General features: G+C 35.7%; 44 protein-coding genes, 1 other RNA gene and 1 pseudogene (2 of these 46 running past the window's edge). 36 read left to right on the forward strand and 10 right to left on the reverse strand.

What is annotated here, in order from left to right; translation table 11 throughout:
• From IGK96_RS04470 to IGK96_RS04520, 11 genes are all read left to right on the forward strand, one after another.
• A protein-coding gene (locus tag IGK96_RS04470) for a glycosyltransferase family 4 protein (protein WP_104837106.1) crosses the window boundary here: on the forward strand, window positions 1-1134 show its 3' portion. The gene continues 81 nt to the left of window position 1, outside the view; only the last 1134 of its 1215 coding nucleotides appear in the window; the start codon falls outside the window, past its left edge; its stop codon occupies window positions 1132-1134.
• Window positions 1135-1153: 19 nt separating this feature from the next.
• A complete protein-coding gene (locus IGK96_RS04475) occupies window positions 1154-2176 on the forward strand; it encodes a polysaccharide biosynthesis protein (protein ID WP_014862290.1) in 1023 nt (340 codons plus the stop codon).
• On the forward strand, window positions 2173-3282 hold the full coding sequence (locus IGK96_RS04480; protein ID WP_014862289.1) for a capsular polysaccharide biosynthesis protein CapF: 1110 nt from the start codon (window positions 2173-2175) through the stop codon (window positions 3280-3282). Before IGK96_RS04475 ends, IGK96_RS04480 begins: the two co-directional genes overlap by 4 nt.
• A 3-nt stretch (window positions 3283-3285) precedes the next feature.
• Window positions 3286-4410, forward strand: a complete 1125-nt coding sequence (gene wecB, locus IGK96_RS04485; RefSeq protein WP_014862288.1) for a non-hydrolyzing UDP-N-acetylglucosamine 2-epimerase — start codon at window positions 3286-3288, stop codon at window positions 4408-4410.
• Window positions 4407-5549: a glycosyltransferase gene (locus tag IGK96_RS04490; RefSeq protein WP_014862287.1), complete on the forward strand. Its 1143-nt coding sequence runs from the start codon at window positions 4407-4409 to the stop codon at window positions 5547-5549. The genes wecB and IGK96_RS04490 overlap by 4 nt, the downstream gene beginning before the upstream one ends.
• 189 nt (window positions 5550-5738) lie before the next feature.
• Complete coding sequence (locus IGK96_RS04495; protein WP_014862286.1) at window positions 5739-6905, forward strand: nucleotide sugar dehydrogenase; 1167 nt, start codon at window positions 5739-5741, stop codon at window positions 6903-6905.
• Between the two features lie 3 nt (window positions 6906-6908).
• Window positions 6909-8321 (forward strand): oligosaccharide flippase family protein, encoded by a 1413-nt coding sequence (locus IGK96_RS04500; RefSeq protein ID WP_014862285.1) that lies wholly within the window; start codon window positions 6909-6911, stop codon window positions 8319-8321.
• A 54-nt stretch (window positions 8322-8375) separates the two neighbouring features.
• A complete protein-coding gene (locus IGK96_RS04505; protein ID WP_104837105.1) occupies window positions 8376-9737 on the forward strand; it encodes an O-antigen polymerase in 1362 nt (453 codons plus the stop codon).
• 111 nt (window positions 9738-9848) lie between these two features.
• Window positions 9849-10301 carry a hypothetical protein gene (locus IGK96_RS04510; protein WP_014862282.1) on the forward strand — a complete coding sequence of 151 codons (453 nt, stop codon included), beginning with the start codon at window positions 9849-9851 and terminating at the stop codon, window positions 10299-10301.
• Window positions 10302-10845: 544 nt separating this feature from the next.
• On the forward strand, window positions 10846-12177 hold the full coding sequence (locus IGK96_RS04515; RefSeq protein WP_010709679.1) for an IS1182 family transposase: 1332 nt from the start codon (window positions 10846-10848) through the stop codon (window positions 12175-12177).
• Between the two features lie 236 nt (window positions 12178-12413).
• Window positions 12414-13247, forward strand: a complete 834-nt coding sequence (locus IGK96_RS04520; RefSeq protein WP_010709678.1) for a hypothetical protein — start codon at window positions 12414-12416, stop codon at window positions 13245-13247.
• A 40-nt stretch (window positions 13248-13287) separates the two neighbouring features.
• Here IGK96_RS04520 and IGK96_RS04525 read toward each other — a convergent pair whose 3' ends face one another.
• Window positions 13288-14349, reverse strand: a complete 1062-nt coding sequence (locus IGK96_RS04525) for a LacI family DNA-binding transcriptional regulator (protein ID WP_002356832.1) — start codon at window positions 14347-14349, stop codon at window positions 13288-13290.
• Window positions 14350-14524: 175 nt separating this feature from the next.
• On the opposite strand from IGK96_RS04525, the gene IGK96_RS04530 reads away from it, so the two are divergent.
• The 10 genes and pseudogenes from IGK96_RS04530 to trpS all read left to right on the forward strand — a co-directional run bounded on the left by IGK96_RS04530 (window position 14525) and on the right by trpS (window position 27826).
• Window positions 14525-14911 carry a hypothetical protein gene (locus IGK96_RS04530; RefSeq protein ID WP_002356835.1) on the forward strand — a complete coding sequence of 129 codons (387 nt, stop codon included), beginning with the start codon at window positions 14525-14527 and terminating at the stop codon, window positions 14909-14911.
• Window positions 14892-16691, forward strand: coding sequence for a DUF2264 domain-containing protein (locus tag IGK96_RS04535; protein WP_010823826.1), 1800 nt, complete (start codon window positions 14892-14894; stop codon window positions 16689-16691). The genes IGK96_RS04530 and IGK96_RS04535 overlap by 20 nt, the downstream gene beginning before the upstream one ends.
• Window positions 16692-16706: 15 nt before the next feature.
• A complete protein-coding gene (locus IGK96_RS04540) occupies window positions 16707-17849 on the forward strand; it encodes a glycoside hydrolase family 88 protein (protein WP_002356837.1) in 1143 nt (380 codons plus the stop codon).
• 49 nt (window positions 17850-17898) lie between these two features.
• A complete protein-coding gene (locus IGK96_RS04545; RefSeq protein ID WP_438755888.1) occupies window positions 17899-19176 on the forward strand; it encodes an ABC transporter substrate-binding protein in 1278 nt (425 codons plus the stop codon).
• Window positions 19177-19326: 150 nt separating this feature from the next.
• Window positions 19327-20229 carry a carbohydrate ABC transporter permease gene (locus IGK96_RS04550; RefSeq protein ID WP_002356840.1) on the forward strand — a complete coding sequence of 301 codons (903 nt, stop codon included), beginning with the start codon at window positions 19327-19329 and terminating at the stop codon, window positions 20227-20229.
• Complete coding sequence (locus tag IGK96_RS04555; protein ID WP_002383582.1) at window positions 20202-21119, forward strand: carbohydrate ABC transporter permease; 918 nt, start codon at window positions 20202-20204, stop codon at window positions 21117-21119. Before IGK96_RS04550 ends, IGK96_RS04555 begins: the two co-directional genes overlap by 28 nt.
• A gap of 12 nt (window positions 21120-21131) precedes the next feature.
• Window positions 21132-21803, forward strand: a complete 672-nt coding sequence (locus tag IGK96_RS04560; RefSeq protein WP_002389950.1) for a hypothetical protein — start codon at window positions 21132-21134, stop codon at window positions 21801-21803.
• A 100-nt stretch (window positions 21804-21903) separates the two neighbouring features.
• Window positions 21904-22870, forward strand: a pseudogene (locus IGK96_RS04565) (hypothetical protein).
• 10 nt (window positions 22871-22880) lie between these two features.
• On the forward strand, window positions 22881-26660 hold the full coding sequence (locus IGK96_RS04570) for an Ig-like domain-containing protein (RefSeq protein ID WP_113851243.1): 3780 nt from the start codon (window positions 22881-22883) through the stop codon (window positions 26658-26660).
• Window positions 26661-26821: 161 nt separating this feature from the next.
• A complete protein-coding gene (gene trpS / locus IGK96_RS04575) occupies window positions 26822-27826 on the forward strand; it encodes a tryptophan--tRNA ligase (protein WP_002356846.1) in 1005 nt (334 codons plus the stop codon).
• 53 nt (window positions 27827-27879) lie between these two features.
• On the opposite strand, the gene IGK96_RS04580 is transcribed toward trpS, so the two are convergent.
• Together IGK96_RS04580 and IGK96_RS04585 are read right to left on the reverse strand one after the other, a co-directional pair.
• A complete protein-coding gene (locus tag IGK96_RS04580; protein ID WP_002374418.1) occupies window positions 27880-29658 on the reverse strand; it encodes an ABC transporter ATP-binding protein in 1779 nt (592 codons plus the stop codon).
• A gap of 52 nt (window positions 29659-29710) precedes the next feature.
• A complete protein-coding gene (locus IGK96_RS04585) occupies window positions 29711-31438 on the reverse strand; it encodes an ABC transporter ATP-binding protein (RefSeq protein ID WP_014862226.1) in 1728 nt (575 codons plus the stop codon).
• A 66-nt stretch (window positions 31439-31504) separates the two neighbouring features.
• On the opposite strand from IGK96_RS04585, the gene IGK96_RS04590 reads away from it, so the two are divergent.
• The 8 genes from IGK96_RS04590 to IGK96_RS04625 all read left to right on the forward strand — a co-directional run bounded on the left by IGK96_RS04590 (window position 31505) and on the right by IGK96_RS04625 (window position 45130).
• On the forward strand, window positions 31505-32320 hold the full coding sequence (locus IGK96_RS04590; protein ID WP_002383586.1) for a MerR family transcriptional regulator: 816 nt from the start codon (window positions 31505-31507) through the stop codon (window positions 32318-32320).
• Window positions 32321-32793: 473 nt separating this feature from the next.
• Complete coding sequence (locus IGK96_RS04595; protein WP_438755891.1) at window positions 32794-37329, forward strand: isopeptide-forming domain-containing fimbrial protein; 4536 nt, start codon at window positions 32794-32796, stop codon at window positions 37327-37329.
• A 536-nt stretch (window positions 37330-37865) separates the two neighbouring features.
• Window positions 37866-38822, forward strand: coding sequence for an ABC transporter permease (locus IGK96_RS04600; RefSeq protein ID WP_002356852.1), 957 nt, complete (start codon window positions 37866-37868; stop codon window positions 38820-38822).
• An 11-nt stretch (window positions 38823-38833) separates the two neighbouring features.
• A complete protein-coding gene (locus IGK96_RS04605) occupies window positions 38834-39757 on the forward strand; it encodes a carbohydrate ABC transporter permease (protein ID WP_002359877.1) in 924 nt (307 codons plus the stop codon).
• A 23-nt stretch (window positions 39758-39780) separates the two neighbouring features.
• Window positions 39781-41247, forward strand: coding sequence for an ABC transporter substrate-binding protein (locus tag IGK96_RS04610; RefSeq protein ID WP_002359878.1), 1467 nt, complete (start codon window positions 39781-39783; stop codon window positions 41245-41247).
• A 70-nt stretch (window positions 41248-41317) separates the two neighbouring features.
• On the forward strand, window positions 41318-41953 hold the full coding sequence (locus IGK96_RS04615) for a YesL family protein (RefSeq protein ID WP_002362905.1): 636 nt from the start codon (window positions 41318-41320) through the stop codon (window positions 41951-41953).
• Window positions 41907-43637: a sensor histidine kinase gene (locus IGK96_RS04620; RefSeq protein ID WP_049798603.1), complete on the forward strand. Its 1731-nt coding sequence runs from the start codon at window positions 41907-41909 to the stop codon at window positions 43635-43637. The genes IGK96_RS04615 and IGK96_RS04620 overlap by 47 nt, the downstream gene beginning before the upstream one ends.
• 11 nt (window positions 43638-43648) lie before the next feature.
• Window positions 43649-45130: a response regulator transcription factor gene (locus IGK96_RS04625; RefSeq protein ID WP_085443023.1), complete on the forward strand. Its 1482-nt coding sequence runs from the start codon at window positions 43649-43651 to the stop codon at window positions 45128-45130.
• 40 nt (window positions 45131-45170) lie between these two features.
• Here the strand turns inward: IGK96_RS04625 and IGK96_RS04630 are convergent, their stop codons facing one another.
• The gene (locus tag IGK96_RS04630; protein ID WP_010713244.1) at window positions 45171-47312 is read right to left on the reverse strand and encodes a GH92 family glycosyl hydrolase; all 2142 of its coding nucleotides are present in this window, start codon (window positions 47310-47312) and stop codon (window positions 45171-45173) included.
• A 172-nt stretch (window positions 47313-47484) separates the two neighbouring features.
• On the opposite strand from IGK96_RS04630, the gene IGK96_RS04635 reads away from it, so the two are divergent.
• Window positions 47485-48585: an FUSC family protein gene (locus tag IGK96_RS04635; protein WP_010823815.1), complete on the forward strand. Its 1101-nt coding sequence runs from the start codon at window positions 47485-47487 to the stop codon at window positions 48583-48585.
• 43 nt (window positions 48586-48628) lie between these two features.
• Here IGK96_RS04635 and IGK96_RS04640 read toward each other — a convergent pair whose 3' ends face one another.
• A complete protein-coding gene (locus tag IGK96_RS04640) occupies window positions 48629-49111 on the reverse strand; it encodes an SRPBCC family protein (protein ID WP_010713246.1) in 483 nt (160 codons plus the stop codon).
• 21 nt (window positions 49112-49132) lie between these two features.
• Window positions 49133-49513, reverse strand: a complete 381-nt coding sequence (gene gloA2 / locus IGK96_RS04645) for an SMU1112c/YaeR family gloxylase I-like metalloprotein (protein WP_002366964.1) — start codon at window positions 49511-49513, stop codon at window positions 49133-49135.
• A gap of 211 nt (window positions 49514-49724) precedes the next feature.
• Here gloA2 and treP point away from each other — a divergent pair, with 211 nt between their 5' ends.
• Both treP and IGK96_RS04655 read left to right on the forward strand, forming a co-directional pair.
• Window positions 49725-51191 (forward strand): PTS system trehalose-specific EIIBC component, encoded by a 1467-nt coding sequence (treP, locus tag IGK96_RS04650; protein WP_002383776.1) that lies wholly within the window; start codon window positions 49725-49727, stop codon window positions 51189-51191.
• A gap of 127 nt (window positions 51192-51318) precedes the next feature.
• On the forward strand, window positions 51319-52323 hold the full coding sequence (locus IGK96_RS04655; protein ID WP_002356866.1) for a nucleoid-associated protein: 1005 nt from the start codon (window positions 51319-51321) through the stop codon (window positions 52321-52323).
• Between the two features lie 37 nt (window positions 52324-52360).
• On the opposite strand, the gene IGK96_RS04660 is transcribed toward IGK96_RS04655, so the two are convergent.
• Window positions 52361-52714 (reverse strand): YxeA family protein, encoded by a 354-nt coding sequence (locus tag IGK96_RS04660; RefSeq protein WP_002398569.1) that lies wholly within the window; start codon window positions 52712-52714, stop codon window positions 52361-52363.
• Window positions 52715-52912: 198 nt separating this feature from the next.
• On the opposite strand from IGK96_RS04660, the gene IGK96_RS04665 reads away from it, so the two are divergent.
• Together IGK96_RS04665 and IGK96_RS04670 are read left to right on the forward strand one after the other, a co-directional pair.
• Window positions 52913-53617, forward strand: coding sequence for a zinc metallopeptidase (locus tag IGK96_RS04665; RefSeq protein ID WP_002384290.1), 705 nt, complete (start codon window positions 52913-52915; stop codon window positions 53615-53617).
• Between the two features lie 83 nt (window positions 53618-53700).
• Window positions 53701-54039 carry a hypothetical protein gene (locus IGK96_RS04670; RefSeq protein WP_002356871.1) on the forward strand — a complete coding sequence of 113 codons (339 nt, stop codon included), beginning with the start codon at window positions 53701-53703 and terminating at the stop codon, window positions 54037-54039.
• Between the two features lie 26 nt (window positions 54040-54065).
• On the opposite strand, the gene IGK96_RS04675 is transcribed toward IGK96_RS04670, so the two are convergent.
• Window positions 54066-54911: a PhzF family phenazine biosynthesis protein gene (locus IGK96_RS04675; RefSeq protein ID WP_002372093.1), complete on the reverse strand. Its 846-nt coding sequence runs from the start codon at window positions 54909-54911 to the stop codon at window positions 54066-54068.
• 56 nt (window positions 54912-54967) lie between these two features.
• Window positions 54968-55819, reverse strand: coding sequence for a PucR family transcriptional regulator (locus tag IGK96_RS04680; protein ID WP_002400602.1), 852 nt, complete (start codon window positions 55817-55819; stop codon window positions 54968-54970).
• A gap of 77 nt (window positions 55820-55896) precedes the next feature.
• Between IGK96_RS04680 and tadA the strand changes: the two genes are divergently transcribed.
• Window positions 55897-56418, forward strand: coding sequence for a tRNA adenosine(34) deaminase TadA (gene tadA, locus IGK96_RS04685; protein WP_002362126.1), 522 nt, complete (start codon window positions 55897-55899; stop codon window positions 56416-56418).
• Between the two features lie 39 nt (window positions 56419-56457).
• Window positions 56458-56544, forward strand: an RNA gene (gene ffs, locus IGK96_RS04690) — signal recognition particle sRNA small type.
• Between the two features lie 89 nt (window positions 56545-56633).
• Here the strand turns inward: ffs and IGK96_RS04695 are convergent.
• Window positions 56634-57671, reverse strand: the 3' portion of a protein-coding gene (locus IGK96_RS04695; protein WP_002362125.1) for an aminopeptidase. The gene runs 201 nt beyond the window's last position; the window shows 1038 of its 1239 coding nt (coding positions 202-1239); the start codon falls outside the window, past its right edge — the gene reads right to left on this strand; it ends in the stop codon at window positions 56634-56636.

The following is a 57671-nucleotide window of genomic DNA, read 5'->3' on the forward strand; positions in this document are numbered from 1 at the left end:
GAATTTATAAAAAACAAACACAATGTTTCAATCATATCTCCAGTTGAAAGAAAAAAAAATACAAAAACTCATTTAATCGAAATCAATGATAAATGTAAAATTTTAAAATTAAAAATAGGAAATATCCAAAAAACTAATTTGTTAGAAAAAGGTATTTCTACAATACAGATAGAACAACAATTTATAAACGGAATCAAGCATTATTTTTCAGATATAAAGTTTGATTTAGTGGTTTACTCTACCCCTCCGGTGACTTTTGCTAAAGTGGTTGATTTTATAAAGAAAAGAGACAACTGCAAAAGCTATCTTTTGTTGAAAGATATATTTCCACAAAATGCAGTTGATCTGGGCAAAATCTCGAAAAAAAGTTTGATTTATAAATATTTTAGAAAAAAGGAAGTTTCGTTATACGAAGTATCTGACTATATAGGAACAATGTCAGAAAAAAATTCTCAATATATACTCCACCATAATGAATTTGATAGAAGAAAAATTGTGGAAATAAATCCTAATTCTATTAGAATCAAAAACGATAAGGTAGACTGTCAACTCCTCAAAAAGGAAATAGGCAGTGAATATGGTATTCCAGAAGATAAAGTGGTAATGCTGTATGGCGGCAATTTAGGAAAGCCCCAAGGAGTTGATTTTCTTTTAGAAATAATAAAAAGTCTAGAAGAAAGAAAAGATTTTTTCTTATTAATAGTTGGTTCTGGAACAGAATATGAGCGAATAAAAAAATATTTAAGTTCTAATGATATAAAAAATACATTATTAATTAATGGATTACCTAAAAATGAGTATAAAAAAGTGGAATCTATTGCAGATATAGGTTTAGTATTTTTAGACAAAAGATTCACTATCCCAAATATTCCTTCTAGAATACTAGGATATATGGAGTCAAGAAAACCTATTTTAGCAGCGGTAGACAGATCTACAGATTTGAAAGAAATGATAGTGGAGGGGCAGTTTGGATATTGTTCAGAACACGGAGATTTAAGAAAATTTGTAGGTAATATGGAAAAACTGAAAGATAAGAATACCAGAAATATCTTAGGGGAAAATGCATTTATTTATTTGAAAAATAATTTTGATGTAGAAAAAAGCTATACTACAATCATGAAGCATTTTAAATGATAAAAAGGGAGAACAAAGCATGTTCAAAGATAAAATATTATTAATCACTGGCGGAACTGGCTCTTTTGGTAACGCAGTAATGAAACGATTTTTAGATTCTGATATTAAAGAAATCCGCATTTTTTCACGGGATGAGAAAAAACAAGACGACATGCGGAAAAAATACAATAACGATAAATTGAAATTTTACATTGGTGATGTTCGTGATATTAATAGCGTGAAAAATGCGATGTATGGGGTTGATTATGTGTTTCATGCTGCTGCACTTAAACAAGTACCTTCTTGTGAATTTTTCCCTATGGAGGCTGTAAAAACAAATATTGTAGGAACCGACAACGTGCTGACAGCTGCCATCGAAATGGATATTCAAAAAGTGATTTGCTTATCAACAGATAAAGCAGCTTATCCTATCAATGCAATGGGGATTTCTAAAGCGATGATGGAAAAAGTGTTTGTTGCAAAAGCAAAAACTGTTTCGGAAGAACGCACGACGATATGCGGGACTCGTTACGGAAATGTAATGGCTTCTCGCGGATCAGTCATCCCGCTTTTTATTGACCAAATCAAAGCGAATAAACCTTTAACTGTGACAGATCCTGAGATGACACGTTTCTTGATGAGTTTAGAAGAAGCTGTAGAATTAGTTATTTTTGCCTTTAAGAATGCAAAAGCCGGAGATATCATGGTACAAAAATCACCTGCTTCGACAGTTGGGGATTTAGCCCAAGCAGTGAAAGAACTATTTCAGGCAGAAAATGAAATTCATGTAATTGGGACACGTCATGGAGAAAAGCAGTATGAAACGTTATTAACGAAAGAAGAATATTTAGTAGCCCAAGATATGGGTGACTTTTATCGCGTTCCGGCAGACACACGTGATCTTAATTATGATAAATATTTTGTGGAAGGCAGTAAGGAATTAACACAAGAAGGAGAATACAATTCAGACAATACGCAACGCTTATCTATTGAGCAAATCAAGGAAAGACTTCTTGAATTAGATTACGTTAAAAAAGAATTGAAAGAGTGGCAAAACAAATGAATATCTTAGTGACTGGAGCAAACGGCTTTGTTGGGAAAAATCTGATTGCTGAATTAAAAAATGAAGGCTACACAAATATTTTCAGTTTTGACATAGATACACCAAAGGATTTATTAGATGAATATTGCAAAAAAGCAGATTTTGTTTTTCATTTAGCTGGTGTCAATCGACCAAAAAATGAGGTAGAATTTATGGAGGGGAATTTTGGTTTCACTTCAGAATTGCTTTCAAAATTAAAAGAGCATCAAAATACTTGTCCTGTGATGATTTCTTCTTCTATCCAAGCAGCACTCGAAAATTCCTATGGAAAAAGTAAAAAAGCTGGTGAAGAACTCTTGAAATCCTATCAAGAGGAAACCGGAGCACCTGTTTATATTTATCGTTTTGCAAATTTATACGGAAAATGGTCACGACCAAATTACAATACGGTAGTAGCAACATTCTGTTATAAAATCGCAAGAAATGAAGAAGTCACAGTCAATGATCCAAATGCGGCCGTTGAACTTTGTTATATCGATGATGTAGTAAAAGAATTACTTCATTGTCTGAATGGTAAACCTTATATGGAAAATGGCTATTGTGCAGTTCGAGAAACAGATGAAGTGACGATTGGTGAGCTAAAAGAACTGATTACTTCATTTAAAAACAGCCGAACAGATTTGAGTGTGCCAAACCTTGCCAGAAGAGTAGAAAAAAATCTGTACAGCACATATTTGAGTTTTCTGCCAGAAAATGATTTTTCTTATTTTCTAAAAATGAATATAGATAATCGTGGATCGTTTACTGAATTTTTACGAACAAAAGATCGCGGACAAGTATCCATCAATATCTCAAAACCAGGAATCACCAAAGGAAATCACTGGCATAACACAAAAAACGAGAAATTTTTAGTTGTAAGCGGGCAAGGTGTTATCCGTTTTAGAAAAATCGATTCAAGTGAAGTAATTGAGTATTTTGTTTCTGGAGAAAAGTTGGAAGTAGTAGATATTCCAGTGGGATATACGCACAATATTGAAAATCTAGGAACAACAGACATGGTAACTGTGATGTGGGTCAATGAGCCATTTGATCCAGAACATCCAGATACTTATTATGTGGAGGTTTAATCAATGAAAAATTTAAAAGTGATGACAGTGGTAGGCACGCGCCCAGAAATCATTCGTTTATCTGCTGTAATCAATCGTTTAGAAAGTTCAGAAGCTATTGACCATGTATTGGTACATACGGGACAAAACTATGACTATGAGCTAAATGAAGTGTTTTTTGAAGATTTCAAGTTGAAGAAACCAGACTATTTTTTAAATGCAGCAACAGGTACAGCAATCGAGACCGTTGGGAATATCTTAATCAAGATTGATCCTATCTTGGAAGAAGTAAAGCCAGATGCCTTTTTAGTATTAGGTGATACCAATAGTTGTTTATGTGCGATTGCAGCAAAACGTCGTCATATCCCTATTTTTCACATGGAAGCCGGTAACCGTTGTTTTGATCAGCGTGTCCCAGAAGAAACGAATCGTAAAATCGTCGACCACACAGCTGATATCAATTTGACATACAGCGACATTGCACGAGAATATCTTTTGCGCGAAGGATTACCTGCAGATCGTGTCATCAAAACAGGCAGCCCAATGTTTGAAGTATTGAATTCAAGAAAAGAAGACATCCAACAGTCAGATATCCTTGAACGATTAGAGTTAAAAGAAGGGCATTATTTTGTGGTCTCCGCACATCGTGAAGAAAATATCAGTTCAGAAAGCAATTTCTCAAATCTAGTAGATAGTTTAAATGCAATTGCTGAAACCTATCAACTACCAATTATCGTGAGCACGCATCCGCGTACGATGAAAATGATCGAATCAAAAGGAATCAAGTTCCACGAGTTGATCCAAACGATGAAACCTATGGGATTTAATGATTACAATAAACTGCAGATCCATGCAAAAGCGGTACTAAGTGATAGCGGGACAATCAGTGAAGAATCCTCTATCTTGAATTTCAAGGCACTAAATATCAGACAAGCGCATGAACGTCCAGAAGCAATGGAAGAAGCCAGTGTGATGATGGTTGGACTAGAAAAAGAGCGGATAATGCAAGGACTAGAAGTATTGGGAACACAAGAAAAAGATACTTTGCGCCATGTGGCAGACTACTCTATGCCAAATGTTTCGGAAAAAGTTTTGCGCATTATCCTATCTTATACCGACTATGTGAATCGGGTGGTGTGGGGTGAGTGAAGAAAAAAATATTAATAGTTGCTGAAGGATATTTTCCTGCACAAAAATATGGTGGGCCACCGGTCAGTATACTAAACTTTTGTGAGCTATTAAAAGATAAATATACTTTCCATATTGTTACGCGTGATCATGACCTTAATGAAAATGAACGGTTGCAGGGCATTAATGAGGGATGGAATATAAGGCCAGAAGCGAAAGTTCTCTATGTAAATAGAGAAAAAAGTTTTTCTAAACTTATGGGTAGTGTAATCAAGGAAATAAAACCTGATTTAATATATATAAATAGTTTTTTTGATTATAAATTAATAGGCTCAGTTTTTTATACCAACTTTACTATACCGTTACTAATTGCGCCTAGGGGACAGTTGCTAGACGGAGCTAGAAGTAATAAAAGTATGAAAAAAAATGTTTATATAAATGTTTTTAAATTAGGAAATATATTCCATAAAAATATTTATTTTCAATCGACAAGCAATGAAGAGGATAACGTTTTAAAAAATCTGTTTCCATCAAACGATACAATATTATTTACCAATATCCCTAGTCCAAGCAAAGTGAATAACAAGAAGAATAAACACGAAAAAAAATTAAATTTGGTCTTTTTATCTCGAATCGTTCCCAAAAAAAATTTAGATTATGTAATTGAAATTTTAAATACACTTGAAGAAAATGTATATTTGGATATTTTTGGTCCTATAGAAGATAAAAATTATTGGGAGATTTGTCAAAAAAAAATAGCAGCTTTGCCTGCTAATATAGAGGTTAATTATAAAGGAAATATAAGTCATGAGGATGTTGATGGAGTATTTAGGAAGTATGATGCTTTCTTATTTCCTACTAAAAGTGAAAATTACGGACACGTTATTTCGGAGTCTTTGTCAAATGGATGCCCAGTTATTCTTAGTGATAAAACCCCGTGGAATGATATAGAAGATGGTCAAGAAGGCTACATTTGTTCTTTGGAAAATATTGAAGGATTTAGAAAAGCAATCAAAGCCTTATATAATATGTCTAATGAAGAATATCAAGTAATGCAAAATAACATCAAAGCGTTTATGAAATCCAGAATTGATTTCTCAATTTTAAGAGATGATATTTCTTTGAAACTCGAAAAGATAATGAATAACGGCAAGAAGTAATTTTATACGTCTGTAGATATAGCTAAAAAATTGATAAGTAAAAAACAGCTGTGATATGTGTTTATCTAATCTATTATTTGTTTGAAAGCAGTATGCAAAGCATCGTCAATATTTCAAGTTTCTTTTTTTGTTTATAGTATGTACTGGACAAGTGAATAATAAATAACGTTATGGAGAGTATACTTAATTATGAATATTTCAGTATTCGGCCTCGGCTACGTCGGTTTAGCGAACGCTTTGCTGCTTAGCCAGCATGAAAATGTTAAAGCATATGATATTGTCGAAAAAAAAATCGATATGCTACAAAATAAGAAGTCACCTCTAGAAGATAAAGAAATCCATGAATTTCTTGAACGAGATGATTTGAATGTAGCATTCACTAAAGATTTTGAAGAGGCAGTTTTATTTGGAGATTACTTGATTGTCGCGACACCAACGGATTACGATGAAAAGAAAAATTACTTTAATACTGCTACAGTTGAAGATGTTATTGAAAAAGCATTAGCTATTCGTCCTGATGCGACATTCATTATAAAATCTACTGTACCAGTGGGGTATACGGCAGACGTAAAAGAAAAATTTAAAACAGAAAATATCATTTTCTCTCCAGAATTTCTGCGTGAAGGAAGAGCTCTATATGATAATCTCCATCCTTCTAGAATCGTAGTAGGGGAATGTTCTGATCGCGGACAAGAAATTGCGGATATGTTTAAGCGAAATGCCTTAGATCAAGAGGTATCAGTTTTATTGACTCATGCTACTGAAGCAGAAGCAATCAAATTGTTTTCAAATACCTACCTTGCGTTACGTGTGGCCTACTTCAATGAGTTGGATACTTACGCTGAATCTCGAGGTTTAAATACAAAACAAATTATTGAAGGAGTAGGTTTAGATCCACGAATTGGTTCGCATTATAATAATCCTTCTTTTGGTTACGGGGGATATTGTTTACCTAAAGACACGAAGCAGCTAAGAGCCAATTATGAGGAAGTTCCAAGCAACATCATAGGCGCTATTGTGGAAGCAAATACAACAAGAAAAGATTTCATTGCAGAACAAATTTTAGCTAAAAAGCCGGAAACAGTCGGTATTTATCGTTTAACAATGAAAGCAAATTCTGATAACTTTCGATATTCCTCTATTCAAGGGATCATGAAAAGAATCAAGGCAAAAGGGATTGAAGTGGTGGTTTATGAGCCAACACTGGATGCCGAAGAGTTCTTTCATTCACGAGTAATCAAAGATTTTGAAGAATTCAAAAAAATGGCAGATGTGATTGTTTCGAACCGTATGGAAAGTCATCTGGCTGATGTTCAAGAAAAAGTTTATACGAGAGATATTTTTAGACGGGATTAAAATATGAAAAATATAGCAAAAAATTTTTTTTACCAGAGTTTATTCCAAGTCGCTAAAATAATTATTCCTATCATTACAATACCAATAGTATCAAATGCTCTTGGACCAGCAGAGCTGGGAATTTATAATTACACGTTTTCGATTGCTCAGTATTTTGTTTTGGTCGCTGGCTTGGGTGTGACAATATACGGAAATAGGGAAATAGCTCTAGCTTATAATAGAAATAAACAGGAGCTGTCAAAAGTATTTTGGGAGATTTTTGTTTTTAAAGCCCTCATTACAATCGGTGTTATCGTGGTATATTTCATTGTGGCTTTATTTCTAGACAATAGGATATATTTATTTATCCAATCTTTAACAATATTAACAGTATTTTTTGATGTTTCATGGTTTTTTATGGGGATCGAAGATTTTAAAAAGGTAAGTATGTCAAGTTTGTTTGTCCAATTAATTACTTTCGTTTTGATCATTTTGTTTATTAAAAATGAAGGGGACACAATCAAATATACAATGATACAAGCGACAGGCATCCTTCTTTCCCAAGTAGGGGTGTGGCTGTTTATCCCTAAATATATTCATTTTACAAAGATACACATAAAAAATAGCTTGAATCATTTGAAAGGTTCGTTTGAATATTTTATTCCTCAAATCGCAATCATGCTGTATACTAATTTAAACAAAACACTCTTAGGATTTACTTTGGGAAGTGTGGCTGTGGGTTATTTTATTAATTCACTGCAGTTAAATACAGTATTTATTACCGTCATCACAACCTTAGATTTAGTTCTTTTGCCACACATGACAGGAATTTTTGCTAAACGGAATACTGATAAGATTGTAAGAACGATGGAGAAAACAATTCATTTGCAGTTGTTCTTTTCTATTCCTATTATGTTTGGTATGCTGACTATTTATGACAAACTCGTACCTTGGTTTTTTGGAGAAAAGTTTCTGTATATAAATAATGTTATTCCTTTTTTTACAATACTTATAGTAATTATCCCATTAGGTATTTCTATATCTAGGCAATATTTGATGCCGATTGGACAAATAAAAGAATATAATAAATCAGTGATGATTGGTGCAGGTATTAATATTGTATTTAATCTGATTTTGCTGCCAACTATTGGGTTTTTCGGTGTAGTATTTTCAAATATTTTAGCCGAATGTTTTGTTACTTTTGTAAGAATAAAATCTTTCTTAGAGAGTACAGATTTTAAATTTGAATATCATAAAATTGGAATCTTTTTACTAGGAGGAATGTTGATGTGTACAGTCACACGTTATTTAACAAGTAATTTATCAAGTAGTATTTTTACTAATATTATACAGTTTGCTATTGCATTGCCTATTTATTTAACAATTACTACTCTATTTAAGGTAAATCCATTACTTGATTTATTAAATAAAAAATAGTTTTTACAAGTATGTTTATAAATTAGAACTTTGTTAAGGAGGTTATTATATTTTATGCTATTTTTTATAACAGTTTTACTGTTGTTAATATTAATGATTCCGTTAGTAAAATGGACAAAAGCAGGTAAAGATTTATTTAATCCAGTAACGATTTCATTTTTTTTTCTAATTATCACGTCTGTGCCTTATCTGTTTTCTATTGCAAATGATGTCTACATCATCCAACCACAAGTATTACGAGAAATTGGCATAGAAAATATTCCTAAAGAAATAATATATTTTGTCGTAATTTTATTGATAGGTGCGTTTTCTTTATATTTTGGTATGAAAGTACCTATGATTAAAAAATTTTCAAACTTACCTGGCCTTCCTAAATCAGAAAACAGAAAAAGATATATTGTGGGAACTTTGCTGTCTTTTTTTGTTGGTATGTTAGGCTATCTAATTTTTTTGAGAGGTGTAGGCGGATTTAGTGTTTTAACATCAAACCTTAATATTAGAACTCAAATGACAGCTGGCAATGGATATCTTTTGTCGCTGACAACAACTTCATTAACGATTTCTGTTGTTTGTTATATATATACGTTCAAATATAAGAAATCATTTATTAAATATTTCTTTTTATTGTTATTAATTTTATTTGTAGCTTTTCTCTTAACATCTTTAGGAGGAAGAAAACAAACGCTTCAATTAGTTACGTTTAGTTTGATCTCTTGGCATTATGGAGTTAAAAGGTTAAAAAAAATACCTAAAAAGATATGGCTGTTAGTTCCTCTTTTAGTAATTTATATTGTTGGAATACCTATTTTAAGAAGTCCTGATGGAATAGAAACACTTCTAAATAATCCTAAATATTTAGCGAGCGAAGTGAAGGATAACATTGGAAAATCTACAAAAGAGATAAGTTACATTGACACCTACTTGTTTATAACTAATCATTTTGATGTTAGTAACATATGGCTAGGCAGCAGTTTTAAAGATTTGTTATCTGCTCCCATCCCTAGTTCTATTATGCCCGAGAAGCCGCCTGTAGATGAAGGGGTCTATATAAGGACACTTGCAGAAGGGAATAGGAATATCAAACCATCAATGCCATTTAAAGAATTGTTTCCATCATCGTGGCCTCCAGAAACAATTGGTACTATGTACATGAACTTTTGGATTCCAGGTGTAATAATAGGGATGTTTCTTTTAGGGAAAATATATAAACTTGCTTATCTCTATATGAAAAAATGCGATTTTAACGCACATTCGGTAATGATTTATTGTTATATTTTATTAAATTTTCATTTAAGTAATTTAAGGATAACTCAAACTATTACGAGTATCCTTGTTATCTCAGCTTTCTTTTTTATGATTTTAGGATTTAGTATAGAAAAGAACGAAAAAGAAAAGAGGTATATAGTCAATATATAAATTAAACCCTTATGGCTAGTTAATTTTAAAATCAAAAGGGCAGATTATACTTATAGTGCAAAGGTTGATAAAAACCTCTGCACTATATTTTTTTAGTTTGAGGAGAGATGTATGAAAGTCTTTAAGTGGTTCGTAGAAACAATCGTATACAAAGAGGATACTTCGTTAGAAATGTTTGGTTTTGAAGTAGAAACATTGAATGATTCGAAACAAACAGTATTTGAAATTGTAAAGTATCGAACAAACGAGTTGTTAAAACAAAAAGGACAAAAAGCGAAGCGAACAACGATTTGTTGGATAGAGCTAAAAAGTGTTCAACATATGAGTAAATATCAGCGATTTGTTCGATTATACGAAACTAAAAGACCTCGTAAAGCAATTATGAATATCTTGAAAATTCCTTTTTGGAAACTACGACAATTCGAGGAATATTATAACGGAAATACGAAGCCATTGACGAAAAAAGGATATTTAGAATTAAAAACTTTTTTGAGTGATGAAGAAATTCGTAGACACCATAAAATACCTGAATGTGAGTTTCAGCAGTTTTTAAAAGGAATGTAAAAAAAATAATCTTGTGTACTATATAACTGGATATAATAGGCGCATTTCATGCGTACAGGGTTGAGCCAATACTACTGATTTCAATAACCAAACTTTTAGGTAGTATACCCTTTATCAAAGCTCATAACCCACTTGCGATGGCGGGATAACCAAGCTGTTTACAAGATGCAGTGTAACCGTGGGGGTAAGAGGCGGGCTGATAATTGTTTATTTATAAAGAAATGTAGATTATTTGCATGATGGTTCTGTAATAATGGTTCGATTCCATTAAATGTAGTTGGCTATTATGTGTTTGAGATTTAGTCTTTTGGATATCTACAACCCATTTAATCCTTTCTTATGATTTTGCATGGAAAAGTAAAACTTTTTTTGCTCTTAAACTTTTAAGCTGGAAGGAAGAATTTTTGAACACATGATAGTAAAAAAACTGTCTATAATTAATAGACAGCCAGACTGTAGACAAAGTCCCCAAAAAGGGGATGACGTCTACAGTTTTTTCTTTTATACTTAATGTATGAAAACGTTTTAAAGGAGCGTGGAAAAAATGATGTCAAAACATCCAATGAATGGAAGAGATCAATACATGATGATTTCCTTGGAAGATCTTGTGCCAAAAGATCACTTGATTCGAAAAGTAGATAAAGCAATCGATTTTACCTTCATTTATCCAATTGTTGAATCAACTTATTCGACCTTAGGTCGACCAAGTATTGATCCTGTGGTTTTAGTAAAAATCGTCTTCATTCAATATCTCTTTGGTATCCGTTCCATGCGTCAAACGATAAAAGAAATAGACACTAATGTCGCTTATCGTTGGTTTTTAGGCTACGATTTCAATGAAACCATTCCGCATTTCTCTACCTTTGGAAAAAACTATGTTCGCCGCTTTCGAGATACCACACTCTTTGAAGATATCTTTGCCTACATACTGGAACAAGCTGTCAAGGCTCGGATGATTACGGAAGATGTTCTCTATATGGATTCTACTCATATCAAAGCCAATGCAAATAAGCATCATTTTACTAGAGAAATGACGCATATTGAAGCAAAAGCCTATCAATCAGAATTAGAGAAAGAAATTAACGAGGAACGCATCAAGGCAGGAAAGCGACCTTTTATTTTCCCAACAGAAAGTGAGATGAAAGAACGAAAAGTAAGTAAAGTAGACCCGGAGAGTGGATATTATGTAAAAGGAGAACGAGAAAAACAATTTGCTTATTCTGCTCATACTGGTTGTGATGAACACGGATTCATTTTAGACGTCATTGTGACGCCTGGTAACCGTCATGATAGTCAAATTGCTCCTGATTTAGTTGCCTCTATCTGTACTAAATTTCCAGCGATACATGCTGTGGCTGCTGATGCTGGGTATAAAACTGCCACTTTTATAGAATTTCTCCGACGGAGAAATCTTCATCCTGTTCTTCCATATACACGACCTAGAGGTGATCGAACGTTACTAGCCAAAAATCAATTTGTCTATGACGAATACTACGATTGTTACCTGTGCCCTGAAAATCAACCCTTACGTTTTTCTACACTTACTCGAGAGGGATACCGTGAATATAAGTCAAAATCTTACATTTGTCAGAATTGTCCGCAATTGAAACAGTGCACAAGAAGTCAAAATCATCAAAAAGTAGTGACTCGTCATATCTGGCAAGCTGGGGTAGAGAATGCAGAACATCTTCGTCATACTTCCTTCAATCGAGAAACATACCGCAAACGTAAAGAAACCATTGAAAGAGTATTTGCTGATGCAAAAGAGAAGCACGGGATGCGCTGGACAAAATACCGAACTTTGGAAAAAGTCGCAGTGCATACGAGAATAATTTTTGCTGTAATGAATTTAAAGAAATTAGCCCTGTGGGGCTAGAAAAAGGCGAATGCCTTTATTTTTTTACTTTGATTTTGATACTAAGTTAAAAAAATACGCTCAACACTCTATTTTCTGAATGTTGAACGTATTTGTCTACAGTCTGAGACTTTTAAGAAAAGCCTTTTTATTTTTTTGATCTAAATATTTATTCTTTAATCAACTATTATTTTAGTAAAAAATAGATTAATTTACTAAAATAATATATAATAAAGGTAAAATTAGGAGGGAAGCATATGACGTGTATTTCATTATCGATTTTAAATCAAGAACAAGAAATTAGAAAAGCTAAGATAGATGATTCAGATTCTTTGAAAGAGTTAACTATTACAGGAAAAGATTTTGTTTGTTTAGCTGCTCGGGATTGTCAATTACAAGACGGCGATGTGATTCAAGTTTGTTTAGATACGCCCAATACTTATTTAATGGTGAAGTTAGATGCTACGCTTGATAGCAGTTTAATTTATGTTCCAGAACAAAAATGGACGTTTCCAATCAAAAAAAATGAAAACGCTATCGAAGCGCGAGCAGCGTATCGTTTTGAAACCAAGAAACCTTATATAAGTGTGCGTATTGCCACTAAAGAAGAAATTAAGAGTTATCGTAATTGGGCGTTAAATCCGCATGATTTACAACATTTTACTGGTGCGTATCCTCATGCATCTGCCAACGTGGAAACGCGAAATGATGCCACTTTTTTTGCTTGCAATGCGATTGATGGTACCTTCGCTAATCTTTATCATGGGCCGTATCCTTATCAATCATGGGGGATTAATCAGCAGTTAGATGCCGCATTAAAAATTGAATTTGGGCGTGAAGTCTTGTTGGATAAAGTGATCTTAACATTACGAGCGGACTTTCCCCATGATAATTATTGGCAACAAGTGACTTTAAAATTTTCCGACGGTACACATGAAGTTTTTAAAACTGTTAAGACTGAGCAACGCCAGAGCTTTACCTTTGCGAAACGGGCAGTGGAGTGGGTGATACTAACAGAGTTAATTCAAGCAGATGAACCATCACCATTTCCAGCATTAACACAAATTGAATTATTTGGTCAAAACAAATAAAAAATAAGGACGGTTCCTTTATAGGAGCGGTCCTTATTTTTTATTTCTGGCGTGGGCTAGTTGTCGATTGGCGGACAACCAATTCTGTGTTTAACAGGACTCTACGAGGAATGCTAGGCATTTGAATTCGTTTGTGCAATAAATTAATGCCTGTCTCGCCCATTTCTTCAGTAAAGGCATGGACAGAGGATAGCGGCGGTGAGACATATTGAGAAATAGAGATATCATTGATCCCCATGACACTAATTTCTTCAGGAACCTTTATACCGTGTGCGGCTAACGTATGTATCACACCGATTGCAAAGGCGTCGTTATAAGCAAGAATCGCAGTAGGTAAATCATTTCCCCATTTCTCTAACGCTTCTTCTGTCAATTGTTCCCCCGTTTTGACATCCAACATGCCATTTTCTTTTAAGATAAAATAATCTTCGTTAAACAAGTGATAATGCTGCATAATGTCAAGATAAGCATTGGTTGTCGGCGTTTTATAACGACGGAAACCATACATATTTTCGCTTTCTTCGGCACCAATAAAGGCAATTTTTTCGTGGCCCAATTCCAAAAGATGGGTTAAGGCAATCTCGGTTGCTTGATAAAAATCAGTATTTACAGAATCAAATTCTTCCAATGGGAAATTACTGCCAATTACACAAAGGTTTGGATGCAGTTGCTGCAACTCTTGTAGCGTCTTTTGAGTGAATTTACCAATTGCCAAAATGCCATCAATCCCTTGAAGGTTATGTTGTTCCAATTGAGAAACTTTTAGAATATTGTAACCTAACTCTTCGGCCCGTTTTTCAGCGCCTAAACGAATCGACATATAGTAAATATCCGTTAGTTCTTCGTCATCTGAACGCCACTGAACGACGGCAATCGAAGGCTCTTGCGGAGCTGTTTGTACGGAAAGGTTAGGTGTCAGTTGCTCCTGCTGTTTGTTTTTATTTTTAGTTTTATATTTCGTATAATTCAGGGTTTCTGCTGCTTCAAAAATTTTTCGCTTGGTTTCCTCTGTAACGGATAAGTTTGGATCATAGTTCAGAACTCGCGATACAGTTGAAATTGAAACATTCGCGACTTTTGCGATATCTGTGATAGTTGCCATTCTAAATGCCTCCTTCTCAAGTACTATTATAGCATATAGTATATTTCTTTTTAGTAAAAAAAAGCAAGAAAAAGCTTTTTTTACTTTTTTTTAGCAAAAACTATTGATTTTTTAACTAAAAAAATATACTATAAAGTCAAAGAAAGCGCTTTAATTCGATGGAGAAGGTGGTTTAGTGAAAAGATTTTCACTTTTTTTACTAATTTTACTTGCTTTAACAGGTTGTAAATCCGGTGAAAAAGAATTTGATGAAGAATCTCTTCAAAATCTAAAGGAAACGGCACAGTCTTATTCAGAAACAGAATTACAAAATGGTGACGTTCGTTTAAATGAATATATTTCTTTGAAAGGGGAGATTGTTGAGAGCGACAGTCGTTCCAGTTTAATAAAAAAAGGTGATCGTTTTATTTTGAAAAGTGGTTCTAGTAAATATCAAGTTTTTAATGAGCAAAAGAAAAAATTGAAAATTGGTGACGAAGTGACAGTTTACGGAGAATATTACGGCTTTTTGAAAGGGACATTAATTGAAAGTGAGGAGAATCATGATTCAGCCACGAATTAGACAGAATCCTTTTGAAACATACGAAGAAGTTGCAGAAGGATTTGAAGATTTATTAGCGCCACTGGAATTGTTTTTTGATCGAGAATATCAAGGTCATCTGGATTTAGGGACACACGGGACAGTTTATTCTAAAGGAACACGTGATGCGGAGGCATTTTTACGACCATTATGGGGACTAGGTCCTTATGTAACGCAAAATGAAAGTGAGTATTTGAATGACTTTCTAACGGGAATTATCGAAGGCACCGATCCTGAGAGTTCATCTTATTGGGGAAAAACAAAAGATTATGATCAATTGATTGTTGAGATGGCAGCATTAAGTACATTTCTTTTGTTAAACAAAGAAAAAACGTGGGACCAGCTAACAAAAGAACAGCAAAATAATTTACACAGTTGGCTGATACAAGCCAATGAAAACATTATTCCGCCAAATAATTGGCATTTCTTTAGAGTGTTGCTGAATTTAGCGATGAAACATTGTGAAATGCCGTATTCAAAAGAACAGATCGCTGTTGATTTGGCTGTAATTGATCGTTTTTATGTCGGTAATGGTTGGTATTATGACGGAGTCGAGACACAAGTTGATTATTATGTTTCTTTCGCTATTCATTATTATAGTTTATTGTATTGTCGTTTTGCCCCGGAAGATACCGCAAGAGTGGCTATTATGAAGGAACGAGCAACTTTGTTCGCGCAAGAGTTTAAATATTGGTTTACTCAGCCAGGAGAAGCGATTCCCTTTGGACGTAGCTTAACGTATCGTTTTGCTCAAGTGTCATTTTTTAGTGCCTTAGTTTTTGCAGATGTTGAAGCATTGCCGTGGGGTGAGATCAAAGGTCTAATCAGCCGACATCTTCATCAATGGATGAACAAAGATATTTTTACAACAGATGGATTATTGTCGGTAGGTTATGATTATCAAAATATGGTCTTTGCTGAAGGCTATAATGGTCCTGGTTCACCTTATTGGGCCTTTAAAACATTTATTTTGTTAGCGGTTCCAAAAGATCATCCTTATTGGCAAGCAGAAACACAGCCTATTAGCTTTCCAGAAAAACACTTACCTTCACCAGAAAGTCGGAACTACTATCAAGTAAATGATGCAGGGACACATGGTTTAATGTTTCCAGCGGGACAATTTATTAATTATCAAGCTCATGCGCATGATAAATATAGTAAATTTGTTTATTCTTCCCATTTTGGTTTCAGTACTATAAAGAGTGATTATTGGTATTACGAAGGTGCTTATGATAATTGCTTGGCTTTAGCTGAAGACGACCATTATTTCCGCACGAAGGGATTAGATGATCAGTACGAAATTCTTGATGATCGTATCATTCATCAATGGTATCCTTGGTCCGATGTAGCAATCAAAACGACAATTGTACCATTAGAAGGCCAGCATTTACGGATCCACGAAATTGAGACACAACGTGCATTAGTGGCTTATGAAGGTGGCTTCTCAATCCCGCTCTTCGATGAAAAGGTCACTTGTGTTTCTGATCAAATGGCTGAGGTAAAAAATGCAAAAGGTGTGTCAAAAGTAGAAAATATCAACGGTTTTTCTGAAGCTGCGATTATTCGGACAGAACCGAATACAAATTTACTTTATCCGTTAACGGAGTTGCCATATTTGAAAGCAAACTTGTCGAAAGGGAAACATCTTTTAATTTCATTGGTGACAGGCGTACTACCGAATGAACAAATTGAGCCAGTTAAAGTTAGGTTAAAAGAAAATCAGCTTTTAGTTGAAGAAAAAGTTGTAATTTTGGGGAATTAGGGGGAGAAATACACAATGACAGAAAATGGACAGATTGAGTGGTTGCCGAAGCAAATCAGTTTTGCTTTAAACAAAGTTCGAGGAAATTTAGAGACATTTAAAGAATTAGTTCCACCCGCGGCAAGTTTAAATCAAATTTATTATCCTGAAGAAAATATTGACTGGACGGCCAGCTTTTGGCCAGGAATGTTATTTTTAGCAAAGGAATTAACAAATTCAACAGAGTTCGATGAAGTGATTACCACACAGATGGCTTCTTTTCAACATCGCTTGGATGAACAAATTGAGCTGGAAACACATGATATAGGCTTTTTGTATATTTTAACAGCAATTGCCGATTATCAAGTCAATGGTCATGAGGCCTCAAAAGAAATGGCCTTGCAAGCTGCGGACTTATTAATGAAACGTTATTCACCAAAAGCCAAGATTATTCAAGCTTGGGGGAATTTAGACGATCCAGAGCAACGAGGTAGAATGATTATTGATTGTTTAATGAATTTACCATTATTATACTTTGCAGCAAAAATGACTGGCAAGCAAGAGTATTATGAAGCTGCCTACAATCATGCGAAACAAACACAAAAATATATTGTGCGAGAAAATCACACCACGTTCCATACGTATTATTTTGATACGGAAACAGGCGAAGCTTTATACGGTAAGACGCAGCAAGGATACTCAGACGATTCTTGTTGGGCTCGCGGCCAAGCCTGGGGAATTTACGGCTTTACGTTAAGTTATTTATATACAGGAGATAGTAGTTTTCTGGAAACAGCAAAAAATGTTGCTGATTACTTTATTCAAGAATTACCAGAGGACAAAATCTGTTACTGGGATTTAATTTTCAATGAAGGGAGTGAAGAAGAACGTGATAGCTCATCTGCTGCAATTGCTGCATGTGGCTTACTAGAATTATCTCGTCAGCTTCCATTAAATGATGAAAAACATGGCTATTATGAAAAGGTTGCGCTAGAACTATTACAAGCATTAGCGGAAAAGTATACAACGGTTTTACGACCAGAGTCGAACGGCCTATTGCTTCATGGTGTCTATGATAAAAAAACAAATACAGGAGTCGATGAATGCATGATTTGGGGCGACTACTTTTATTTGGAAGCGTTAACTCGTTTAGCGAAAAGCTGGTATTCTTTTTGGTAATTCATGGAGGAAAACTCCTAAAAAATAATAAATAGCGGAGGTAGTACAAATGAAATTTTGGAAAAAAGGCTTAACAGCGGCAGCGTTGTTAGCGGTGGCGGCAGTAACTTTAACAGCATGTGGTGGTTCAAGTGAAAAGAAAGCAACTGAAAAGAGTGAAGATGGCAAAACAAAATTAACAGTAACTACTTGGAATTATGACACGACCCCAGAATTTGAGAAATTATTCAGAGCTTTTGAAGCGGAAAATCCTGATATCACTATTGAACCGGTGGACATTGCTTCAGATGATTATGACACAAAAGTAACAACGATGCTTTCATCAGGAGATACGACGGATATTTTAACCATGAAAAACTTACTTTCATATTCTAATTACGCGCTACGCAATCAATTGGTGGATTTAACCGATCACGTTAAAGATTTAGATATCGCACCTGCCAAAGCAAGTTACGAGATGTATGAAATCGATGGTAAAACCTATGCTCAGCCTTACCGTACAGATTTCTGGGTATTGTATTACAATAAAAAAATGTTTGATGAAGCCGGAATTGCCTATCCCGATAACTTAACTTGGGATGAATATGAAGCGTTAGCGAAAAAATTATCTAAACCAGAAGAACAAGTATATGGTGCCTATCAACATACTTGGCGCTCAACGGTTCAAGCAATTGCCGCTGCTCAAAACAATGCCAATTTAATTGAACCGAAATACAATTATATGGAAACTTACTATGATCGCGCATTGAGAATGCAAAAAGATCAATCACAAATGGATTTTGGAACAGCAAAATCAACAAAAGTAACGTATCAATCACAATTTGAAAATTCAAAAGCGGCGATGATGTACATGGGTAGCTGGTACATGGGGACTTTATTAACCAACATTGATGATGGCAAAACAAATGTCGAATGGGGGATTGCCGAAATACCACAACAAGAAAAAGGCAAAGCAACTACCTTTGGCTCACCGACAAGTTTTGCAATTAATAAAAACAGTAAAAAACAAAAAGCTGCTCAAAAATTCTTAGACTTTGCTTCAGGTAAAGAAGGTGCAAAACTTTTAGCAGAAGTAGGGGTGGTTCCTTCTTATAAAACAGATGAAATTGACAAAATCTACTTTGCAAGAAAAGGAATGCCTTCAGATGAAGTCTCACAAAAAGCCTTTAACCCAGATACAATTAATTTAGACTTCCCATCTGATAAAAACGGTGCCGCAATTGATAAAGTATTACAAGAAGAACATGATTTAATTATGGTCGGCGACGAAAAACCAAAAGATGGTATTGCTAACATGGAAAAACGTGTCAAAGCAGAGATAGACTAACTATTATTTCCTGCAAAAACACAAAAGATTGATGAAAAAAATAAGCTGAAATGAGTAACCTACAATGAATTTCAGCTTATTTTTTTAAATAAAGAATGTAGCTTGAGTTTGGAAGGAGGGCCTGTTAAGTTCACTTAACAGAATACAATTATGGAAATTACTTCAAAAACAAAAACAGCAAATAAATTGAGACGAAAAAATACGTGGACTGCGTTATCTTTTATCGCACCAAACTTTATTGGCTTTTTCCTCTTCACTTTAATCCCGGTTATCTGTTCACTGATTTTAGCTTTTATGAGTTGGGATTCTTTTTCAACTCCTGAATTTGTCGGAATGAAAAATTTCACCAAAATGATTCATGATGATACGTTTTGGATTTCGTTAAAACAAACGTTTATCTATACGATTGGTGTTGTTCCGTTAACATTGATTTGCTCATTAGGACTAGCGATTTTGTTGAATCGTAAAATTAGAGGGATGAAATTTTTTAGAACGGCTTTTTTCTTTCCTTATGTAACGTCATTAGTTGCGATTGCGGTCGTTTGGAATATGCTATTTCATCCAACAATGGGACCAATTAATCAATTTTTGAAATTATTTATTGAAAATCCTCCTGGCTGGACATCTAGTTCTACTTGGGCTTTACCAGCAATTATCATCGTTAGTGTGTGGCGCTTTATGGGGTATTATATGATTTTGTATTTAGCTGGTTTACAAAGTGTGCCAAGAGAATTATATGAAGCAGCGTCAATGGATGGCGCGGGTAAATGGAATCAATTTTTAAATGTTACCTTACCTTCACTACGACCAACGACCTTTTTCGTGACTATCATGCTTGTAATTAACTGTTTCAAAGTGTTTGACTTAGTTCAAGTTATGACTGGTGGTGGACCAGGACGTGCAACGAATGTGTTAGTTTACGAAATTTACAATGAAGCCTTTGTCAAATTTAATTTTGGTTATGCATCAGCCATTGCGATGGTCTTATTCATCATCGTTCTAGCGATTACTGTGGCCCAATTTAAATGGAATCAACATCAAGAGAAAGTTTAGGAGGAGAAAAGATGGAAGCAACTTTTTCAAAAAAAGAAAATACTCGAAAAGCAAAAACGAAAAAAGCAGAAAAAGTCACACCTGGTGGGATCCTTGTAATCATTCTCTTAACTTTACTTGCGTTAATTACTTTGGTGCCTTTCATTTGGATGGTTTCAGCATCATTTAAAACAAACAATGAAGTTTTCACCATTCCAATTCAATGGATTCCTAAAAGTTGGCATCCAGAAAACTATTCCGTTATTTGGGAACGCATTCCATTGTTAACTTTCTTTAAAAATACGTTATTTTTAAGTATTGTGATTACGATTATTCAACTATTTACTTCAAGCTTTGCAGCATATGGCTTTTCAAAAATGAATTTTAGAGGAAGAGATACACTTTTTATTACGTACATCGCAACAATTGCTATTCCTTGGCAATCGTATATGATTCCACAATTTATTATGATGCGTCAATTAGGTTTGACTGACACGTTATGGTCACTTGTTTTATTACAAGCATTTAATGCATTTGGGGTCTTTTTACTGAAACAATATTACAGCAGTATTCCAGATTCACTATGTGAAAGCGCGCGGATTGATGGGTTAAGTGAGTGGGGAATTTATTGGAAAATTATTTTACCATTAACCAAACCAGCTTTAGCTAGTCTCACGATTATTACTTTTGTGAATACATGGAATGACTATATGGGACCTTTCATTTATTTATCTTCTACTGAGAATAAAACGATTCAGTTAGGTTTGAAAATGTTCGTCGGTTTATTTGATGCTGAATATGCCTTAATCATGGCCGCATCAGTGGTTTCTATTTTACCAGTAGGGATTGTCTTTTTAGCAATGCAAAAATACTTTGTTGAAGGTATTGCTACATCTGGAATGAAGAATTAGGAGGAAGTTTGAATGTTTACTAAGCAAACCTTTGATAATAATATCTATATGAAAATTTTTCGCTGGCTTTACATTTTATTTATCGGTAATCTAGGGCTTCTCTTAGTGAACATTCCTTTTTTCATAGCGGTGATTAGCTTAGACATTGATCCACGAAACCTCCCACTTTTTGTAGTAACGTTGTTGCCGATGGGGGCAGGGATGATTGCACTTTTAGGTTTAATCGATACTTTTAAAGAAGAAAAGGAGCTGGATCCATTTAAAACTTTTTTCCAAAAGTTTCGTCAGTTTGGGTTAAGAGGCTTTCTTATCAGCTTGCTAGGCTTAGGAAGTAGCATCATCAGTGTGACAGATATATTCTTTTTTGCCAAAACAACGATTGGTAAATGGTTTATTCCATTGATGGTCCTTCTGCTAATTTTTGGGTTAGCTATTATGCTGAATGCTTGGTATTTTCAAGTACGAAACCCGCAAGCTTCTTTTAAAGATGTGTTTCGGATTTCAATTTACTATGGACTGCGGAAATGGTATGTCAGCTGTCTAAATGTTTTTTTACTATTCTCAATGTTTGCAATGATGTTTTTGAAGCCACAGTTTGGGTTTGTTGTAACCCCTGTCCTGTTCCTAGGGATTATTTATTTAAATACTGGGAAATTGCATGAAAAGCAAAAAAAGAATAAATAATTTTTACCTAATAAGTAATCTCGATTTTCAGGAAAATGAATGAAGGTGGGATTGCTTATTTTGTTCTTGCCTTGTTTATTAAAGTGGAGGGAGCGAACGAATGAAGAAAAAAATAATTATTTTAAGTAGCTTTTTGATAGGTGCTATTTTTGTGCTCGTTATTTTTACTACCAGCCAGCAAAGTATGATTAATAACGAAGCAATCCAAGTCGAAGAATTGATTGTTTATGGCGATAAAAATATGAATCGTGTAGCGAAGCAATTCTCTGATCAGAATAATTTAACTTCGTTTGGGAAAAATTTCTGGCGCAAAACGTATAACGGAAAATCACCCACTCAGGAACTACTGAAGGTTGCAACGAAGGATTTAGTACAACATAAAATGTAAACAGCTGGCGACGGAGTTAGAAATAGCCCACTCACAAACATTTGGGCAAGAAAAAAAAGAATGGCAAGACCAAAAGAGCAGTTTAACGCTCTGGCAATTTCTAGATGCAAAAGATCAACAATTACAGGACCAAATAAAAGAGAAATTAATGGAGAAAGAAAAGCCAACGCAAAAAGAATTGCGGCAGGCCTTTGAGCAATTGGAGGATAAATATAAAAAGACCGATTACTTTATTGAAGCAATTGAAATTCCAACTTTTTCAGGTAAGCAAGCAGAATTAGAAAAAATAGCCGAAGCAATCTCTCCGAATCTATCTTATGAGGAGACGTTATTGGAGTGGCAAAATAAATTACCTAATCTTGTTATTGCATCGTATCAATTGAAGAGTGCAGAAATCCAAAAAGAGGATATTTATTCGTTGTCTGTTGGGGAGATTCTTAGTGAAAAAGCTGTTGGTACCGTGGTGAAAGGATACCACGAAAACCAATACTTTTATATTTTTAATAAGGAAGGAGGGCAACTTTTACAGTTTGAAGAAGCACCACAATTTGGCAAAAATGCCTATATCAACACATGCTACAAAGAGAAATTAGCTACGTATCAACAAGCAACCAAAGTAGACTTGTTGGAGAAAGACAGAGAAAAGTTTTTTCAAAATTATCAAAATAAAAACAGTTAAGGAGCAGAAAATGAGAAAAAAAGCGTATTTTAAAAGTGTAACCATTTTCCTTTCTATTTTGCTTGTTTTTTCCCAGCTTCAATTATTTAGTCTTCCTGCTTATGGGGAAACAGTGAGTGATCAACCATTACTTTTTCGTTCAGTAGGTGTCGCTCAAAATGGGACGACCTACTATGTGGATGGGGAAGGAGGAAATAATGCCAATGATGGGCAGTCTCCAGCCAGTGCTTGGCGTGATTTTGAAAAAGTGAATCAGACGGAGTTTCAGCCAGGCGACCATCTTCTGTTGAATGCGCAAAGTACCTGGAATAACCAATTGTTGCATCCAAAAGGGAATGGGACAGCGGCACAAAAGATTGTCATTGATTTTTATGATACGAATGACAAAGGAGAAACCATTTTTGAAACCACACGGCGTCCGATTATTAACGGTGGTGGCACCTACAGCACAGGGACTTTCAAACGTGCAATCTCAGGGGCCGTGCAGTTAGTGAACCAAGAATATTGGGATATTTCAAACTTAGAAGTGACAAATACACCAGAGCTAGATAATCTCGAAGGCTATAAGAAACCAGGAGATGCTCAAAGAGCGGGGATATTAGTCCTAGGATATGAACAAAATCGAACGTTCAATAGTGTCACGATAAGGAATAACTATGTTCATGATGTTCAAACAGAATATTATTTGAATCTAAGTGGGAATACTGCAACCAAACGATTAAAAGCGGTAGGTGGAATTATTGTTTTAGGAAGTTGGTTTGATGAGAATGGCAATGTAGTAACGGCAGCTAATGATCATCGAACAACGACTGGATTTAATGATATTTTGATTGAAAATAATGTGATTCAACGAGTGGGACTTGAAGGAATTCGAACAAAAGCTGATTCAGATACCTCAAGAGGCAACACTTTCTACAAAACGTTTTCTAATATTACGATTCGTAATAACTATTTAGAAGATATTGCTGGCGACGGAATTGTCTTGTCAGAAGCCAAAAGTGGCGGTGTCGTCGAAGGAAATGTTGCTGTCCGAATGTGCAATGCCGATTATGGTACACAAAATTACGCGGGCGTTTGGGCAATGTCTGTAGATGACGGACTGTTCCAATATAACGAAGTATACGGAATCAAATATGGATTTAACGATGCTGAAGCTTATGATGTGGACATGCAGTCAAACAATGTTATTTATCAATATAACTATTCACATCATAATACTGGCGGCTTTTTATTGCTTATGTCTGATCAAAAAAATTCGGTTATTCGTTACAATATCTCAGCTAATGACGGCGGTGGTAACCGAGGAACAGGTAAAGATAATCCAGGCGGAGCTGGTGGCTACAATTATAAAGAACAAAGCATTTTCCATTATTGGGTGAAAAATGATGGAGCGGCAATGCCAACTATCCACAATAATACGATTTATGTTGGCGACGGCATTTCAACGTCATTATTTGGTGAAGGAAATAGTTCTGACAACAGTGGTACAGTAGCCAATTTTTACAATAATATTTTATACAAAGAAGGTACCGGACAATTAAAATTCTTATCTAATTATCCAACAAATGGGACACAACCAATTGAACGTAAAATGGTCGATAATCCAGAAAAATATTTCAAAAATAATGTTATTTGGCCAAAAGAAATTGCTACAGAAAAAAGTGGTGCAACTGTTGAAAAATTAGTATCAAGTGGAAACATTTTTGAAAAACCACAATTAGAAATCACAGATAACCCTGAAAAAGTGAAAGAGTTGGCAGAGCAAGAATTTACGACAATGAAACCAACAAAAGATAATGTGGTTGAATTTACTTCCAAAGAACGCTTACGTCAGCGAGCACAAATGTTCCAATTAAAAGAAACCTCTCCAGCGATTGGTAAAGGCTTGTCGGAAGTGAACAGTGCGGCCGAAGACTTCTTTGGAAATAGCTTGAAAAATAAAGTTTTAGATATTGGTGCGCAACAAGCATCCACAATTGAAAAAAGTATTCGTTATCAAAATCAAGTGTTAGAAATTAGTTCGGCAACAGGTGTGTATCCTAATTTGCCAGAGCAAGTTGAATTAACGTACGAAGAAGTCGTTAATGAAGAAGTGGTTGCGACAGGCAAAAAAGAATTTAAGTTACAATGGGAAGCAATCCCTCAAGAAAAAATTAATACAGCAGGTACAGTTGAAGTTGCAGCAACAGTTATCGGCTTACCGATAGATGCTGTCAAAGTAACAGCCAAGGTCTCTTTTGAGGGTGAACTTGGTGAAGGAAAAGACACCGTTAAACTAAAAACAGCTCAAACTGCCTATGTTCAAAAGAGTGATGGTAACCGAGCATACTCTGCTATAGCAGGCGGTACCGCTGCCATTAGTTCAGGAGACGCCTATAAATATCCTTATGGAGTAAACTATACGGGCAATTACGCATTAAAATTAAAAAATGCTAGTTCTGCAGGGTATAATCGCCGGATTTACGTTGAAATTGATACACAAGAATTGAAGAACTATCAATCACTAAAAAGTGCCAATTTAGAATTAAATGTGATGCGTTATGATGCGTGGAATGGTGCTGGCAATACAAATGATGAACGTTTGAAAAATACGCAGTTCCAAGTAGATGTTTATGGAACAGATACTAATTGGATGAGTAACACCATTACTTGGAATAATGGTCCAAATAATTTAAATGTACCAAATGAAGAAGTTATTGCTCGACAATCTTTTACAAATAGTTCAATTATGAATAATCAAAATACAATCTCTATTGATATTAGTAACTATCTACGAAAGCTAATTCAAAGTGGTGAGAAAATTCCAGCCAAGTTAAGTTTCTTATTAGCGATTACAGACAGTCGTTTGCCTGGTTATGATTCTGATAATGCTGGGTTTGATGCTTTTTCAAAAGAAGGCGCACAAAAGGCCTATCAAGACTTTTTAGCAGGCAAATTGACCTTGCCAACTGGTCAACAGCTAACAGAGGATAGTTTAGCTCCTAAAATTGTTTTATCGAATGTTTTCGAAGTCAAACATGAGTCGATTGAGGTCACGACAGAAGCGGGTCAAGCCCCTAATCTACCAGAAAAAACAACTATTTTTTATTCGGATGGTTCACAACGAGAAGTGACTGTCAATTGGTCAGAAGTTCCAGCATCTTCTTATCAAAAAGAAGGAACATTCACTGTTGTAGGACGAGCAGCAGGTGTCTCAATGCCAATTATTGCCAATGTAAAAGTCACCGCTAAACATATTGTTGGATTCAAGGAATTGCCTACGCTGGATCGACTAACAGGCACCTCGCGAGGCGAACTGAATTTGCCAACTGAAGTAATTGCAGAATTAGATGATGGTAGCGAAACGAAATTGAAGGTTATTTCTTGGGATGACGATGTTAGTAATTATTCGCCAAGTAGCCCGCCAGGTACTTACCAGTTCCCTGCTGCAGTAGAAGAAAAAATAGGAATTGCAAATCCTGATGAACGAAAAATCTTCCAAGTCGTGCAAACTCATGCGATTCCTGAAAGAATTCAATTCGCTACAGAAACAGCTACTATAAAATCAGGCGAAAATTATCAAATTCAATCTAAAGTGATTGGTCAAGCGCCGCACACAGAAACGGATGTTTGGAGCTCACAAGTAACGTATGAGTTGGTTACACCAGATGCTGGCAATACAGTAAGTGTAGATGAAAACGGTCTGATTAGGACAGAAGCAACGACTGCTGCAGGAAATTATCAAATCAAAGTAACAAGCAAAGTTTTGCCGATAGTGACTGCACAATTTTCAATTAAAGTCACAAAATAAATAAACTGTTTGAAGAGACTGGAACAAGAATTGCTGTACCTTGCAATCTTTCTAGTCTCTTCGATTATCTAGAATCAATAAATATTCTATTGCCTACTATTCATTCTTTTTAAAACAAGGTAAAATAATAAATGAAAGTAAACGATAAAGGTGTGTAGACAATGAATACTATCTTAACAGGTGATCGTCCAACTGGTAAATTGCACCTAGGACATTACGTAGGTTCCTTAAAAAAACGAGTAGAAATGCAAGCAGACCCTACAAATCAATTATTTGTCATGATTGCAGATTTACAAGCATTGACAGATAATGCAAAAAATCCCGAAAAAGTTTCAGCCAATGTTTTAGAAGTTGCTTTGGACTATTTAGCAGTTGGTTTAGACCCTACGAAAACAACAATTTTTATCCAATCGCAAATTCCACAGTTAGCTGAATTAACAATGTACTATCTAAATTTAGTGACCACGTCACGTGTACGTCGGAATCCAACGGTCAAAGCAGAAATTGAGCAAAAAAAATTTGGGGAAGGTGTTCCGACAGGATTCTTTATTTATCCCGTTTCACAAGCTGCTGATATTACTGCCTTTCAAGCGAACTTAGTCCCAGTTGGGGAAGACCAAAAACCAATGTTGGAACAAGCGCAAGAAATTGTGCATAGTTTTAATCAGACGTACGGTGAAGTTTTAGTTAGACCGGAAGCTGTGTTACCGCCAAAAGGCATGGGACGCTTGCCAGGAATTGATGGCAACGGAAAAATGAGTAAGTCTTTAGGCAATGGTATTTATCTTTCAGATCCAGCTGAAGTGGTACAGAAAAAAGTAATGAGTATGTATACCGATCCAAATCATATTCGTATAGAGGACCCAGGACAAGTTGAAGGAAATATGGTCTTTACTTACTTGGATGTCTTTGGGAAAGAGAAAGAATATATTGAAGAATTAAAAGAGCACTATCGTCATGGCGGTTTAGGAGATGTGAAAATTAAACGTTACTTAATTGATGTCCTAGAAGAAGAACTCGCACCGATTCGTCGACGTCGTGAAGAGCTGGCTAAAAATCCAGAAGCGATTATGGAAATGTTGCATAAAGGAAGTCTTGCTGCTGAAAAAGTGGCAGCACAAACCTTAACAGAAGTCAAAAAAGCGATGGGAATTCAATATTTCTAAGCAATAAAAGAACTGGAACAAGTCAAAAGAAGAATGACTTGTTCCAGTTCTTTTTAAGTGGTTTGAAATTGACTATTATATAAGCTGGCGTAAAGAGTCGGAGCTTGTAATAGTTCCTGATGCGTTCCTTTTTCAATAATATCGCCATTTTTCATCACTAAAATTAAATCAGCATTTTCAATCGTAGATAATCGATGAGCGATAACGAAGCTTGTTCGATTTTCTGTGACAGTTTCCATCGCTTTTTGAATATGGGCTTCTGTTCGTGTGTCCACACTCGAAGTTGCTTCATCGAGAATAACAACGGGCGGATTTGCTAAAATGATTCGGGCGATGGTTAATAACTGTTGTTGCCCTTGTGATAATGCACCATTTTCGCTAGAAATAATTGTGTCATATCCTTGAGGAAGGGTCCGAATAAAATGATCACATTGAGCAATTTTAGCTGCTTCAATTATTTCTTCACGAGAAGCATCTTTTTTTCCATAGGCAATATTATCTGCTACGGTTCCTTCAAATAGCCAAGTGTTTTGTAAAACCATGCCAAATAAATTTCTTAGATTTTGTCGAGAAAGTTTCGTAATATCAATCCCATCAAAAGTAATGGCGCCTTGATTTATTTCATAGAAACGCATTAATAAGTTAACTAATGTTGTTTTACCAGCGCCGGTGGGTCCCACAATGGCCACTGTTTTTTTCGGTTGAACAGAAAAATCAACATTCTTCATTAAAATTTTTTCTGGTGTGTAGCCAAATTGAACATTTTTAAATTCAATGGCTCCTTTAGGAGAAGAAATAGTTTCTAAATGAGTTGCTTCTGGCTGTTCATCAGCTTCATCTAAGATAACAAAAATCCGATCAATGGAAGCCATCGCTGCTTGAATTGAGTTAATGACATAAGAAGCGGTAGAAATCGGCTCAGAAATTTGGTTGATATATTGCAAATATGCTTGCAAGAAACCAATCGTAATACCACCAGATAAAACGAGCATTGCGCCTAAGATAGCACTAATAATAAAAGCCAACTGATTGATAAAACGAATAGCTGGATAAATCGCAAAATTTAGAAACTGTGCTTTTTTAAAGGCACGATAATGTTGTTGATTAACAGCATCAATTGTTTTTTCAGCATTTTGCTGTTGATTAAAGGTTTTTGTGACCAAATTTCCTGCTAAATATTCTTCCATCTTATTATTTAATTGACCTAATTCAGCTTGACTTTGATCAGCAAACACCTTGTTTTTATTCGCGATTTTTGTCGTCATGAAAGTACTGCCGCCAATTAGGAGCAACACTAAAATGGTTAATTTTGCATCAATATAGAACAACATAATTCCTGCAAAAAGGATAGTCACGACGGAAGTGAAAAATTGGTTGATGCCTGTTAAAAGAACTTGTGACAATTGGTTTAAGCCAGTTGTTGAACGACTAATGATATCGCCCACTTGGTGATTGTCAAAGAAGGCCATTGGTAAAGTTTTAAACTTTTTTGTCACTTCTTTTCTAATTCTTAAAGTAACCCGTTCGCTTAAAGAAGCCATTGCTCGTTCCTGAATAAAAGAAGTGATACTACTAATGATTGAAAAGAGAATTAAAAGTAAGACGGGACCTAAGAGTGCTTCTTCAACTAAAGGAAGTGTCATGCCTTTGAGCCCGACACGCTTGATAGCTTCTAAGAGGTTATCAATCCCGATTGCCATAATATAGGTCATGGCAACAATTAATAAGTTTCCAATTAAACTGCAGATCATTAGACCATAAAAGATTGGATGCTCAGGTTTAATCATTTTCCAGAAACGTTTAAAGCTTTGAAGATTCATTGTTTTTTTCATTGTATGGCTTGAAAAGAAAACTTTCTTTCAAGCAGTCACATCCTTTCTTTAGTTACTTGGGTAAGATACCTTGCGATTTAGCAAAGTCTTGGTAATAGCTATTAGTGGTAAGTAAATCAGCGTGGGTGCCTTGACCAACAATCCTTCCTTCATCTAGGACGATAATATTGTCAGCGTTCATGATTGTACTTAACCGTTGAGCAACAATGAGTAAAGTTTTGTCCGACATTTGTGCATGTAAAGCGGCACGTAGAGCGGCGTCAGTTTTGTAATCTAATGCGGAAAAGCTATCATCGAAAATATAAACGTCTGCCGGTTTGATTAAGGCTCGTGCAATACACATTCTTTGTTTTTGACCACCAGAATAGTTGGACCCGCCTTGTGCTACGAAACTTTCAATCCCTTGTGGTAAGGAATCGATAAATTCAGAAGATTGTGAAATTTCTAGTGCCGTTCTTATTTCTTCTGTAGTTGCTTTGGCATTTCCCATTAATAAGTTTGATAAGATTGTCCCACTGAAAAGAAAGGCTTTTTGTGGCACATAACTGATGACTTGGCGAATCGTTTGCTGAGATAATGAGCGGATATCTGTGCCAGAATAGCTAATCGTGCCGGCTGTGACCTCATTTATTCGTAAAAGTAACTTAACTAAAGTACTTTTACCAGCGCCAGTTGCCCCAACAATCGCCGTTGTTTTTCCTTTAGGGATGACAAAACTAACATTTTCTAAAACAGGATCAGCTGTTTCTGTGTATTGAAACGTGACGTGATCGAAGCAAATCAAGGCTTTCTCAGGATGATAAGCAATGGTTGCTTCAGTATTAGGATCGCTAATTTCAATTTCTTCTGACAAAACTTCTTGCAAGCGATTCAAGGAAGCAACGGACCGTGGAATGACAACTAATACCATAGCCGCAATCATTAAGTAGGCCAAAGTTAGAAGCGTATATTCAATCACAGCTGTAACGGTGCCAATTTGTAGGGTGCCTACTGCAACTAAATTACCGCCAAACCACAAAATAGAGGCGTACACAACGCCCATTAATAAAAAGGCAACGGGAGTAATCCAAGCAAAGATTTGATTCACTTTACTCATGCGTTCAGCATAATTTTTAAATGTTTGATTGGTTCGCTGCTCTTCAAAGTCTTGATTATTGAACGCACGAATCATATTAATTCCAGTAAAGAACTCTCGTAAAGTCGTAGTAATTCGATCCATTTTTGGTTGAATTTTTAAAGATAAAGGGGTACCTTTTTTCATTAAAAAATAAACAACGACTAAGTAAAATACGATGGAAGCCAATGTTACCCAAGCGAGTGAAACTGAATAAGAAAATGTCATCACTAAGGCAAATAAACTAATAATAGGCGCTGGAAAGATTAATTGGCAAAACAGCACAATCATTGTTTGAACATTGTCTACATCGTTGGTCATTCTAGTTAGCAAAGAATTTGAACCAAATTTATCAACATTTTTCATCGAGAATTGTTGAAATTTTTTAAAGAACAATCCTCTAACTTGAAAACCAAACTTAGCAGCTACTAAAGCAGACAAATAGCTAGAAATAATTGCGGCAATTGTTCCAATGAATGCCACAAGAAACATTTGTATGCCAATCGTTTTAATTACTTGTTGGTCACCGCTAACGATGCCCACATCAATCAACTTGCCAACTAATTTAGGGACGCCAAGGGTTCCTGCGATTTGCAAACAGATGGTTAAAGTTGTCGCAAGAACAATCCATTTATTTTCTTTAATAAACTCTTTCATTAATTTCATGAAATTTCCTCCTTAAACAATACCGTTTTAGCTGTTACAAAGAGTCATTGTACACGTTCAAGTAACTTGAATGTCAACAGTAGAAATGCTAAACTTTTTGATGGAGGGAACAGTATGGAAAAAAATTACACAATAAAAGATGTTTCTGAGTTGTTAAATATCCCTAAGTCCACGATTCGTTATTGGGACGAGCAAGGGTTGATTAGTACAACACGCAATGAAGAAAACGGATATCGAACCTTTGATTTAGAAGATTTGTTCAAAATATATGATATTGATTTTTATCGAAAAATGGGGATTCCTATCAAAGATATGTTGAATTTATATAAAAAGACTCCTACCGATCTCTATGCCACCATGGAAGCAACAGAAGAACAACTGGGGCAAGAAATAAAAAGGCTTCAACATAAATACAAAGAAATTAAGAAAAGAAAATTACATTTACACGCGTTAATTGATTTAGAAACATTGGTTTTTTCAGATGAACCAATTCCTTTTGATAAAATTGTTGTTGTTGACATTGAGGATCCAGAAGAGATGAAAGTTTACATGGAACACATTTCAACTTTAGGTATTTACGGGGATTTAAGTGAATCCAATGAACTGACGTATGGGATTTGTTTGGCAAATCATGTGAATAAAAAAAGTTTAGACAAAGTGATTTGGCTCAAAGAATCAAGTAGCCAATACAAAGGCTTTATTTTAAAAGTCAATACACAAGATACCCGTTTGAATAATATCGAAGAAGTAAAAAAGCGTTTAGCAAAACAAGGATTTGAAACAGGCATCGTTGTCGGGGAGCATATCTTGACACAACTAGAAGAGGAAAATCAATATATTGAATATTATTATGGTTGGATTGAAATTTTAGGGGAAAAGTAAAACAATTAAAAAAAGGAACTAGCAATAGCAAATGTAGCTAAGCTAGTTTCTTTTTTTGGTAAATGTAATGAAAATTACATGAAAAAAGTTTTAGTTTTTAAAACAATTTAGAACGAATGTTATTAAAGGGAAAACAATAAAAAAATTACTCTTAAAGCTAGAACTTACCTATGTTTGTATTTTTTTAGGGAAAGTCAATATATTTGCTTCATATAAAACGTGTTATTTAATTCGCTATTTTTTGTTGAAATATCGGGTTTTTTTCTTTTTTTAGCTAATATAATGTGTTACTTTTTGATTATAAGGAGAAACGGAAAATCGTACGTTAAAAAAAGTTGTTGTAGCTAAATAAAGAAAGAATTGAAGGTTGAAAAGTATTTTATGGAGGTGGATATTGAGAAACAATTAGTAATTGTAAAAGTTGTTTGAAGATGATTTATTTAAGTAAATGAAAAGAACGAAGGAGAATGTAAATGAATAAAGCAGTTAAAAATTTTGTGAGTTACCTTATGATTACCATGCTGTTTATTTTAAATTTGTTACCAATGATGAACGCATTTGCTCAAGAAGTAACAAGTGATGCTGAGAATACTGTTGAAAAAGACGGGCTCAAAGTAATAGGGAAAATAGAAGATACATCGTCTCAAGAAGATATTAAAACGGTCACTTACGAAATAACAAATACACGAGATGTACCAATCAAAAATCTCATTTTAAAACAAAAAAATAACAATGATAGTCCAATCAAATTTGTATTAGATACTTTAAGCGAAGAGCGAGGACCTACGTCTTTAGAAGAACAAGCAAAGGTTGAAACAAATGAGAAAGATCAAACAACCGATATTAAACTGCTTAACCTTCAACCAAATTCGACAAGAAAGATTACCATAAATGGGCAAATAACTACAAAAGCGTCGAGCAAGTTATTGGTCAGCGTACTAATAGAAGATAATGAAAAAGGGACACTAGTAATTGATTTACCTAGTAAAGATATGCTAGCAGATAAAGAGTTTGTTTCGAAGGAAAAACAGGAAACTTCAGAAACAAAAGTAGAAAATCAGGCAAGCGAAACAGCCTCTTCTACAAATGAAATAACCGGAACTACTAGTAACGAAACAAAGCCTGAAGCAGGAAAGGCGACAGAAAGTATTCAAGAGACTGCACTAACGCAGGCTACCGAAAGTCCTGAGCAACCTCCATTAAAGGCGCAACCTACTGGTCCGTTAGTGCCACCAACACCTGGTCGGGGGTTTAATACACCGATTTATCAAAGCGTTCATAAAGGAGAACTTTTTTCAACGGGAAATACCAACTTAAAAATTGCGAATGAAAGTACGGCGGCTGCGCAAACATTTTTAAACACACGAGGAGCAAGTAGTGGTTATGCAATTAACAATTTTCCTTTAGAATTTGCAGATGTTGACAATGATCCAAATACGTATAACTCTAGTCGGGCTTATATTGATTTAAATGGTGCAAAAGAGATTGCTTGGGCGGGCTTATTTTGGAGTGCATCTAGATATAAAGGCCCTGCTTACGGAACAAATCTTTCTGATGAAGAAATTAGTGCACCAGTTCAATTTACTACACCAAATGGAACCGTACAGCGTGTTTCGCCCCAAAGGTACCATCGTATCGATCAAGATGCAACAAACCCAGGACAACGTTTCGGGTACAATAACACTGGATTTTCTAATTATGCAGATGTAACTTCAATTTTACAAGGGGATAAAAGTGCGACAGGGAGTTATAGGTTGGCAGATATTCCTATGACAAGTAGTTTAAATGGTCAATATCAATATTATAACTTTAGTGGTTGGAGTTTGTTTGTTGTTACAAAGGATCAGGCAAGTAAGTCAAGAGCTTTTAGTATTTACTATGGAGCACGTGGTAATGCTGCTGGAACCAATAATGAATTTACTATGAGCAACTTTTTAACAGCAAAACAAGGAAATCTTGATCCAATTGTGACCTGGTTTACTGTTCAAGGAGATAAATACTGGACTGGAGACAACGCACAAATTAAAAATAGCGCAGGAATTTGGGTAAATATTTCGAACACGCTCAATCCAGTTAATAATGCTATGAACGCAACTGTGACAGATAACGATGAACATATGGTAGATAAGTATCCAGGAAAATTTGCGCCGGATCATCCTAATTTTTTAGATATTGATATCGATCGTATGGCAATTCCCGAAGGTGTTTTAAATGCTGGACAAAACCAAATTAATTTTAGAACAACAAGTAGTGGTGACGATTATTCTACGAATGCGATTGGTTTTGCTGTAAACGCAGAAACGCCTGAATTTGAAATTAAGAAAGAAATTGTGGAACCAAAAGAAACTTACAAAGTTGGTGAAACGATCACGTATCGTGTCTCACTAAAAAATACAAAAACTGATTCAGAAGCGATAAATTCAGTCTCGAAGGATGCACTAGATGGTCGCTTAAATTATTTGCCAGGCTCTTTAAAAGTTATTAGTGGACCAAATTCTGGTGAAAAAACGGATGCTTCAGGCGATGATCAAGCTGAATATGATGAAACCAATAAACAAATTATAGTCCGTGTCGGCAATGGTGCAACTGCTACACAAGGAGGTAGCTACAAAGCTGATACAGCTGAAACAATTTACGAATTTAAAGCGCAGATAAATGAACGAGCAAAAGCAAATGAATTAGTGCCTAATAGCGCAACAGTTGAGGCAGTAGATATTTTAACATCTGCAAAAGTCAACGAAACTTCTAATATAGTAGAAGCGAAAATTGCGGACGAACAAGTAACTGGCAAATTAACCGTTACAAAAACCGTTAATAACTCTAAACCAAAACTAGGGGAAGAAATCGAGTACACAATCAGTTTCCGCAACACCATCGAAAATGGTGTCCTAAACAAAGTAGTTATCACAGACCAACTACCAAAAGGGCTGACGTATGTCAAAGATAGCCTAACAAGTGTTGGAGATGAACCAAAACCAACCAGCTTGACAGAAGCCAATGGCACAATCACAGCAGAATACCCAAGTATCACCGATATGAAAGAACGGAGTATTCGTTTCAAAGTGATCGTTAACGAAGAAGCGAAAGCGGGCGAAACAATTCTCAACAAAGCCAAAGTAGATGACACAGTTAATCCGCCCGAAGAACCAGAGGTGCCGGTGGTACCAGAAGCGAAAGAAGGCAAATTAACAGCAACAAAAACCGTTAATAACGCTAAACCAAAACTAGGCGAAACTATCGAGTACACAATTAGCTTCCGCAATACCATCGAAAACGGCGTCCTAAACAAAGTAGTTATCACAGACCAACTACCCAAAGGACTAACGTATGTCAAAGATAGCCTAACAAGTGTTGGTGATGAACCAAAACCAACCAGCTTGAAAGAAGCCAATGGCACAATCATAGCGGAATACCCAAGTATCACCGATACGAAAGAGCGGAGTATTCGTTTCAAAGTGACCGTTAACGAAGAAGCGAAGGCAGGCGAAACAATTCTCAACAAAGCCAAAGTAGATGACACAGTCAATCCACCCGAAGAACCAGAGGTGCCGGTGGTACCAGAAGCGAAAGAAGGCAAACTAACCGCAACAAAAACCGTTAATAACGCCAAACCAAAACTAGGGGAAGCAATCGAATACACCATCAGCTTCCGCAACACTATCGAAAATGGCGTCCTAAACAAAGTAGTTATCACAGACCAACTACCCAAAGGACTGACGTATGTCAAAGATAGCCTAATAAGTGTCGGTGATGAACCAAAACCAACCAGCTTGAAAGAAATCAACGGCACAATCACAGCGGAATACCCAAGTATCACTGATACAAAAGAGCGGAGTATTCGCTTCAAAGTGATCGTTAATGAAGAAGCCAAAGCGGGCGAAACAATTCTTAACAAAGCCAAAGTAGATGACACAGTCAATCCACCAGAAGAACCAGAGGTGCCCATTACACCCGAAGAACCAATCACACCTCGAACAAAAGAAGGCAAATTAACCGCTACAAAAACCGTTAATAACGCCAAACCAAAACTAGGCGAAACTATCGAATACACCATCAGCTTCCGCAACACTGTCGAAAACGGCGTCCTAAACAAAGTAGTTATCACAGACCAACTACCCAAAGGACTAACGTATGTCAAAGATAGCCTAACAAGTGTCGGTGATGAACCCAAGCCAACCAGCTTGAAAGAAACCAACGGCATAATCACGGCGGAATACCCAAGTATCACTGATACAAAAGAGCGGAGTATTCGTTTCAAAGTGATTGTTAACGAAGAAGCGAAAGCGGGCGAAACAATTCTCAACAAAGCCAAAGTAGATGACACAGTCAATCCACCAGAAGAACCAAAGGTGCCCATTACACCCGAAGAACCAATCACACCTCGAATAAAAGAAGGCAAACTAACCGCAACAAAAACCGTTAATAACGCTAAACCAAAACTAGGCGAAACTATCGAGTACACCATTAGCTTCCGCAACACTGTCGAAAACGGCGTCCTAAACAAAGTAGTTATCACAGACCAACTACCCAAAGGACTAACGTATGTCAAAGATAGCCTAACAAGTGTTGGTGATGAACCAAAACCAACCAGCTTGAAAGAAGCTAACGGCACAATCACAGAGGAATACCCAAGTATCACCGATATGAAAGAACGGAGTATTCGTTTTAAAGTGATCGTTAATGAAGAAGCCAAGGCAGGCGAAATAATTCTCAACAAAGCCAAAGTAGATGACACAGTTAATCCACCCGAAGAACCAGAAGTGCCCATTACGCCTGAAGAACCAGCGAAAAATAAAAAGGAAACAAAAAAAGTTGTTACAGACCAGAACAAACCTACAAAAAATAGTAAAAATGAAATTGCCATAAACAAGAAAGAAACGTCTAAATCATCCTATTTACCAAAAACAGGAGAAAAAGTCCAAAAAATATTTGCGTATCTGGGTGTAGGACTGATCTTAATTGTATTAATTCTCTATGTTATAAAGAGAAACAAAGAAAAAGAGGAGTAAACAAAATCGATTGTTTTAGAACGACTAATTAGCTGAAAATTTAAGAGTTGGCAACATAAGTCAAAATGACCTATGTCGCCAACTCTTTTTGATTTATAACAAGAAACCCAACATATTGTGTGTGCATAAAGTCAAATAGAAAAATAGTAGTGAAATAGCTAGTAATAATAAAGAACCAGCTTGCATTAAAACTGCAAAAAAATAAACTACAATTAAACGAATTGCTCTAGTGTTTTTACGGATAAAATTCAAAAATAGTCCTCCTCAAAAATAATTAGAGGATAACCTTTGTGAAACTATCAAGTTCTCAACTTTTATACAACAAATACGCACAAGTGAAATCGCTTTATGAGTGGAATTTATCCAATTATTTTTAATGTTCTTAAGAGGTTATAAAAAAAATATCAGATAAACGTTTTCACAAAGAACGGTCAATTCGGCAAATTTTTACCTTAAATGACACAAAATCTATAATTTGTTTCTCAAATCCTATAATTTGTTCCTTAAAAAGATATTATGAAAACGCTATTATATTTATGAAAGGAGCGAAACGAATGAAGAAGAAAAACGGGTTTTTTCAAAATGTATGGCGTTATAAGGCCTTAATCCTTATGGCGTTACCAGGATTTATCTGGTTTATATTTTTCTTCTATATACCAGTCTTAGCCAATGTGGTCGCATTTAAAGATTTTCATATTTCACCAGATGGTTTCTTAGCTAGTCTAAGAGAAAGTCCTTGGGTTGGTTTTGAAAACTTTAAATTTTTATTTGCGTCAAAAGATGCTTGGTTAATTACTAGAAACACCATTTTGTACAATGTCGTCTTTTTAGCCTTTAACTTATTCTTTGCGATTGCTTTTGCTATTATTATGAGTGAATTAAGAAATCGTCGCTTGGTTAAAGTTTATCACACGATGTCATTGCTACCATATTTCTTATCTTGGATGGTTATTAACTATTTTGTTTATGCCTTTTTAAGTCCGGATAAAGGGATTTTGAATCAATGGATTACTGGTAATGGCGGCACAATGATTAACTGGTATGCAGATCCACGTTGGTGGCCAGTAATTTTTGTCTTCCTAAATGTTTGGAAGAGTCTAGGCTACAACAGTATTATCTACTATGCTTCTGTGATGGGGATTGATCCGACATACTATGAAGCAGCGATGGTAGATGGTGCCAACAAATGGCAACAAATAAAAAATGTTACGATTCCACAAATTTTACCAATGATGTCTGTTTTATTAATTTTAAACATCGGCGGTATCTTCAGAGCAGACTTTGGTTTGTTCTACATCGTACCAAGAAATTCAGGTGCGCTTTACAACGTGACAAGTGTGTTAGATACCTATATTTACAATGGCTTAACGGCTACTGGTGATGTAGGCATGACGGCAGCTGCAGCGTTATATCAATCTGTCGTTGGCGCATGTTTGTTATTAATTGCGAATTTAGTTGTTCGTCGAATTGAACCAGATTCAGCACTATTTTAGGAGGAAGGATTATGAAAAAGAAAAAAGTCACTAGCGTTAACGTTCGATCCTTCAACCCGACAGCGAATTTGATTTTCAATATTGTCATTGCTATTTTTGCTATTTCCTGTGTGGTTCCGTTTTTCTTTGTTATTATGATTTCATTGACAAGTGAAGGATCATTAGCAGCAAACGGCTATCGGTTTTGGCCAAAAGAATTTTCATTGGAGGCCTATCGTTACATTTTCCAAGGGGCAATGAGTCAACGCATTATTCATGCCTTAGGGGTAACGGTCTTCATTACGGTGACAGGGACGATTGTCAATGCAACAATGACGTCATTATATGCCTATGTCATTTCTCGTTCCAACTTTCCGTTTAAAAAATTCTTTACATTGTTTGCTTTAATTACAATGTTATTTTCACCAGGGATGGTTGCGAACTATTTAGTAATGACAAACTTATTGCAATTGAAAGATACAATTTGGGCGTTAATTTTGCCTTTAGCTTTAGGACCATTTAATATTTTAGTGATGCGAACGTTTTTCAAGAAAACCGTGCCTGACAGTATTATTGAATCAGCACGTATTGATGGCGCAAGTGAAATGCGCATTTTTGTCAGCATTGTGTTACCGCTAGCCGTTCCAGGGATTGCCACAATTAGTTTGTTTGCGGCTTTGGGTTATTGGAACGATTGGTTCAATGCGTTACTTTACATTCAAAAAGATACCTTGGTACCATTACAGTATTTATTGATGAAAATTCAAAACAACTTAGAGTTCTTATCAAGAAGTACGGATATGGGTGCAGCAGCACAAGAAGGCTTAGGCGTTCTACCAAGTGAATCGGCTCGAATGGCGATTGTTGTCTTATCTACGTTACCAATTGCGTTAACTTACCCATTCTTCCAAAAATATTTCGTGGGTGGTTTAACAATCGGCGGCGTGAAAGAATAAAATTGTACAGGAGGAAATAAGGAATGAAAAAATGGCAAAAAGGATTAGCCGTAGCTGGCGCAGCAGCTTTAGCTGTAGGATTAAGCGCGTGCGGTAAATCTTCAAAAGATGCAGCGTCAAAAGGTGATGATAGTACACCAACGTTATTAATGTATCGTGTTGGGGACAAACCAGATAATTATGACCAATTAATCGATAATGCGAATAAGATTATCGAGAAAAAAATTGGGGCAAAATTAAAAATGGAATTTGTTGGTTGGGGCGATTGGGACCAAAAAATGTCAACAATCGTTGCTTCTGGTGAAAGCTATGATATTTCATTAGCACAAAATTATGCAACGAATGCACAAAAAGGCGCCTATGCTGATTTAACTGATTTAGCACCTAAATATGCCAAAGAAGCCTATGATCAATTGCCAGATAACTATATTAAAGGAAATACGATCAATGGAAAACTGTATGCGTTCCCAATTCTAGGTAACTCTTACGGTCAACAAGTTTTAACTTTTAATAAAGAATATGTCGATAAATACAATTTAGATATTAGTAAAGTCGATGGTAGTTATGAAAGTGCAACCGAAGTTCTAAAAGAATTCCATAAAAAAGAACCAAATATTGCTGCTTTTGCTATCGGCCAAACATTCTTTGCAACAGGTAATTATGACTTCCCTATTGGTAACCAATATCCATTTGCAGTGAAAACAACTGATACTGGCTCACCAAAAATTATTAACCAATATGCCGACAAAGACATGATTAATAACTTAAAAGTCTTACATCAATGGTATAAAGATGGCTTGATTCCAACAGATGCTGCTACAAGTACAACACCATATGACTTAAATACCAATACTTGGTTCATGCGTCAAGAAACACAAGGACCTATGGATTATGGTGATACAATCTTAACACAAGCTGCTGGCAAACCACTTGTTTCTCGCCCACTAACAGAACCATTAAAAACAACATCACAAGCGCAAATGGCTAACTATGTTGTTGCAAACACGTCTAAAAACAAAGAAAAAGCTGTTGAATTGCTAGGCTTATTAAACAGCAATCCAGAATTGTTAAACGGACTTGTTTATGGTGAAGAAGGCAAACAATATGAAAAAGTTGGCGATGATCGCGTGAAATTATTGAAAGATTACACACCAACAACTCATTTGAGTGCTTGGAACACAGGAAACAACTTAATCATTTGGCCAGAAGAATCTGTCACTGAAGAAATGGTTAAAGAACGTGATAAGAGCATCGAAGAAGCAAAAGATTCACCAATTCTTGGTTTTACTTTTGTAAATGATAAAGTGAAAACTGAAATCACTAACGTTGCTACAGTTATGAATCGTTACGCAGCAAGCTTAAATACAGGAACTGTTGATCCAGAAGAAACACTTCCAAAATTAATGGATGACCTAAAAACAGCTGGCTGGGATAAAGTTCAAAAAGAAATGCAAACACAATTAGACGAATATATCCAATCTCAAAAATAATCACAGGAGGCTGAGGCATTAGCTGAGCGCTTTTGGCCCAGCCTTTTACATAATAGAAAGGAAGAGGAAGATGGAAAGTACAGGGATTCAGCGGTTGTTTTACCTTTCCTGGACAGTAATCAAACTAAATTTACTGTTTGTTTTATTTAGTTTAGCTGGAGGGATTATTTTTGGTGTTGGCCCAGCACTCCAAATGATGACTGATTTCATTTTGGAAGAGGGCATGAATTATCAAGCAATCACCGTTAAACGAGCATTTGAATCATGGAAAGCACATTTTAAAAGAAGTAACTGTTATTTTTTACTTTTTCTCTTCACTTTAGGATTTGTTTTTTATAATATTTATTTAGCCGTTCAATTTACCGGAATAATGTGGTTAATTATTACATTTATTTTATTTTTTGTTTCCCTAATACTCGTTATTTTTTACATTTATATGCTACTATATGAAGGAAGCTATTTTATCTCAACTATTGATTTAATGAAGCTTTCATTTATCAGTATCTTTTTAAACCTCGGTGTATTTTTTAAAGTCTTATTCGGTGTAATTAGTATCGTTGCTTTAACTTGGAAAATGAAAGGACTGCTACTATTTGCTTCGTTTGCCTTAATTATGATGTGGTGTGCCTATGTCACGCGCAAAAATCGCCAGTTTATTGATGGAAAGTTGGAACAAAATGAAGCGAATCTTCAAAAAACTGTTTAAAAAAAAATATTTATTAAATCGATTAGTACAAAAATACAGTCTACTGTTAACAAGTATTATTTTGTTAACGGTGGCTGCTTTGTGCGTTTATGTTACTTATACAATTAACTTATCAATTGATTCACAAAAAAATAACGCCGTTTCCCAAATTGACAGCTATGTAACGAATAAAAATAATGCGGCGACAAATATGATTAATGAATTAGCTGGCTCTGCAAGTAAAATTGAAAACATGCGAAAATATATGGAACTTTCTCCTCCTGAGTATTTTGACTATACTTACAGTCAATGGTCGGAAGATCGGGTCAGTACCCACTTTGGAAATAATTTAAGTACATTATTTAGCACCTTTCCTGACTTAGAAGAAGTGATTATTCGCTTAGATGAATTTGATCAGGTTTTGTTCGCCAATCGCACAGCTACAAATGGGAAAAAAATGGATATGTCATCAATTAAAAAACATGGCTTTCAACTAATGCGAATTATCTCCGATCCTTATACAGGACAACCGCTGGGAGAGTTGTACACTGTGTTTTCAAGTCAAGAGTTGCTAGGCAACCAAGCAGACTTATTGAAAAAATCAGGTATTAATGCGTTTATCTATGATAGTGCTGGAAATCAAATTTTTTCTGAAAAAGCACAATTTACCAAAGAAGAAGAGCGGCAACTAGATAAAAGAATGCACACCGATAGTGACATTCAACAGGTTTTTCATAATCGCTACGATATTACGGAAATAGAAAGCAGTGGCCGGAGTACCATTCTTTTATTAACAAGCCGCCGAGTCTTATTTCAGCAATTGTTTATGAATTATACGGCCATTTTAGGGATTGGGTTACTTTTGATTGTTATTTTATTAGTGGGCTTAAACCGCCTATTTAAACGCTATTCTCAACAAGTCCAATTAATTTTAGAAGCGACACGAGCCATTGGCGATGGCAATTTAAAAGAACGAATTGACACGAATCAAGTTCAGGAAGAATTGAATGATATTGCTTCTGCGATTAATTTTATGGTAGACAGTTTAGATCAATACATTCACGATATTTATACTTTAGAAATTAAGCAACGCGATGCCCACATGAGAGCATTACAGTCGCAAATTAATCCTCATTTTCTTTATAATACGTTGGAATATATTCGCATGTATGCCTTGAGTCGGCAACAAGAAGAACTAGCTGATGTTGTCTATGCTTTTTCAACGTTACTTAGGAATAATATTAACCAAGAAAAAACCACGACCTTGGCAGAGGAAATCTCATTTTGCGAAAAGTATGTGTATTTGTATCAAATGCGTTATCCCGATCAATTTGCCTATAAGTTCGAAATAGAAGAAACAATTGCTGATGTTGAAATTCCTAAGTTCATCATTCAGCCGCTTGTCGAAAATTATTTTGTGCATGGTATTGACTATCAACGACAAGACAATGCTATTAAGGTCCACGCCTACCGAGAAGGCGAAAAAATTATTGTGGCTGTTGTGGATAATGGAAAAGGAATCACCGCCAATCGGTTAGAGGAAATTCGCGCACGTTTAAATCAAACAGAAATAGAAACGGAACAATCCATTGGATTAAGAAATGTTCATGAACGTTTACAACGCTTTTTTGGGGAGAGTTATGGTTTAACCATTGAAGGGAAAGAAGGAGAAGGGACGACAATTCGTCTTTCGTTTGTAGCATAAGGGGTGAAAAGATGTATCGAGTGATGTTTGTTGATGATGAATATATGATTTTAGAAGGCTTAAAATGGATTATTCCTTGGCAAGAGTTAGGCTTTGAAATTGTTAAAACAGCGCGTAGTGCGCAAGAAGCATTGGCTTTTTTAGAAACAGAATCCATTGATGTTTTATTAACAGATATTACGATGCCGGAAATGAGTGGGATCGAATTAATTGAGCAAGCAAAGAAAAAAGGACATCAATTTATTAGTTTAATTTTATCAGGTTATCAAGAGTTTGATTACGTCAAAAAAGGCATGGCTTTGCAGGTCCAAGATTATCTTTTGAAACCAGTCAATAAGCAAGAACTATTAGCCAATATCCAGAGAATTAAAACAGAATTGGACCAACAAAAAAAATCCCATGCCCGCGTGCGTCTATATCTAGAAAATGGCTTGATGCGTTGGCTTAATGATGAAATCAGCGAAGGGGAATACGAAGAGTTAATGCAGCAATTTACGACTATAAAACCAGGTGATTTTACCGTTTTATTGGTTGAAGCTGAGATGTCATTTTTAGAAACAATCAAGGAACTATTTATGAAAAAAGGCCAACTGTTATTCATTGAAAGTTGGATGAGTACGTACCACCAATTGTTACTTATCTATAAAGGGGCCAGACAAGAAGCGTTCTTATTTATTCGTGAAATTGAAGCGATTCTAGCTGGTCAAGGTCAGATTTTTGTAGGGGAATCTGTCAATGAATGGGAAACGGTTTATGAAAGTTATGAGAAAGTAAAACAGTTGCAAGCAATTGAAACGTTCTATCAAGAATTTCTGCCAAATAATCAAAAAGAACAAATGAATCGTTCGGCAGAAGATTTTACTTTTCTAGCGTTTAACCAAGCCTTGATGATTGGGGATATGCAGACCATTCAACGGGAATTAGATGCCATTTTCAATCAGTTAAGTCAACAACACGCTACACCAGAATATGTACGCTATGTAGTCTTTTTACTTTTTTCAGATATTTCCCGTCAGTATCCAACTGTGTTAGAAGAAAACTATGAAAAAATCGTGGAAGAAATTCGAGCCAGCAACAATCTTAATACACTGTATGCGTTAATGCAGCAAGTCTTGGCAGAAGTGAAAAATAAACCTAAAATAAAAAAATATTCAGAAAGTGTTAGCCAAGCTGTAGAAAGAATTGAACAAGGCTATTTAGAAGAATTAAACTTAAAAACGGTGGCGGATGAGCTCCATTTGAACCCTAGTTATTTAGGCCAAATTTTCAAAAAAGAAACCAAGCGGAGTTTTTCTCAATATTTGAATCAAGTGCGTACCAAGCATGCCCAAAAATTATTATTGTACACGGATGATACAATCAACGAAATTTCAGAAAAAGTAGGATTTAACAATACCAACTACTTTTCAAAAATGTTTAAAAAATTAAATGGAATTACGCCAAAAGAATTTCGAGAGCAATACCAATCAAATTACGCAGGTGTCGAAGAATAAAAAGAAAGATGTTCAATTTTTATGAACATCTTTCTTTTTATTATTTTTCTGTACTTAATGAAAACGGTCGTTCTGCTGTGTTTTGTGGATTCGGGACGATCCCTAATTGATAATCTAAAGTCCCGCCGTTTAATAGTTCTTGATGAGTAAAATAAGGCGCAGTATGTTTTTCTTGGTTTAACTGAATTTCATGAATAAATTGTTGTTGGACTTTGTTTGGTGATGTCTGAATGGTTAACTGTTTACCATTTGATAGTTTTACTTCCGCCGTCTGGACTAAAGGCATCCCGATTACATATTCACCAGTTCCTGGTGTGACGGGATAAAAGCCTAAGCTATTAAAAATATACCAAGCAGACATGCTACCATTGTCTTCATCACCTGGATAGCCAGTTGGTGAAGCATCAAATGTTTGCATTAGTTGTTTTAAAAGTGGTTGAGCCATCTCTGGTTTGCCGATGTAGCTGAATAGAAACGGATAATGGAAACTTGGTTGATTTGAGATGGCTAATTGACCAAAATCAATTGCCGCCATTTCACTCATTTCATGAATTTCAAAACCATAGCCTTCAACGTTAAAGTTAGGCGCTTGATTGCAGAGCTGAATTAATTTTTTTTCGAAAGCTAACTCGCTACCATATAGCTTAATCAAACCTGCAAAATCTTGATAAACCGCAAAACTTGATTGCCAAGCACTTCCTTCGGCGTAATCTTTGCCCCAACGAATATCTAAAAAGTCAGGACGGAAATTGCCTTCAGTATCCTTTGCTTGCATAAAGCCAGTTTCAGGATTAAAAAGTTGTTGATAATTCAAGGCTTGTTGACGATAAAACGTTGCGGTCTCTGAATCATTCAGTGTTTTTGCAACTTGTGAAATGCAGAAATCGCTGTACGCATAATCTAAGGTATGATTGACAGATTCATGATAGGTTGAAGGAACATAGCCATATTTTAGATAATCCAGAGTTCCTTGACGTCCATAATTTTCTCGTTCGCTTTGTTGTGTAGCGCCTTTTTTCATCGCTTCTAGGAACTGAGGCATCAAGTCAGGACGAATCTTTTTCACGGCGGCATCAGCAATGACAGCGTCAATCAAGGTGCCGGGCATTAAACCACGCTCATCTGGCGATAACCATTTTGGCAAGAAACCTGTTTCGTTGTAACTATTTAAAAAGCCTTCTAGCATCTCTTCGTATTTTTCTTGAGCAATTAGTGAGAACAATGGGTAAACCGTTTTATAAGTATCCCAAAAGCCATTATTGGTATATAGTACACCAGGACGAACCGTTTGTGAGAACGTATCATAATGAATCGGCTGCTGATTTTCGTCCAATTCATAAAAGGTTTGCGGAAATAGGAATGTTCGATACAGTGTATGATAAAACGTTTTAGTATGTTCAGGATTTTCATGCGTTACTTTAAGGCGATCGAAATAATTATGCCAATCTGCGATTCCTTGTTGCAGCATCTCAGTAGAATGCAAAGAGATTTCTCGCGCTAAATTTAACTGCGCTTGTTTTTCAGAAATAAATGAACTACTAAAATGAACAACTTGTTGAGCAATATTTCCAAAAGAAAGAAGGATTTTGCCATCTTCACCTGAAGAAGGGGCAAACCATTTGGTTAAAGGCTGTTCAAAATGAAGCACAAAATAAAAACTAAAATCTGGATCTTCACAACCAGAATAGTTGATGACTTTTACAGCCACTTGATGGTCATCTAATTGTTTTACTTGATAACGTCCAGGCAGAGTTAGCAGTAAGTGATTATCTTTTTGTTGATAATCAATGGTTAAGATACCACCATACATGCTTGGGATTAATTGAGAAGTTATTTGATAGCGTAATTGAGTTAAGTTAATTTCGACAGGAGAAAAAAGGCTTTCTTCTGGACGATAAGAACTTTGGGCATGGAATAAAGAAAGTTCCGACAATGAACCACTGACAGGGGTCATTAATAAATGGCTAAAATCACCCATCCAAGGACTTGGTTGATGCGTTACTCGATAGCCTTGAAATGTTCGATCTTCTGGATGAAACCACCAGCTGCCTTTTTGGTCAGTTGTTTGCGGGGCGTAAAAGTTCATCCCAAATGGCACGCCAGTATAGGGTAGACAATTCCCATTTGAAAAACTATGTTGGTTGGCAGTTCCGTGTCGCGTATCAATCGCTTGAATATTCATGAAAGTAGCTCCTTTGTTTTAAATGATATATCATATAGGCTGATTATAGCACAAAAAACGAGAAATGAAAGCGTATTTATTCGCTTTTTTATTTATTTTTAACGAATTGGTATATTCAATTTGAAGAGGGAATTGACAAGCATGTTACAATGGATAAGGAATCGATATTGGAGTGATTGTTATTTATTTTTTTAGTACAAAAAGTCAGCAATTTTTTGCGTATGTTTGGGCCATTTTCCCAGTCATCGCCTTTTTTTTGGTTAGTTTTTATACATTGGATTTTTTATTTTCCCCAAGCTATTTAATTATGGTGCCTGTATTTACTATTATGTTTAAAATTAACTATAAAAAAGATTATTCGTTTGTAGCGCTGCTCAAAATGAGTATCAGGCAATTTGTGATCAGTTTTTTAGCATTTATAGCTAGTAGTTCCTTTAGCTGGTCTATTATTTTAAATAGTAGTGTGACATTTTTAATTGTTTATTTATTTTATTCATCTGCGACACCGATGCGGTATCATAGTTATTTGATGATGTTTACGTTTTGTCAGTTAATCCAGGTTAAAGGAAATACATTTTTGATGCAATCTCAAGTTGTGGCCTTTTTAATTGGTCTTTTTTTATTGGCTTTAACACTAAACGCTTGGTGGCAAACAGGATTAAGTCAGTTAACCAGCTTAAAGAGTAGAGGCCATAAAAGCATTCAATTAAATATGAAGCAACAAAAATTGGCGGTTGTTAATTTCTGGCACGACTTACAACAGACTTTTTTTGGGATCACAAGTTTCAAACAATTTTTAGAAAGTCCTGACGAAAGGGTGCAACGATTTCGTTTAGCTATTCGTATGAGTTTCACCATTACGCTGAGTTTTATTTTAATGTGGAGTGTAGGAGGCATTAAAATAATTTGGATTCCGATGAATGTTTTTCTACTCTTGCATCCAGTGAAAGCAGAAATGAACACGCGTATTAAGACACGTTTTTGGGGGACTCTTTTAGGATGTTTCCTTAGTCTGTTTGTTGTCAATTGGCTTCAATTGCCACTGACACACCTCGTTGTTTCTAGTTTGATTGGCATTTTTGTTTATTCCCTAAAACCAGGAACCGTGTTACAAGTGACAATGGCAACGATTTTTGGGTTATGTTTGGCAACAATTAGTTTACGAGGGATGTACGCCGCAGAGTTGCGGGTCTCTTTTGTATTATTGGCAATTTTTGTTGTTTGCTTAATTGATTTAGGTTTATTTGTTTATCAGCGTATTTTACGTTTTTAAAAAGTGTGGCACAGAGGGTGATTTACCCGTTGTGCCACACTTTTTAATTTTCTAAATTCGTTAATTTTTCTAAGTAATGATTTTCTATTTGCGGAAAATCTATTTTTTCTGGTGCTGCATCAGGGGTTTCAAGTACTTGCTTCAAGCGGTTGAGAACAATTGACCAACCAGCGATATCTTTATGGCGAGGTGTTGTAAAATTTTCTGGGAGAGATTCTGAGAAGACTAACAGGGTCTGATGAGGTGCTTGTTCTTTTAAGTCAAAATAGATGATACCAGTATCCCAAGTCACGCCCAGATATTTTTCCTCTGCATAATCAGTGAAAGGCATCGTTTCTTCAAAATCGGGCAGAATAAACCGCCAAAACCCGTTAACACCTAATTCACCAATTTCTAATTCTGGAAACCATTGTTTTAGCTTGTCTGTCTCAGTCAGGTAGCGCCAAATCGTTTGAGGGCTGGCTGAAATTGCTCGTTCTGTACCAAAATAAATCGTCTGGTTTTCTAAGCGAAAGGTATCTTTCATTTTGTTTCTCTCCTTTATTTATTATTCATGAAGTTCTAAAGGTAGTCCATCTGGATCAAAAAAGAAGGTCATTTTTTCACCCGTAAAATCATCTACTCGTAGCGGTTCTGTTTCAATTCCTTGCTCATTTAAAAAAGCAATCACTTCTTCAATATGTTCAACTTTAAAAGCTAAATGACGTAATCCTAAAGCTTCAGGATAAGAGGGGCGAGCGGGAAATTGATCAGAAATAAAAATTTCCAATTCTTGGCTGCCTAATTTTAAATCTAATTTAATATCGTTTTTTTCGGGACGATGATTTTCGCGAAGAACTTCAAAGCCCAACTTTTCGACATAAAAATTTTTAGTTACTTGATAATTTGAGGCATTGATTGCCACATGATGAATTTCTTTAAAAAACATTTTTCATACTCCTTTTCGTTTTTTCCCTCTGTAGTATAGCAATAAAGAAGCAGCTAAAAAAGCGTTCTGTTTGACTCTTTAAGAAAAGACAAGGGATTTGTAAAAAAATAAAATTATTTTTTTGAAAGAAAGCGCTTGCCAAAAAAAGAATAATCAAGTATGATGTATATACAACTTAATTGTATATACAAGTTTGAGAGGAGAATGTAAAATGGGTAAGTTTCAAAGCGATGCACAACAGTTGTTGAAAGCAGTAGGAGGCAAAGAAAATATTTCAGCTGTTTCTCATTGTGCAACTCGAATGCGTTTTGTATTAAAAGATCCAAAAAAAGCGGATGTACCTGTGATTGAAGATATTCCTTCTGTAAAAGGAACCTTTACCAATGCTGGACAGTTTCAAGTAATTATTGGGAATGAAGTCCCACAATTTTATAATGATTTTTCTGCAATTTCCGGTTTAGAAGGGGTTTCAAAAGAAGAAGGGAAAGCAGCTGCCAAAAGTAATTTGAGTCCTGTTCAACGAGTTGTTTCTGTTTTAGCTGAGATTTTTACACCATTAATTCCTGCACTTGTTATCGGGGGATTGATTTTAGGATTCCGCAATATTTTGGAAGGGGTTCCATTTGGCTTTCTTGATGGTCAAACAATCGTGGAAGTTTCTCAATTTTGGAATGGAGTCAATTCATTCTTATGGTTAATCGGCGAAGCAATTTTCCACTTCTTGCCAGTTGGGATTACGTGGAGTATTACGAAGAAAATGGGAACCACACAAATTTTGGGGATTGTCCTAGGGATTACATTAGTCTCACCACAACTTCTGAATGCTTATTCAGTTGCGACGACTAAAGCAGCAGAAATTCCTTTCTGGGATTTTGGGTTTGCTCAAGTTAACATGATTGGTTATCAAGCGCAAGTTATCCCAGCTATGTTAGCCGGCTTCTTGCTTGCCTATCTTGAAATTTTCTTTAGAAAAGTGATTCCTCAAGCAATTTCAATGATTTTTGTCCCATTGTTTGCTTTAGTACCAACAGTATTGGCTGCACATGTCATTTTAGGACCAATCGGTTGGACGATTGGTAGTTGGGTTTCTGATATCGTAAATGCAGGATTAACGTCAACATTTAATTGGTTATTTGGCGCCGTCTTTGGCTTTATGTACGCACCATTAGTCATCACTGGGTTGCATCATATGAGTAATGCGATTGATTTACAGTTGATTGCTGACTTTCAGTCAACCAACTTATGGCCAATGATTGCTCTATCAAACATTGCACAAGGTTCAGCGGTTTTAGCAGTTATCTTTATGCATCGTGGAAACAAAAAAGAAGAACAAGTTTCGATTCCAGCAATGATTTCTTGTTACCTAGGTGTGACTGAACCAGCGATGTTTGGGATCAACTTAAAATATGTTTATCCATTTGTTGCGGGCATGATTGGTTCGGCAATGGCAGGAATGTTTGCCACTTTAATGGGCGTTCGTGCGACCAGTATCGGCGTCGGTGGCTTGCCAGGAATTTTATCTATTGTGCCACAATATTACTTGCCGTTTTTAGGCGCAATGGTGATTGCGATTATCGTACCAATGGGCTTAACTTATATTTTCAGAAAGAAAGGCATCTTTAATAAAGTCGATCCAGTTGATGAAGCAACAGGGATGTTATACAGCGAAGAAGGGTAATCGCTTTTTGAAGTAAAGAAGAATTCGTAGACATTTGTCTACGAATTCTTCTTCTTTTTATAGAAACTATTGGCTTTTTTCTCTCTTTCAGTTAGACTAAAAAGGTTGAGAAAAGGAGAGCGTAAAAATGGATATTTATTTAAAAAAAGCAATTTTACACATTATTGATCGAGAAACTGGGACGCCGGTTTTCTCTGAAAAGGAACTAGATTTAACGACCGAGTATATTCGAACGTATTTAACTGCAAAAATTTCAAAACTTTCGACTGCACAAACAAAGACTGGAACATTGGCGGAAAATAGTTCCTTTGTTGACACGTTACGTGGGATTCCTAGTGATTTTGTGAAGAAAAGCCAAGAAGTTACCCAACATTGGTATGATGTTTATTCAGGAAGCGAAGATGCGCCTAGTGCTGATATTTTGTTCATTTTATATGAATTAGATACGGTGTTACATGTCGCAATGATTAAATTAAACTATAAAGAAAGTTACACGCATTACGTCGACTATGAAGAAGAATCCGTTTATAACAAACTGATTATCAATCGAGCAATTTTGTCTTCAAAATCACAAAAACCAGATGAAGGGATTACGGTTGACTTAGATACATTAGCATTTGAATTACTAGAGAAAAGATATGAATTTTCAGGAGAAAAAATCTGGTATTTCTCTGAAAAAGTGATTGAGACGCAAGCGGCACCTTCCATGGAAGAAAATATCAAAGAAATTAAAAAGGCAGTCAAACGCATTGGAAAGAAATTTAACGAAGATGAGTTTGAACTAATGGCTTCGGTAAAAGAAGCGGTATATGATAGCATTGAGGAAACGGGAACGATTGACAATGAGCAAATTGCTGAGCAAGTGTTTAAAGAAAATGTATCAGCTAAATTAGCTTACCAAGAAGAAGTGAATGAGTCGAAGTTTGTCGACAAAACACCGCCAGTCAGAGAATCTCGCGAAATTTCTGAAAAGAAATTTGGCAAACAAAAGTTAAAAATGGATAACGGTATTGAATTAATTGTTCCGTTAGATGTTTACCGCAATGGCGATTTAATTGAATTCGTCAATAATCCAGATGGCACAGTGTCCATTATGCTAAAAAATATCGAAAAAATTAGTAATCAATTATAAAGAAAAAACCGTTGGTCGTTTGCCAACGGTTTTTTCTTTATTTTAATTTTTCTAAAGCTTTTTCAGGGACTTCTTTTTCTGTCACTTCATTCCAACTAATCACGCCTTTACGGGGATTGACTTTCAATTTTAGATAGGCTTTCATACGTAAAGGTTGATCACGGTATTCATTTAATTCCACGGTCTTTTCTTCGCCGTTTTTATTAAACGCAGGTTGTTGATAGTAATACATGGTCGTCGGTTCACCAGAATCTGATTTTTCATCTTTCTTTTCACCAGATGTTGTGATTTGTGTATAATAGGCTTCTCCGCCGTAATAGTAATTATAAACGCCCCAGCTACCACCGGCTAAAATGACTAAGGGGATTAATATTTTTAGTAATGTTTTCATTTTCCTCACCTCAAGGAATAGTATGCCTTTTTTTTGGGAAATTTGCCATATTTTTTTCCGTTAATTGAGTGACACTTTTGTTAGTTTTGGTACTTTCTTGAAAAATTCATCATTTTTTTAAACAAAAGACAACGTTTGTCGCTCCCTTTTTTTCACTATCATGCTACAATAAAGAAAAAAAGATGGAGGTAGAGGACAATGATGCCCTTTTATTTTGGAATCGATCCAACCTATATATTGGTAATTATTGGAATTGCGATTTCTGGTGCGGCCTCCGCATATGTTAACAGTACCTTTCGTAAATATGATCAAGTACGAAGCAGTAAACATGTTACAGGCACGCAGGCAGCACAATATATTTTACAAAAAGAACAAATTAATGATGTTGGAGTTCAGCAAATTGCGGGTGATTTAACCGACAATTATAATTCTGGAAACAAAATGTTGAGCTTATCCGAAGCCACTGCTCAATCGACATCGGTCGCGGCTATTGGCGTGGCGGCTCATGAATGCGGACATGCGGTACAAGATCATACGAACTATGTGCCTTTACGTCTTCGTGCAGCCATTGTTCCAGTTGCCAACATTGGCTCAACCATCTCCTTTCCACTAATTTTGATTGGTGTTTTATTTAGTTGGAATCAAACATTAATCAACATTGGAATTTTGGCTTTTTCATTAGCCTTGATTTTTCAATTGGTGACTTTACCGGTGGAGTTTAATGCGTCTAGACGTGCATTAAGTATTCTTTCTGAAGGTGGGTTATTAACAGAAGAAGAAGTCCCAATGGCCAGAAAAGTTCTTTTTGCAGCTGCACTTACCTACGTAGCAGCGGCGCTTTCGACCTTTTTACAACTTTTACGTTTGGTTATTTTATTTGGTGGCAACAACCGACGAGACTAAGTGCTAGTAAAGGTCTTTCTATTACGCATAAAAGTAATAATATGTTATGATTAAAGTAGAAAATAACAGAGGAGCTGAAGGAAATGAAAGCATCAACAAAAATTGGTATCGGTTTAAGCATTGCTGCAGTTGCAAGTGTCTCTGTTGCAGTCATCGCTTCTGAAAAAATTATTAAGAAGGTATCTCATGTTTCCAATCGTTATAAAGTTAAAAAGTTTGTAGACGATAAATTTGATGGAAACCAAAAATTATTATCGATTGTCGATGATTTATCCGATGATGAATTAGATTCTGTTTTAAATGTTGTTGATCGTGTGAAAGATGGCGGTTCAAAATTAGCTGAATATGGCGAAAAAGTTAAAGACAATACAGATTCTTTAAAAGAACGCTTTTTCACATTTATTGAAGATGCAATGAAGTAAAAAAGATGGCCTAGGCCATCTTTTTTTTATAAAAATAATTCTTTTGTTTCAACATAATAGCCTCTGCCACCAACTAAAACTTGATCAATTGTCTTTTGGGATGTAGTGTTCAAACGCACTAAGACTTCTGAAGGAGCGTTTAAGGTATAACCTTGGGCAAAGGTGTAATTGGTTTTTTGTAAAATTTGGTGATGGTGCAGATAACAAGCTAACGCACCATTTGATGTACCAGTAGCGGCTTCTTCATCGATGTCATAAAGGGGCGCAAAATTCCTACAAATGATATTTTCTTCAGACAAAGCAAAAAGATGCATCCCAATAACTCCATACTTTTGACTAAGTAACTTAATTTTTTCAAAGTTTGGTTGTAAATCCTGTAATAATTGCGCATTTTTAATGGGAACCAAAATATCTTTTAGGCCCGTTGACACAATCTGGATAGGAAAAGCAGTTGCCACTGCGTTTAAATCAAAGCAGCCGCTCAATTCTTCTAAAGTGAGCGTATCATAAAAAGTTGGGACAGTTTGTTCCATAAATAGTTGTTCACCGTTCGCCGTGATTGCGAGCAAACCGCTGTTCGTTTCGATTGTATATGCTGTTTGCAATAATTTATTTAAGTGCTTCATAATGGTGAAAGCGCCAATTGTCGCGTGGCCACATAAGTCGACTTCTTCTTTTGGTGTAAAATATTCAAGGCGGAAATCAGCAATCTTTGAGTCTGAAATAAAAGCAGTTTCTGCAAATCCTAGTTCTTTGGCGATGGCCATTTTTTGGGTTCTCGTTAAGGGCTGTGTCATAAAAACAACGCCTGCTTTGTTGCCACCTTCGTGGTTTTTACTAAATGCACTAGCGACATATGCGGTAATTTTCATTGGAACGCCTACTTTCTAATTGGGAATAAAAAACATACGAGTACAAAATGGACGTGCTACTTTCTTAATAACAAATAACAAAAGATTAAATCATCCATTTTTTTTAAAGATAAGCCAGTTTGTTCAAAAAACTTTTCCAACCGATAGTGTAAAGTATTTCGATGCATAAATAAATCTTTTGCAGTGGAGCTGATATTGCCTTGATTTTTCCACAAAGCGCTGATGATTGGCTGAATATCGGTGTCTTTATTTAATAAACGACGATAATACTCGACAAGTATATTTTGACTCATGGCTTCCTTGGTAAAATAGTGGAGGGCGACATCGGTTAAACTAAAAACAGTCGTCCGACTAGAGGAATTAAGTTCTTCTGAAAAAATACGTTGTTCTTCATGGAAACAACGCCGGAGAATGTCTTCAGAGGAATAAAAATTGCCAACAAATACAGCACTAGTGCAATCAAAGTCTGTATCTAATGTTAAAAAGATTCCTTGAATTTCTTCTTGTTGAAAGGTATTTTTTGACTGTTCTTCAACTAAAATATACATATTATTACTTGGACTGAAGCAATCAACTGTATCTGGAAACATCTTTGTTAAATTAAATTGCCATTCAGCTTGTAATTCTTTTGGGACATTCGTTTGAATTTGCAACATACGAAAGGTCCCTTCGGCAGGTAATTTTGCCTGTTGAAATAAGTAACTGAACCAAGGATGGTTACCAGTAATTGTTGGGTTTTCAGAAATTGGGAAAAGCGCTTCCAACAAATGCTGTTCTTTAATACTTAAGAAAGCTTTATTCACAATGAAAAATTGGTCGTCAACAGGAATTGAATAGGTGGCTTCGGAACCAATTGTTTTTGATAAATAGCCTTTGGGATAAAGCTGAGATAAATTTTCAATAATCATAGACACACCTCACTGATTTATTGTACCATGAAGCAAGACAGAAGTTTAGTGGGAAAAAGCCGAAAGGTGGAAATTAATTGGGAAAAAAAGAAACAACGTTAACACAAGAAGAAAAAGAATTTTTTATGCGAGAAGCCATTGCAGAAGCGAAAAAAGCAGAAGGTTTGGCTGAGGTACCTATTGGAGCTGTAATTGTTCGGCAAGGGGAAATTATTGGCCGCGGGCATAATCTGAGAGAAGCACGGCAAGAAGCAACGGCGCATGCAGAAATGTATGCAATCCAAGAAGCGTGTCGCGGGATAGAAAATTGGCGTCTAGAAGAAACCCAATTATTTGTAACTTTAGAGCCTTGTCCAATGTGTAGTGGGGCGATGCTTTTGGCACGAATTCCAGAAGTTTATTATGGCGCAACTGATCCTAAAGCAGGCACTGCTGGCACATTGATGAATTTATTAGAAGATGAACGCTTCAATCATGTGGCCTATGTCGAAGCAGGCGTTTTAGAAGAAGAGTGTCGCTTATTGTTAGTTCAGTTCTTTAAAAAGTTACGGGCAAAGAAAAAAGAAGAGAAACTTTTAAAAAATCAAAAGAAAGACTAGTCAAAAGAATAAAAATACGTTATACTAGGTTTTGCCGAAAGGCTAGGACAATGGCGGGCTAGTGAATTGTGTCAGATCCGGAAGGAAGCAGCACTAAGCAAGTGCCGCCATGTGTCTGATTGAATAAGGAACGTATCAAGGCTGAGAAGCCTTTTTTTTATTTGAAATAAAAAGAAGCAAGCCGTAAAAAAATAACGGCTTGCTTCTTTTTAAATTTATGCCCAATCGCCATTTCTAAAAACTGGAACAATCGTCCCGTCTTCCTTAATGCCGTCAATATTCATTTTGTCAGATCCTACCATAAAGTCCACATGTGTTTGGCTACGATTTAAACCAGCTTCAGCTAATTCTTCTTCGCTCATCTCCGTGCCGCCTTGTAAGTTGAAGGCATAGGCCGAACCAAAGGCTAAATGATTAGAGGCATTTTCATCAAACAATGTATTATAAAAAATCAAACCGGATTGTGAAATTGGTGAAGGGTCTGGTACTAAAGCAACTTCTCCTAAGTGTTTGGCACCTTCATCAATAGCTAAGAGATTTTTCAATGCTTCTTCGCCTTGTTCAGCTGAGAAGTCAACAACTTTTCCATCTTTAAATGTAAATTTCATTCCCGAAATGATTGTGCCAGCATAACTTAGTGGTTTTGTACTAGAAACATAACCATCAACGCGGCGACTATCTGGGGCGGTGAAAACTTCTTCTGTTGGCATATTAGCCATAAATTCTTCCCCACGAGCGTTATAACTACCAGCGCCTTCCCATAAATGGTTTTTAGGCAAACCAATCGTTAAATCTGTCCCAGGAGCTGTGTAGTGTAAAGCAGTAAATTGTTGTTCGTTTAATTCAGCCGCTTTTTCTTGTAATTTTTTATCATGGATATCCCAAGCAATAACTGGGTTTTCTTCATAAATTCGTGTTGTTTTGAAAATTTCATTCCAAAGTGCATCAACTTGTTCTTCACTTGTTGCTAATTCTGGAAAGACTTTAGCTGCCCAGCCTTCACTAGCAGCAGCTACAACAGTCCAACTTACTTTGTTGGCTTGTGTTGCTTTTCGTAGGTTGACCAATGCTTTCCCATTAGCCGCTTGGAAAGCTGCTACACGTTGTGCATCCACGCCAGCTAATGCATCAGGATTAGAAGAAACCACGCTAATTCGGCTTGCGCCTTTGGCAATCCAATCATCGGTTTGATCAATTTTATATTGAGGAACATTTTCAATACGATCAGTTGCAGCATGAGCTAAAAATTCACG

The organism is Enterococcus sp. DIV0682 (assembly GCF_051712685.1).
Taxonomy (GTDB): domain Bacteria; phylum Bacillota; class Bacilli; order Lactobacillales; family Enterococcaceae; genus Enterococcus; species Enterococcus faecalis.

What these genes read in the sequence shown, in the direction of transcription:
- IGK96_RS04580 (WP_002374418.1), bottom strand. Translation starts at nt 29,658, where the DNA reads ATGAAAAAAACAATGAATCTTCAAAGCTTTAAACGTTTCTGGAAAATG.
- IGK96_RS04550 (WP_002356840.1), top strand. Translation starts at nt 19,327, where the DNA reads ATGGAAATTACTTCAAAAACAAAAACAGCAAATAAATTGAGACGAAAA.
- IGK96_RS04615 (WP_002362905.1), top strand. Translation starts at nt 41,318, where the DNA reads ATGGAAAGTACAGGGATTCAGCGGTTGTTTTACCTTTCCTGGACAGTA.
- IGK96_RS04640 (WP_010713246.1), bottom strand. Translation starts at nt 49,111, where the DNA reads ATGAAAGATACCTTTCGCTTAGAAAACCAGACGATTTATTTTGGTACA.
- IGK96_RS04625 (WP_085443023.1), top strand. Translation starts at nt 43,649, where the DNA reads ATGTATCGAGTGATGTTTGTTGATGATGAATATATGATTTTAGAAGGC.
- IGK96_RS04500 (WP_014862285.1), top strand. Translation starts at nt 6,909, where the DNA reads ATGAAAAATATAGCAAAAAATTTTTTTTACCAGAGTTTATTCCAAGTC.
- IGK96_RS04535 (WP_010823826.1), top strand. Translation starts at nt 14,892, where the DNA reads ATGATTCAGCCACGAATTAGACAGAATCCTTTTGAAACATACGAAGAA.
- trpS (WP_002356846.1), top strand. Translation starts at nt 26,822, where the DNA reads ATGAATACTATCTTAACAGGTGATCGTCCAACTGGTAAATTGCACCTA.
- IGK96_RS04600 (WP_002356852.1), top strand. Translation starts at nt 37,866, where the DNA reads ATGAAAGGAGCGAAACGAATGAAGAAGAAAAACGGGTTTTTTCAAAAT.
- IGK96_RS04605 (WP_002359877.1), top strand. Translation starts at nt 38,834, where the DNA reads ATGAAAAAGAAAAAAGTCACTAGCGTTAACGTTCGATCCTTCAACCCG.
- IGK96_RS04630 (WP_010713244.1), bottom strand. Translation starts at nt 47,312, where the DNA reads ATGAATATTCAAGCGATTGATACGCGACACGGAACTGCCAACCAACAT.
- IGK96_RS04540 (WP_002356837.1), top strand. Translation starts at nt 16,707, where the DNA reads ATGACAGAAAATGGACAGATTGAGTGGTTGCCGAAGCAAATCAGTTTT.
- IGK96_RS04585 (WP_014862226.1), bottom strand. Translation starts at nt 31,438, where the DNA reads ATGAAATTAATGAAAGAGTTTATTAAAGAAAATAAATGGATTGTTCTT.
- IGK96_RS04595 (WP_438755891.1), top strand. Translation starts at nt 32,794, where the DNA reads ATGAATAAAGCAGTTAAAAATTTTGTGAGTTACCTTATGATTACCATG.
- IGK96_RS04520 (WP_010709678.1), top strand. Translation starts at nt 12,414, where the DNA reads ATGACGTGTATTTCATTATCGATTTTAAATCAAGAACAAGAAATTAGA.
- IGK96_RS04670 (WP_002356871.1), top strand. Translation starts at nt 53,701, where the DNA reads ATGAAAGCATCAACAAAAATTGGTATCGGTTTAAGCATTGCTGCAGTT.
- IGK96_RS04655 (WP_002356866.1), top strand. Translation starts at nt 51,319, where the DNA reads ATGGATATTTATTTAAAAAAAGCAATTTTACACATTATTGATCGAGAA.
- IGK96_RS04610 (WP_002359878.1), top strand. Translation starts at nt 39,781, where the DNA reads ATGAAAAAATGGCAAAAAGGATTAGCCGTAGCTGGCGCAGCAGCTTTA.
- IGK96_RS04570 (WP_113851243.1), top strand. Translation starts at nt 22,881, where the DNA reads ATGAGAAAAAAAGCGTATTTTAAAAGTGTAACCATTTTCCTTTCTATT.
- wecB (WP_014862288.1), top strand. Translation starts at nt 3,286, where the DNA reads ATGAAAAATTTAAAAGTGATGACAGTGGTAGGCACGCGCCCAGAAATC.
- IGK96_RS04560 (WP_002389950.1), top strand. Translation starts at nt 21,132, where the DNA reads ATGTTTACTAAGCAAACCTTTGATAATAATATCTATATGAAAATTTTT.
- IGK96_RS04665 (WP_002384290.1), top strand. Translation starts at nt 52,913, where the DNA reads ATGATGCCCTTTTATTTTGGAATCGATCCAACCTATATATTGGTAATT.
- treP (WP_002383776.1), top strand. Translation starts at nt 49,725, where the DNA reads ATGGGTAAGTTTCAAAGCGATGCACAACAGTTGTTGAAAGCAGTAGGA.
- IGK96_RS04475 (WP_014862290.1), top strand. Translation starts at nt 1,154, where the DNA reads ATGTTCAAAGATAAAATATTATTAATCACTGGCGGAACTGGCTCTTTT.
- IGK96_RS04480 (WP_014862289.1), top strand. Translation starts at nt 2,173, where the DNA reads ATGAATATCTTAGTGACTGGAGCAAACGGCTTTGTTGGGAAAAATCTG.
- IGK96_RS04545 (WP_438755888.1), top strand. Translation starts at nt 17,899, where the DNA reads ATGAAATTTTGGAAAAAAGGCTTAACAGCGGCAGCGTTGTTAGCGGTG.
- IGK96_RS04620 (WP_049798603.1), top strand. Translation starts at nt 41,907, where the DNA reads ATGGAAAGTTGGAACAAAATGAAGCGAATCTTCAAAAAACTGTTTAAA.
- IGK96_RS04510 (WP_014862282.1), top strand. Translation starts at nt 9,849, where the DNA reads ATGAAAGTCTTTAAGTGGTTCGTAGAAACAATCGTATACAAAGAGGAT.
- IGK96_RS04660 (WP_002398569.1), bottom strand. Translation starts at nt 52,714, where the DNA reads ATGAAAACATTACTAAAAATATTAATCCCCTTAGTCATTTTAGCCGGT.
- IGK96_RS04675 (WP_002372093.1), bottom strand. Translation starts at nt 54,911, where the DNA reads ATGAAAATTACCGCATATGTCGCTAGTGCATTTAGTAAAAACCACGAA.
- IGK96_RS04525 (WP_002356832.1), bottom strand. Translation starts at nt 14,349, where the DNA reads ATGGCAACTATCACAGATATCGCAAAAGTCGCGAATGTTTCAATTTCA.
- IGK96_RS04555 (WP_002383582.1), top strand. Translation starts at nt 20,202, where the DNA reads ATGGAATCAACATCAAGAGAAAGTTTAGGAGGAGAAAAGATGGAAGCA.
- IGK96_RS04680 (WP_002400602.1), bottom strand. Translation starts at nt 55,819, where the DNA reads ATGATTATTGAAAATTTATCTCAGCTTTATCCCAAAGGCTATTTATCA.
- IGK96_RS04515 (WP_010709679.1), top strand. Translation starts at nt 10,846, where the DNA reads ATGATGTCAAAACATCCAATGAATGGAAGAGATCAATACATGATGATT.
- IGK96_RS04495 (WP_014862286.1), top strand. Translation starts at nt 5,739, where the DNA reads ATGAATATTTCAGTATTCGGCCTCGGCTACGTCGGTTTAGCGAACGCT.
- IGK96_RS04505 (WP_104837105.1), top strand. Translation starts at nt 8,376, where the DNA reads ATGCTATTTTTTATAACAGTTTTACTGTTGTTAATATTAATGATTCCG.
- gloA2 (WP_002366964.1), bottom strand. Translation starts at nt 49,513, where the DNA reads ATGTTTTTTAAAGAAATTCATCATGTGGCAATCAATGCCTCAAATTAT.